The 48,880-nt window shown below is 73.3% G+C and carries 44 protein-coding genes; 18 read left to right on the top strand and 26 right to left on the bottom strand.

Features of this window, described 5'->3' with window-relative positions; all coding sequences use genetic code 11:
* On the top strand, window positions 1–486 hold a 486-nt coding region (locus tag DKT68_RS15620), incomplete at its 5' end, for a phospholipase (protein ID WP_407940745.1).
* Between the two features lie 109 nt (window positions 487–595).
* On the opposite strand, the gene DKT68_RS15615 is transcribed toward DKT68_RS15620, so the two are convergent.
* The gene (locus DKT68_RS15615) at window positions 596–3,436 is read right to left on the bottom strand and encodes an ATP-binding protein (protein WP_109818134.1); all 2,841 of its coding nucleotides are present in this window, start codon (window positions 3,434–3,436) and stop codon (window positions 596–598) included.
* 152 nt (window positions 3,437–3,588) lie between these two features.
* Complete coding sequence (locus DKT68_RS15610) at window positions 3,589–3,801, bottom strand: FmdB family zinc ribbon protein (RefSeq protein ID WP_109818133.1); 213 nt, start codon at window positions 3,799–3,801, stop codon at window positions 3,589–3,591.
* 55 nt (window positions 3,802–3,856) lie between these two features.
* Here DKT68_RS15610 and DKT68_RS15605 point away from each other — a divergent pair, with 55 nt between their 5' ends.
* The 5 genes from DKT68_RS15605 (at window position 3,857) to DKT68_RS15585 (ending at window position 11,531) form a co-directional block, all read left to right on the top strand.
* A complete protein-coding gene (locus DKT68_RS15605) occupies window positions 3,857–5,386 on the top strand; it encodes a lytic transglycosylase domain-containing protein (protein ID WP_236646915.1) in 1,530 nt (509 codons plus the stop codon).
* A gap of 72 nt (window positions 5,387–5,458) precedes the next feature.
* Entirely contained in the window at window positions 5,459–6,475 is a 1,017-nt protein-coding gene (locus DKT68_RS15600) for a GNAT family N-acetyltransferase (protein WP_109818132.1), read from the top strand.
* Window positions 6,476–6,567: 92 nt separating this feature from the next.
* Entirely contained in the window at window positions 6,568–9,846 is a 3,279-nt protein-coding gene (locus DKT68_RS15595; RefSeq protein WP_109818131.1) for a lamin tail domain-containing protein, read from the top strand.
* A 168-nt stretch (window positions 9,847–10,014) separates the two neighbouring features.
* Complete coding sequence (locus tag DKT68_RS15590; protein ID WP_109818130.1) at window positions 10,015–10,584, top strand: RNA polymerase sigma factor; 570 nt, start codon at window positions 10,015–10,017, stop codon at window positions 10,582–10,584.
* A gap of 17 nt (window positions 10,585–10,601) precedes the next feature.
* Window positions 10,602–11,531: a CU044_5270 family protein gene (locus DKT68_RS15585; protein ID WP_146218381.1), complete on the top strand. Its 930-nt coding sequence runs from the start codon at window positions 10,602–10,604 to the stop codon at window positions 11,529–11,531.
* Between the two features lie 124 nt (window positions 11,532–11,655).
* On the opposite strand, the gene hemB is transcribed toward DKT68_RS15585, so the two are convergent.
* Genes hemB through DKT68_RS15560 form a run of 5 tightly spaced genes read right to left on the bottom strand, consistent with a single transcriptional unit; the run spans window position 11,656 to window position 17,366 of the window.
* On the bottom strand, window positions 11,656–12,639 hold the full coding sequence (hemB, locus tag DKT68_RS15580) for a porphobilinogen synthase (protein WP_109818128.1): 984 nt from the start codon (window positions 12,637–12,639) through the stop codon (window positions 11,656–11,658).
* 20 nt (window positions 12,640–12,659) lie between these two features.
* Window positions 12,660–14,240 (bottom strand): bifunctional uroporphyrinogen-III C-methyltransferase/uroporphyrinogen-III synthase, encoded by a 1,581-nt coding sequence (locus DKT68_RS15575; protein WP_109818127.1) that lies wholly within the window; start codon window positions 14,238–14,240, stop codon window positions 12,660–12,662.
* A complete protein-coding gene (gene hemC / locus DKT68_RS15570) occupies window positions 14,237–15,205 on the bottom strand; it encodes a hydroxymethylbilane synthase (protein WP_109818126.1) in 969 nt (322 codons plus the stop codon). Before hemC ends, DKT68_RS15575 begins: the two co-directional genes overlap by 4 nt.
* The gene (locus tag DKT68_RS15565; RefSeq protein WP_109818125.1) at window positions 15,202–16,599 is read right to left on the bottom strand and encodes a glutamyl-tRNA reductase; all 1,398 of its coding nucleotides are present in this window, start codon (window positions 16,597–16,599) and stop codon (window positions 15,202–15,204) included. The genes hemC and DKT68_RS15565 overlap by 4 nt, the downstream gene beginning before the upstream one ends.
* Window positions 16,596–17,366 carry a redox-sensing transcriptional repressor Rex gene (locus DKT68_RS15560; RefSeq protein WP_109818124.1) on the bottom strand — a complete coding sequence of 257 codons (771 nt, stop codon included), beginning with the start codon at window positions 17,364–17,366 and terminating at the stop codon, window positions 16,596–16,598. Before DKT68_RS15560 ends, DKT68_RS15565 begins: the two co-directional genes overlap by 4 nt.
* 368 nt (window positions 17,367–17,734) lie before the next feature.
* On the opposite strand from DKT68_RS15560, the gene DKT68_RS15555 reads away from it, so the two are divergent.
* Together DKT68_RS15555 and DKT68_RS15550 are read left to right on the top strand one after the other, a co-directional pair.
* On the top strand, window positions 17,735–19,033 hold the full coding sequence (locus DKT68_RS15555; RefSeq protein WP_109818123.1) for a sensor histidine kinase: 1,299 nt from the start codon (window positions 17,735–17,737) through the stop codon (window positions 19,031–19,033).
* A gap of 58 nt (window positions 19,034–19,091) precedes the next feature.
* Window positions 19,092–19,745: a response regulator transcription factor gene (locus tag DKT68_RS15550; protein WP_109818122.1), complete on the top strand. Its 654-nt coding sequence runs from the start codon at window positions 19,092–19,094 to the stop codon at window positions 19,743–19,745.
* Here the strand turns inward: DKT68_RS15550 and DKT68_RS15545 are convergent.
* From DKT68_RS15545 to DKT68_RS15535, 3 genes are read right to left on the bottom strand one after another with little or no spacing between them, the layout of a single operon-like run.
* A complete protein-coding gene (locus DKT68_RS15545) occupies window positions 19,726–20,388 on the bottom strand; it encodes an HAD family hydrolase (RefSeq protein ID WP_109818121.1) in 663 nt (220 codons plus the stop codon). The genes DKT68_RS15550 and DKT68_RS15545 overlap by 20 nt on opposite strands.
* Window positions 20,389–20,408: 20 nt before the next feature.
* The gene (locus DKT68_RS15540) at window positions 20,409–20,663 is read right to left on the bottom strand and encodes a glutaredoxin family protein (RefSeq protein ID WP_109818120.1); all 255 of its coding nucleotides are present in this window, start codon (window positions 20,661–20,663) and stop codon (window positions 20,409–20,411) included.
* Window positions 20,653–22,287 (bottom strand): AMP-binding protein, encoded by a 1,635-nt coding sequence (locus tag DKT68_RS15535; RefSeq protein ID WP_109818139.1) that lies wholly within the window; start codon window positions 22,285–22,287, stop codon window positions 20,653–20,655. Before DKT68_RS15535 ends, DKT68_RS15540 begins: the two co-directional genes overlap by 11 nt.
* A 586-nt stretch (window positions 22,288–22,873) precedes the next feature.
* On the opposite strand from DKT68_RS15535, the gene DKT68_RS15530 reads away from it, so the two are divergent.
* The 3 genes from DKT68_RS15530 to DKT68_RS15520 all read left to right on the top strand — a co-directional run bounded on the left by DKT68_RS15530 (window position 22,874) and on the right by DKT68_RS15520 (window position 26,016).
* The gene (locus tag DKT68_RS15530) at window positions 22,874–23,827 is read left to right on the top strand and encodes an ECF subfamily RNA polymerase sigma factor, BldN family (protein WP_109818119.1); all 954 of its coding nucleotides are present in this window, start codon (window positions 22,874–22,876) and stop codon (window positions 23,825–23,827) included.
* A 291-nt stretch (window positions 23,828–24,118) separates the two neighbouring features.
* Entirely contained in the window at window positions 24,119–24,997 is an 879-nt protein-coding gene (locus tag DKT68_RS15525) for a DUF5667 domain-containing protein (RefSeq protein ID WP_109818118.1), read from the top strand.
* Between the two features lie 149 nt (window positions 24,998–25,146).
* On the top strand, window positions 25,147–26,016 hold the full coding sequence (locus DKT68_RS15520) for an HAD family hydrolase (RefSeq protein ID WP_109818117.1): 870 nt from the start codon (window positions 25,147–25,149) through the stop codon (window positions 26,014–26,016).
* Window positions 26,017–26,023: 7 nt separating this feature from the next.
* On the opposite strand, the gene DKT68_RS15515 is transcribed toward DKT68_RS15520, so the two are convergent.
* From DKT68_RS15515 to DKT68_RS15465, 11 genes are all read right to left on the bottom strand, one after another.
* The gene (locus tag DKT68_RS15515; RefSeq protein ID WP_109818138.1) at window positions 26,024–26,917 is read right to left on the bottom strand and encodes a lysophospholipid acyltransferase family protein; all 894 of its coding nucleotides are present in this window, start codon (window positions 26,915–26,917) and stop codon (window positions 26,024–26,026) included.
* 227 nt (window positions 26,918–27,144) lie between these two features.
* Window positions 27,145–28,218, bottom strand: a complete 1,074-nt coding sequence (locus tag DKT68_RS15510) for an NAD-dependent epimerase/dehydratase family protein (RefSeq protein WP_109818116.1) — start codon at window positions 28,216–28,218, stop codon at window positions 27,145–27,147.
* 115 nt (window positions 28,219–28,333) lie between these two features.
* Window positions 28,334–28,435 (bottom strand): 30S ribosomal protein bS22, encoded by a 102-nt coding sequence (locus tag DKT68_RS15505; RefSeq protein WP_007465623.1) that lies wholly within the window; start codon window positions 28,433–28,435, stop codon window positions 28,334–28,336.
* Between the two features lie 237 nt (window positions 28,436–28,672).
* Entirely contained in the window at window positions 28,673–28,882 is a 210-nt protein-coding gene (locus DKT68_RS15500) for a helix-turn-helix domain-containing protein (RefSeq protein ID WP_007465625.1), read from the bottom strand.
* Between the two features lie 213 nt (window positions 28,883–29,095).
* Window positions 29,096–30,280, bottom strand: coding sequence for an ABC transporter permease (locus tag DKT68_RS15495; protein ID WP_109818115.1), 1,185 nt, complete (start codon window positions 30,278–30,280; stop codon window positions 29,096–29,098).
* Complete coding sequence (locus DKT68_RS15490) at window positions 30,277–31,209, bottom strand: ABC transporter ATP-binding protein (protein ID WP_109818137.1); 933 nt, start codon at window positions 31,207–31,209, stop codon at window positions 30,277–30,279. The genes DKT68_RS15495 and DKT68_RS15490 overlap by 4 nt, the downstream gene beginning before the upstream one ends.
* 107 nt (window positions 31,210–31,316) lie before the next feature.
* Window positions 31,317–32,708, bottom strand: a complete 1,392-nt coding sequence (locus tag DKT68_RS15485) for an efflux RND transporter periplasmic adaptor subunit (RefSeq protein WP_109818114.1) — start codon at window positions 32,706–32,708, stop codon at window positions 31,317–31,319.
* A 94-nt stretch (window positions 32,709–32,802) separates the two neighbouring features.
* Window positions 32,803–34,089: a hypothetical protein gene (locus DKT68_RS15480; RefSeq protein ID WP_109818113.1), complete on the bottom strand. Its 1,287-nt coding sequence runs from the start codon at window positions 34,087–34,089 to the stop codon at window positions 32,803–32,805.
* Window positions 34,082–34,687: a TetR/AcrR family transcriptional regulator gene (locus DKT68_RS15475; protein ID WP_236646914.1), complete on the bottom strand. Its 606-nt coding sequence runs from the start codon at window positions 34,685–34,687 to the stop codon at window positions 34,082–34,084. The genes DKT68_RS15480 and DKT68_RS15475 overlap by 8 nt, the downstream gene beginning before the upstream one ends.
* A 25-nt stretch (window positions 34,688–34,712) precedes the next feature.
* On the bottom strand, window positions 34,713–35,513 hold the full coding sequence (locus tag DKT68_RS15470; protein ID WP_109818111.1) for an alpha/beta fold hydrolase: 801 nt from the start codon (window positions 35,511–35,513) through the stop codon (window positions 34,713–34,715).
* A 101-nt stretch (window positions 35,514–35,614) separates the two neighbouring features.
* Window positions 35,615–36,535, bottom strand: a complete 921-nt coding sequence (locus tag DKT68_RS15465) for a proline dehydrogenase family protein (protein WP_109818110.1) — start codon at window positions 36,533–36,535, stop codon at window positions 35,615–35,617.
* Between the two features lie 162 nt (window positions 36,536–36,697).
* Between DKT68_RS15465 and DKT68_RS15460 the strand changes: the two genes are divergently transcribed.
* From DKT68_RS15460 to DKT68_RS15450, 3 genes are read left to right on the top strand one after another with little or no spacing between them, the layout of a single operon-like run.
* Window positions 36,698–36,970, top strand: a complete 273-nt coding sequence (locus DKT68_RS15460; protein ID WP_236646913.1) for a hypothetical protein — start codon at window positions 36,698–36,700, stop codon at window positions 36,968–36,970.
* A gap of 1 nt (window position 36,971) precedes the next feature.
* Window positions 36,972–38,138: a glutathionylspermidine synthase family protein gene (locus tag DKT68_RS15455; protein ID WP_109818109.1), complete on the top strand. Its 1,167-nt coding sequence runs from the start codon at window positions 36,972–36,974 to the stop codon at window positions 38,136–38,138.
* Between the two features lie 19 nt (window positions 38,139–38,157).
* Window positions 38,158–38,745 carry a CGNR zinc finger domain-containing protein gene (locus DKT68_RS15450; RefSeq protein ID WP_109818108.1) on the top strand — a complete coding sequence of 196 codons (588 nt, stop codon included), beginning with the start codon at window positions 38,158–38,160 and terminating at the stop codon, window positions 38,743–38,745.
* 42 nt (window positions 38,746–38,787) lie between these two features.
* On the opposite strand, the gene DKT68_RS15445 is transcribed toward DKT68_RS15450, so the two are convergent.
* On the bottom strand, window positions 38,788–39,594 hold the full coding sequence (locus tag DKT68_RS15445; RefSeq protein ID WP_109818107.1) for a sugar phosphate isomerase/epimerase family protein: 807 nt from the start codon (window positions 39,592–39,594) through the stop codon (window positions 38,788–38,790).
* A 75-nt stretch (window positions 39,595–39,669) separates the two neighbouring features.
* On the bottom strand, window positions 39,670–40,614 hold the full coding sequence (locus DKT68_RS15440) for a Ppx/GppA phosphatase family protein (protein ID WP_109818106.1): 945 nt from the start codon (window positions 40,612–40,614) through the stop codon (window positions 39,670–39,672).
* A gap of 80 nt (window positions 40,615–40,694) precedes the next feature.
* On the opposite strand from DKT68_RS15440, the gene DKT68_RS15435 reads away from it, so the two are divergent.
* Complete coding sequence (locus DKT68_RS15435) at window positions 40,695–41,492, top strand: hypothetical protein (protein ID WP_109818105.1); 798 nt, start codon at window positions 40,695–40,697, stop codon at window positions 41,490–41,492.
* A gap of 314 nt (window positions 41,493–41,806) precedes the next feature.
* On the opposite strand, the gene DKT68_RS15430 is transcribed toward DKT68_RS15435, so the two are convergent.
* A complete protein-coding gene (locus tag DKT68_RS15430) occupies window positions 41,807–42,490 on the bottom strand; it encodes a response regulator transcription factor (protein WP_109818104.1) in 684 nt (227 codons plus the stop codon).
* Between the two features lie 24 nt (window positions 42,491–42,514).
* Complete coding sequence (locus DKT68_RS15425) at window positions 42,515–43,798, bottom strand: sensor histidine kinase (RefSeq protein WP_109818103.1); 1,284 nt, start codon at window positions 43,796–43,798, stop codon at window positions 42,515–42,517.
* A gap of 203 nt (window positions 43,799–44,001) precedes the next feature.
* Here DKT68_RS15425 and phoU point away from each other — a divergent pair, with 203 nt between their 5' ends.
* Complete coding sequence (gene phoU, locus DKT68_RS15420; RefSeq protein ID WP_109818135.1) at window positions 44,002–44,655, top strand: phosphate signaling complex protein PhoU; 654 nt, start codon at window positions 44,002–44,004, stop codon at window positions 44,653–44,655.
* A gap of 51 nt (window positions 44,656–44,706) precedes the next feature.
* On the opposite strand, the gene DKT68_RS15415 is transcribed toward phoU, so the two are convergent.
* Window positions 44,707–45,474, bottom strand: a complete 768-nt coding sequence (locus DKT68_RS15415; protein WP_109818102.1) for a phosphoglyceromutase — start codon at window positions 45,472–45,474, stop codon at window positions 44,707–44,709.
* A 161-nt stretch (window positions 45,475–45,635) separates the two neighbouring features.
* Between DKT68_RS15415 and DKT68_RS15410 the strand changes: the two genes are divergently transcribed.
* Both DKT68_RS15410 and DKT68_RS15405 read left to right on the top strand, forming a co-directional pair.
* Complete coding sequence (locus DKT68_RS15410; protein ID WP_236646912.1) at window positions 45,636–46,916, top strand: MDR family MFS transporter; 1,281 nt, start codon at window positions 45,636–45,638, stop codon at window positions 46,914–46,916.
* Window positions 46,917–47,034: 118 nt separating this feature from the next.
* Window positions 47,035–48,318, top strand: coding sequence for an MFS transporter (locus DKT68_RS15405; RefSeq protein WP_109818101.1), 1,284 nt, complete (start codon window positions 47,035–47,037; stop codon window positions 48,316–48,318).
* Window positions 48,319–48,880 lie beyond the last annotated feature (562 nt).

Here is a 48,880-nt window from a genome sequence, read left to right as displayed (position 1 = left end):
ACCCTCGCCATCGCCTCCCCCGCCGCCGCCGTCACCCCCCAACAGCGACTGTCCGTGCTCTCCAGCTGGACCCAGACCAGCGCCTCCAGCTACAACTCCTGGAACAACGCCCGGGTCAACCGGGCTCCCTGGGCCGAGTACAACTTCGACTGGTCCACCGACTACTGCTCGTCCAGCCCCGACAACCCGCTCGGGTTCACCTTCAACCTGGGCTGCTACCGGCACGACTTCGGCTACCGCAACTACAAGTCGGTCGGCCAGTTCTCCGCCAACAAGTCCCGGCTGGACAGCGCCTTCTACGAGGACCTGAAGCGGGTCTGCGCCACGTACAGCACGGTCGTCCGGCCGGCCTGCTACAGCCTGGCCTGGACCTACTACCAGGCGGTCAGCATCTTCGGTTCGGTGGCGGCCGTGCAGCAGGCCGACATCGACCGTGCCGCCCGCATGAAGGCCGACGCCGAACGCCGCGCCGCCCTCACCAACTAACCCCCACCCCCACCCTCAGCCGCGTTGATCAAGAGGTTTGCGTCACCGGGGTCCCCTCGGATGACGCGAACCTCTTGATCAACAAGGCCGGGAGCGGGGTGGAGCGAGGTCAGGCACGCTCGGTCCGGGTGGCCGGGTGCCGGTCCGGTTCGGCGGGGCGACGCGGCGCCGGCTGGGACAGCCCGGTGCTGAACCGGGTCGAATCCGCCGCCAGATCCGGGTGCTCCACCTCCAGCGCCAGCGCCGCCGCCTCGTCCAGCCCCAGCTCCGCGCCCTCGCCGTACGCGTCGTCGAAGGCCGCGTCGCCCAGCGCTCCCCGCAGCTCCGCCTGCTGGTCGGCCCAGTAGCCGCCGTAGATGCCCGGCGTGGATCGCATGCTGGCCCGCGTCGCCTGCGCCGCCCCGAACAGACGGGCGGCCGTCAACCGGTCCCCGCCGATCGCACAGCGCACCGCGATCGCGTTCAGCGTGTCGCACGCCCGACCGTGGTAGCCGTGGCCCATCCGGGAACGCAGCGCCACCAACAGGTGCTCGTGCGCGGCGATCACGTCGCCCCGGGCCAACGCGACCATGCCGAGCAGCATGTCGACCGAGCGCCGGCCCCGCTCCACCGGCCGGGCCGCCTCCACCGGACGGACCGCGCCGAGCAGCTCCGCGGCCTCCTCCAGCGCGCCGCGCCGCCACAGCAGCTCGGCCAGACTGAACACCGCGAACAGCGCCTCGCCGACCACGTCCTGCCCGTGCGCCCAGTCGATGACCTCCCGGCACACCCGCTCGGCCTCGACGAACTGTCCCATGTCGACCAGCGGCGCCGCCCGCCCGGCGAGCACCCGGGCCAGCAGCCCCGCGTCGCCGGCCTGCCGGGCGGCCGCCTCCGCTCGCTGCGAGAAACGCAGCTCCTCGGCGAACTCGCCGTCCGCGCCGGCGTGCAGCGAGTGCATGTGGTACGCCGCCGCCAGCTCCGCCTCCGGGATCCGCTCCCCGGTCTCGGCGATCCGCCCGTACAGCCGGAACAGCCAGAGCCGCCCCTCCCGGGCCAGCCCGCGTTCGCGCCACCACTGGTCCAGGCCGCCGGCCAGGCCGAGGCCGGCACGGGCGCTGCCGCCGGTGGCGCACCACCGCAGCGCGGCCCGCAGCTCCCCGGCCAGCGGGTCGAGGGCGTAGAGCGACAGGGTCACCGGCCGGCCGTCCGGGCCCAGGTGAGCCCGCTCCAGCGCGTGCGCGCACCAGGCAACGTGCCGGTTCCGCGCGGCGTGCTCCTCCCCCGCCTCGGCCAACCGCCGCGCGGCGTACGCCCGGATCGGATCGAGCATCCGGTACGTGCTGCCGGCCGCGCGTGGCTCGGCCAGCACCATCGACTTGTCCACCAGCACCGAGAGCGGATCCAGCGGGTCGTCCCCCAGCAGCCACTCCACGGTCGCCAGGTCCACCGGCCCGGCGAAGACCGCCAGCCAGCGCAGCAGCCGGGCGGCCCGGGGCCCCAACGTCCGGTACGACCACGTGACGGTGGCCTGCATGGTCAGGTGCCGTTCGGTGGCGGAGCGGTGCACCGCCCTGCTCGCCGGAGTGGGCGGCGACGACCCGGCCGCCGCGGCCACCAGATCCACCGTGTCCTGCTGGTTGCCCGACCAGCCCCGCTCCACCGGCGGCGGCTCCGGATCCTCCCGGCCGGCGTCCAGCGTGCCGAGCACGTCGTCCAGCCGCTCGGCGAGCTGCCCGACGGAGAGCACCCGCAACCGGGCGGCGGCCAGCTCGATGGCGAGCGGCAGTCCGTCCAGCCGCTGCACCACGCGGCTCAGATCGGTCGACTCGGCCGGATCCGGCTGCCGTCCACCACGCGCCGCCGCCGTACGGTCCAGCAACAGCGCCACCGCGTCGCTCTCCGCGCCGTCCGCGCTCGGGTCGACCGAGAGCGGCGGGATCCGCCACACCACCTCGCCGGGCAGGTTGAACGACTCGCGGCTGGTGGCCAGCACCCGCACGCCTCCCCCGCCGGAGAGCAGGCGAGCGATGACCTCCGCGCAGGCGGCCGGCTGCGTGTCGCAGGTGTCCAGCACGACCAGCATCCGCCGGCCGGCGGCGTACTCGACCAGGGTGTCCAGCATCGGGCGGCCCGGTTCGGGTCGCAGGCCGAGCACCGCGGCCATGGCGAACGCCACCAGCCCCGGGTCGGTCACCGCGGCGATGTCGACGAACCAGACCCCGTCCGGGTACGCCTCGACCACCCCGCTGGCCAGCTCCACGGCCAGCCGGGTCTTGCCCGCGCCGCCCGCGCCCACCACGGTCACCAGACGGTGCTGCTGCACCAACCGGCCCAGCTCGGCCCGCTCGACCTGTCGGCCCACGAAGGAGGTCACCTGGGTCGGCAGGTTGTGGGCCACCGCGTCGGCGGTGCGGGGCCGGGGGAACTGCCGCTCCAGACCGGGCGCGACCAGCTGGAACAGACGTTCCCGGTCGTCGAAGCCGCGGAGCCGGTGCAGACCCAGGTCGAGCAGCGTGGCGCCGGGGGGCAGCGGTTCAGCCCGTCGGGCGGTGGACGCCGAACACAGCACCTGACCGCCGTGCGCGGCGGCGGCCACCCGCGCCGCCCGGTGCACCTCCGGGCTGGCGTAGTCCCCGTCGCGCGGCTCGGCGTAGCCCGTGTGCAGGCCCATCCGCACCCGGGGCGCGGCTTCCGCCGTGGGCCAGTCGTGGCTCGACAGCGCGCGCTGGGCGGTCAGGCACGCGGTCAACGCCGCCGCCGCGTCGTCGAACGCCAGGAAGAACGAGTCGCCCTCGGTCAGCAGCTCGGCGCCACCGGTGCCGGCCAACGTCCGGCGCAGCAGCCGCCGGTGCTCGGCGAGCACCGGGCGGTAGTCCGGGCCGAGCAGCTGGGCCAGCCGGGTCGAGCCCTCGATATCGGTGAACACGAAGGTCACCCAACCGCTCGGGAGCTGGATCCGTGGCGACATGCGTGGAACCTCCGCCCGTGACGTCGGGTTCATGCTGCCTGAGTCCGAACGGTCACGCATCGTGAGAACGGCCGGGCACGTGCCGCCTCAAAGTGCCACTCACACCCGTTCCCGGCAAGGGCGGCCCACCAGTCGGCCGTGAATTGCTCAGTTCAGCAGCCGCAGGCTCCACCGCAGCAGCCGCCCCCGGTGGGGGCGGCGGAGCCGCCGCCCGCACCCCGGCCGGTGACCGCGACCGTGGACAGCAGCTTGACCGTGTCGGCGTGTCCCTGCGGGCAGGTGGCGGGCTCGCCAGCCGCCGCCATTGGACGGTTGACCTCGAAGGTGTCGCCGCAGGCGCGGCAGCGGAACTCGTACCGGGGCATGGCAACCAGGGTACGGGGACCTGACGTCCAACGGGGCATGGGTGATACTCGACGAGTGGTGGACGGCGAGGACCAGACGCGTGTGCAACCGCTGCGACCGGCCGCGCCGCTGGACGGGCCGCTCGAGGGATCGGGCGCGGCGCCGGATCCGGCGCGGCGGGCCGTGCCCCGCCCTCGCCGGCCCTGGCTGAGCGGCCGGGCCACCGACGCGAGCAGTGGACCGGCGGTGCCCTCCACCGGGTCGGACCGGAACGCCGGCCCCGATGCCGGCCCGACCGTCCCCGCCGTCCCCGCCGTTCCCGCGACCGCCGAGCCCGATGCGGCCCCGGCCGCCGCCACCAAGGCCGACGTCCCGACCGGAGAACCGACAGCAGCCACCAAGGCCGAGGTCCCGACCGGAGAACCGACAGCAGCCACCAAGGCCGACGTCCCGGCCGGAGAACCGGCAGCAGCCACAAAGGCCGACGTCCCGGCCGGAGACCCGGCAGCAGCCACCAAGGCCGACGTCCCGGCCGGAGACCCGGCAGCCGGGGGCCAGAAGGCCGGCACCCCCGCTGGCGACCCGACCGCGTCGAGCCCGGCCACCCCCTCGGACGCCGCCGCGACGAGCACTGTGGACGGCGACGCCGCCGCCGCGCCCACATCGGACCCGGGCCGGCGGCGACGGGTGCCGTTCGCGCACGCGGTACGCCTGCCGCCGCCGCGCCAGGTGGCGGTGACCGCGGCCCGGGCGACCCGCGCCTGGGCCCGCCGACCCAGCGGTCGACTGACGCTGCCCGGGATCTTCCTGCTCGCCCTGGTGGCCGCGACCGCCGCGACGGGTGCGCTGCTCGTCCCCGCCGCCATCCGCGCGCCCCGGCAGGTTGCGGTCGACGCCAGCGACGCACCGACCGTGGCCGTTCCGCCCCCGGGGGTGCCGTCCGGTCTGCCCACCGGTCCGCTCCCGACCGGCCCACTGCCGACCGGCCCGCTCCCCACCGGCGGGCTGCCGAACGGGCCGGTGGCCGGTGGTCGCCCCTCCGACGTCCTGGCCGGCTGGGCACAGCAGGTCGGCGCCAAGGTCGGGGTCCCGCCGGCCGCCATGCAGGCGTACGGCTACGCCGAGCTCGTGCTCGCCCAGACCAACCGCAGTTGTGCCCTGAGCTGGACCACGCTGGCCGCGATCGGTCAGGTCGAATCCGGGCACGGCTCGGCCAACGGGGCCCGGTTGGGGCAGGACGGCAAGGCGCTGCCGCAGATCATCGGCCTGCAACTCGACGGGCGGGACGGCCGGATGCGGATCATCGACACCGACCGTGGGGCGCTCGACCAGGACACCTCGTTCGACCGGGCGATCGGGCCGATGCAGTTCATCCCGACCACGTGGCAGGAGATCGGCGCCGACGCGGACAGCGACGGCGTCAAGGACCCGCACGACCTGGACGACGCCGCCCTGGCGGCGGGAAACTACCTGTGCAAGAACAACCGCAACCTGAGCATTCCGGGCGACTGGTGGAACGCCATCCTGTCGTACAACGACGTGCGCCGGTACGCCCAGGACGTCTACGACACCGCAAACCGGTACGGACGGGCCAGCCGCCAGTGAAGTGATCGTCTGCATACATTAGAGGACTGGACACTTCCGCCGGGCAGCTGTTAGCGGCAAGCTAGACGGGTGATGGTGCGCGAGTGGGACCCCAGGACCGCGTCGTCCGCCGAGATCGCGTCGCTGCTGGACACGCTGAACGCGGTCCTGGCCGTCGATCTCCCACAGGACCCGCCGTGGCGGGAGGACTCCCTACGGGAGTACCTCGCCGAGGTGATGCCCGGTGAGCGGCGGATCTCCTGGGTCGCCCAGGCCGAGCCGACCGACCCCGGCGACCCGGGCGCGGTGCTCGGCCAGGTCCACGTGCTGCTCCTCGGTGACATCGGCGTGCTCGAGGTGCTGGTGCACCCGTCCGTGCGGCGCGGCGGCCTCGGTCGTGACCTGGTGTTGCGTGCCGCGCGCCGGGTCTACCAGGAGGGCTTCCGGTCGATCGGGGTCGAGGTGGTCGGCGACACGCCCGCGATCGGGTTCTACGAGTCGCTCGGCTTCACCCGGGAGTACGTGGAGACGCGCAGCGTGCTCGACCTGGCCGCGGTCGACTGGGCCGAGCTGGCCCAGATGGCCACCGGCATCGGGGCGGGTTATCAGCTGGAGTTCTTCCCCGGCGGGCCACCGGACGACCTGATCGAGGCGTACGCGCGGGCCAAGGCCGAGGTGCGCGACGTTGACGACGGTGAGCTGCGCCCCAGCTCCTACGACCCGGAGCGGCTGCGGGACAGCCTGGACACCCTCCACCGGCGGGGCATGAAGCCGTACATCGTGCTCGCCCGGCACGAGCAGAGCGGCGAGGTGGCCGGCCTGACCGAGGTGGTGGTGCCCGCACAGCATCCGACCCGGGCCGACCAGTACGACACGATCGTGGCGCAGGACCACCGGGGCTACGGCATCGATCGCGCGATCAAGGCCCGGATGCTTCTGGAGCTGCGCTCCGCCGAGCCGGAGCTGGCCGAGGTGCAGACGTGGAACGCGCAGGCCAACGAGGCGATGCTCAAGGTCAACGCGGAGCTGGGCTACCGCCCCGACCGGGACTGGTGCGAATACAGCGTCGATGTCGCCGAGCTGGTGCACCGCGTCGATCCGCCACGCTGAGGAATTCACGAAAGTGCCCAATGGGGGATGGACGCTGGACAGTCGGGCACCTTAACGTGCGTTGACTCCCATCCGCCCATCGTGGAGGCCCTATGCGCCCGCGCCGCACATTCGCCGCGCTCGCGACCGCCACCGTCGCCGTGACCGTCACGGCTCTCGGCGTCGCACCCACCGCGGCCAGCGCCGCGCCCACCGACCTGTTCATCTCGGAGTACGTCGAGGGTTCGTCGAACAACAAGGCGATCGAGTTGTTCAACGGCACCGGCGCCGCCGTCGACCTCACCGGCGGCGGCTACCAGCTCCAGCTCTTCTTCAACGGCTCCGCCACGGCCACCACCGTCGCGCTCACCGGAACGGTGGCCGCTGGCGACGCGTTCGTGTTCGCGAGCGCCTCGGCCGGGTCCGCCATCCTCGCGCAGGCCGACCAGACCACCGGGGCGAGTCTGTTCAACGGCGACGACGCGATCGTGCTGCGCCGGGGCGCCACGGTGCTCGACTCGATCGGTCAGGTGGGTGTCGATCCGGGCACCGAGTGGGGCGCCGGCGCCACCAGCACCGCGGACAACACCCTGCGCCGGCTGCCCACCGTGACCGCCGGTGACACCGATCCGTCGGACGCCTTCGACCCGGCGGCGCAGTGGGCCGGCTTCCCGGTCGACACCTTCGACGGGCTCGGCTCGCACACCGTCGACGGCGGCGGCCCGGTCGACGCGCCGGCCACGCTGACCTGCGGCGGCCCGCTCGTCACCGCCGCGGGCACGGCGGCGACCCGCGAGGTCACCGCCACCGACACCGACGACACGATCGTCGACCTCGCGGTGAGCGCGGTCAGCCCGACCCCGGCCACCGGTTCGATCACCCGCGCCGCGCTCACCCCGGCTGACGGGGTGGGTGGCACCGCGCGCGCCACGGTCGGCGCGAGCGCCGATCTCGCCGCCGGGGCGTACACCGTCACGGTCACCGCGACCGACGCGGACGGTGGCACCGCCAGCTGCGCGCTGGTCGTGCAGGTGACCCGGGAGCTGACCGTCGGCGAGGTCCAGGGGCCGACCAGCGACGCCGAGTCCGGCCCGGCCGACCGGTCACCGCTCGCGCCGGCGACCGGCAACGGCACCAGCAGCACGCTGTACGACGTACGGGGCGTGATCACCCAGCTCACCCTGGCCCGTACCTCGGCCGGCGCGGAGCAGCACGGGTTCTTCCTGCAGAGCCGCACCGGCGACACCGACGGCGACCCGACCAGCTCCGACGGCATCTTCGTGTTCATGGGCACCTTCACCTCGCTGATCGGTGGTTACGTGCCGACGGTCGGCGACGAGGTGGTGCTCCGGGCCCGGGTGTCGGAGTACTTCACCTTCACCCAGCTCTCCGGCGCCTCGCTCGTCCGGCGGATCGCGACCGGCCTGGCCGTGGACACCACGGTCGCGGTGACCGACGCGGCGCCGCCGGCCGAGCTGACCGACGCGCAGCGCTTCTGGGAGCGGCACGAGGGCGCCCGCCTGCGCGTCCGCGCCGGCAGCGGTGCGGTGAGCGGCCGGGACGTCTTCTCGTCCACGGCCGACGCCGAGCTGTGGGTGGTCGACCGGGACGACCCGCTGCTGGACCGCGCCGACCCGTACGCCCGACGGGTCTTCCGGGACTCCCACCCGCTCGACAACGACCCGACCCGCCGCTTTGACGACGGCAACGGCCAGCGGGTGCTGCTCGGCAGCATGGGTGTGAAGGCCACCGCCGGGGACAGCACGGCGCTGCTCCCGCCGGCGCACACCTTCGACACGCTGCGCGGCGACGCGGTGGGCGGCGTCTACTACTCGTTCGAGAAGTACGGCGTCCAGGTCGAGCGGGCGGAGTTCGACGCCGGGGCCGACCCGTCGAAGAACAACCCCCCGAAGCCGGCGGACCGGTCGCAGGAGGTGGCGGTCGCCACCTACAACGTGGAGAACCTGTACGACTACCGGGACGACCCGTTCGACGGCTGCGACTTCGCCGGTAACGCCGGCTGCACCGGGGTCAGCCCGCCCTTCGACTACGTGCCGTCCAGCGAGGCGGACTACCGCGAGCACCTGACCTCGCTCGCCGACCAGATCGCCAGGGACCTGCACGCGCCGGACCTGATCCTGGTGCAGGAGGCGGAGGACCAGGACATCTGCACGGTGTCCGGGGCGACGTTGGCCTGCGGCGACACGGACAACGCCGACGGCGCTCCGGACAGCATCCAGGAGCTGGCGCTCGCGGTGGCGGCGGCCGGCGGCCCGGCGTACGCGGCCGCGTACGACCGGACCGGCGCGGACGCCCGCGGCATCACCGCGGCGTTCCTCTACCGCACCGACCGGCTCTCGCTGGCCGCTGCGACGGCCACGGACCCGCTGCTCGGCTCGGCGCCGACCGTCCAGTACCGGGCGCCGGGGCTGCCGGGCAACGCCGACGTACAGAACCCGAAGGCGCTCAACGCGGTGCTGCCGGCGGACGTGGACACGTCCACCGGCAAGGACGGCAACAACGTCTTCACCCGCGCTCCCCAGCTGGGCAGGTTCACCGTGGCAGCGGCGCCCGGCTCGTCCGAGCGGTTCACCCTGTACGCGCTCAGCAACCACTACTCCTCCGGTCCGGACAGCCGGGTCGGGCAGCGGCGGGAGCAGGCGGCGTACGGCGCGGCGATCGTCACCGCGATCGAGGCGGCCGACTCGAACGCCCGGGTGGTCTACGGCGGGGACCTGAACGTCTTCCCCCGCCCGGACGACCCGATCGCCACCGGCAGCCAGCCCACCCCGTCGGACCAGTTGGCCCCGCTCTACGAGGCCGGCCTGCACAACCTGTGGGACAACCTGGTCGCGGACGTGCCGAGCGCCGCCTATTCGTACAGCTTCGAGGGGCAGGCGCAGACGCTCGACCACCTGTTCGTCAACGACGCGCTCTACGGCGACCTGGTGCAGGTGCGGGCGGCGCACATCAATGCCGACTGGCCGGCCGAGTTCAGCGGCGACGGGTCGCGGGGGTCCAGTGACCACGACCCGCAGGTAGCCCGGTTCCGGTCCCGGGCGTCGCTGACCGTCGCTGATGCGAAGGTCGTCGAGGGCGATCAGGGCACCCGGCAGCTCACCGTCACCGCCACCGTGTCCCGGCCGCTGTCCCAGCCGGTGCTGCTCTGCGCCGCCACCGTCGGCCTCACGGCGCAGGCCAACTCGGACTTCGACCCGTACGCCGGCTGCAAGGTGTTGGCCGCCGGGCAGACGTCGGTGGCGTTCCCGGTGACGGTGCGCGGTGACCGCAAGCGGGAGGCGGACGAGAAGCTGACGCTGCTGGTGGCCGGCGTGCCCGGCCTGCGGCTGGCCGATCCACTCGCGACCGGAACGATCACCAACGACGACTGAGGGTTTCCGCTCAGCCGCGCGTGATCGCGCTCGACCCAGGATGTAGTGGCCTCCGCCGACCAGGAGGCCACTACATCCGTGTTTCAGCATGATCTTGCCCGGGACGTAACACCGCGCCGCCGCCGAGCCAATGAAGGGGTGTAAGGACGGCCAACGAGAGGACGGCCTGTGACTATCCCGAGCCCGGGCGGGGATGACCTAGCGGCCCTCGGCGCGGACCCCGAGGCGTTCGAGCGGTTCTACCGGCGGCACGTCGAGACGATCGGCCGGTTCGTCGCTCGTCGCGTCGACGATCCCCACACCGCCGCCGACCTCACCGCCGAGGTGTTCCTCGCGGTGATCGACTCCGCAGCCGGTTACCGGCCGGAGCGGGGCAGCGAGTTGGGCTGGCTCTTCGGCGTGGCCCGCAACGTCATCGCGGCCGAACACCGGCGGGCGACCCGACTCCTGCGGGTCAGCGGTCGTATAGCGGGACGACGACTGCTCGACGCCGACGACATCGCCCGGATCGAGGAACGCATCGACGCCGAGTCGCTGGCCCGCCGCACCTATCAGGCGCTGAGCGGCCTACCGGAGCGCACCCGCGCCCTGTTGGAACTTGTCGCCGTCGACGGCCTGTCCGTGGCGGACGCCGCCGAAGCACTCGGCATCTCCCCGGTCGCCGCCCGGGTCCGTGTGCACCGGGCCCGCCGTGCGGTACGCCTCGCGCTCGCGCAGTCCGAATCCGCACTCGTCTGATCGGAGGGATGATCGCCATGACCCACACCCCACTGGGCAACTTCGAGGAACGACTCCTCGGCGAGCTGCGGGACCACGTCTCCCACCGAACCTCCGACCCGGCGCCGACCGCGCCTCCCGTCCGCGCAGCCCGACGGGGTCCGCGTTGGCGTGCGCCGGGCTGGCGCCTGGCCGGGGTCGGTGGGCTGGTCGCCCTGCTGACCATCGGCGGGTTGGTGGTGCAGACGGTGGACGACGCGCCGCCGACGGCGAGCGCGGCCGAGATCCTGACCGAGGCCGCGGAGACGGCCCGGCAGCAGCCCGACCTCGTGGCGCGCCCCGGCCAGTTCCTCTTCATCGAACTGCGACTCACCTGGCGGGATCGGCCGGATACCGGCCCGTACACCGAGGAGCGGCTCCAGCGCTGGGTGCCGGTCGGCGACGACCCCACCTGGCAGCAGCGGCGACGGCTGGAGAGCCGCCCGGACGAGTGGCGGACCGACGACGTCTCCGACCTGTCCCCGCCGCCCGGCTACTTCCAGGGCCTGCCCACCGAGCCGGAGCAGATGGCGCAGTACCTGCTGGATCACCCGATCCCCCTGGATCTGCCCGCAGGTGCGGACCTGGAGGCCCTCAGGAACGACCCCCAGACGATCTTCGCCGACGGGATGTGGATGCTCGAGGGCTACGTGCCGCCGCAGTCGCTCGGCGCGCTGTTCCAGGCAATGGCCCAGGTGCCCGGGGCCACCCTGTTGCCCGGTGAGATTCGGGACGCGGCCGGCCGGCGGGGGGTGGCACTGCGGACGCCGGGCGTGATCGGCGCCCACATCGACCTGATCTTCGACCGGGAGACCTACGCCTACCTCGGCACCCGCCGTCTTGTGGTGCGGGATGGCAAGGAGTCGCCCTACACAAGCACCGCCGTCACCCAGCTGGCCATCGTCGACCGCCCGGGGCAGCTGCCCTGATCGTCAGGGCGCGGCGATGATCGCGCTCGATCCTGGAAATAGTGGCCTCTCCTGGGGAGGAGGAGGCCACTATTTCCTTGTTTCAGCGCGATCGGGCCGCCGGGGCCCGAGTGCAGGGGACGACTCAGTACCGCTCGCGCAGCAGCCCGGCGGCCTCGACCGCCCAGTAGGTGAGGATGACCTGAGCGCCGGCCCGCTTGATCGAGGTGAGCGTCTCCAGCATCACCCGCTCCCGGTCGATCCAGCCGTTCGCGGCGGCCGCCTCGACCATCGCGTACTCGCCGGAGACCTGGTAGGCGGCGACCGGGACGTCCACCGCGGCCCGTACCGCCGACACCACGTCGAGGTAGGGCAGTGCCGGCTTGACCATCACCATGTCGGCGCCCTCGGCGACGTCCAGCGCCACCTCGCGCAACGACTCACGCAGGTTGGCCGGGTCCTGCTGGTAGGTGCGCCGGTCGCCCTCCAGCGCCGACTCCACGGCCTCCCGGAACGGGCCGTAGAAGGCCGAGGCGTACTTCACGGCGTACGCCAGCACCGTCACGTCGGAGTGCCCGGCCGCGTCGAGCGCCCGGCGTACCACGCCGACCTGGCCGTCCATCATCCCGGACGGCCCGACGATGTGGACCCCGGCGGCGGCCTGGGCCACCGCCATCTCGGCGTACGCCTCCAGGGTGGCGTCGTTGTCGACGTCGCCGCCGGGGGTGAGCAGCCCACAGTGCCCGTGCGAGGTGAACTCGTCCAGGCACAGGTCGCTCATCACCACGGTGGCGTCACCCACCTCGGCCACCACGTCGCGGATGGCGACGTTCAGGATGCCGTCCGGGTCGATGCCGCCGGACCCGGACGGGTCCCGCTGCTCCGGTACCCCGAAGAGCATGATCCCGCCGACACCGGCCTGGACCGCCTCGACCGCCGCCTTGCGCAGCGAGTCCCGGGAGTGCTGGAGCACCCCCGGGAGCGACGCGATGGCCCGGGGCTCGGTCAGCCCCTCCTTGACGAACATCGGCACGACCAGCTCGGCCGGGTCGACCCGGGTCTCGGACACCAGCCGGCGCATCGCCGGCGTGCGGCGCAGCCGGCGGGGCCGGATCTCGGGGTACGACATGGGAGGCCCTCCTCGGACGACTACCGGAAGCGGAGGGCGGTCGGCCCCTGCACCTTCGAGCCGCGACGCTGCTTCGCCGGCATGGCGGCGAGCTTCTCGCGCAGCTCGACGGCGTAGGCGGCGAGCGCCTCCACCAGGTCGGGCACCGAGGCGTGCGGCGGCTGGACGTCGACGCGCAGGCCGAACTCCGTCGCGGTCTCCGCCGTCTTGGGCCCGATGACGGCAACAACGGTACGCGCGTGCGGCTTCCCCGCGATGCCGACCAGGTTCCGCACGGTGGAGGACGAGGTGAAGAGCACCGCGTCGAACCCGCCGGACTTGATCGCGTCCCGGATCTCGGCGGGCGGCGGCGCGGCGCGCACCGTCCGGTACGCGGTCACGTCGTCGACCTCCCAGCCACGCTCGGTGAGCCCGGCGGCGAGCGTCTCGGTCGCGATGTCGGCGCGCGGCAGCAGCACCCGGCCCACCGGGTCGAGGATCTCGTCGTGCGGCGAGAACTCGGCCAGCAGCCCCTCGGAGGACTGCTCCCCGGCGGGGATCAGCTCCGGCTGGATACCGAACGCGCGGACCGCGTCGGCCGTCGCCTCACCGATACAGGCGATCTTGACGCCGCCGAAGTGCCGGGCGTCCAGGCCGTGCTCGGCGAACTTCTCCCACACCGCGCGGACCGCGTTCACCGAGGTGAAGATCACCCAGGCGTACCGGCCGTCGACCAGGCCCTTGACCGCCCGCTCCATCTGGGCCGGGGTACGCGGCGGCTCGACCGCGATGGTCGGCACCTCACAGGGAATCGCCCCGTACGCGCGCAGTCGGGCGCTCATCGCGCCGGCCTGCTCCTTGGTCCGCGGCACCAGCACCTTCCAGCCGTACAGCGGGCGGTTCTCCCACCAGCTCAGCTTGTCGCGCTGGCCCACACCCGCACCGACGGTGAGCACCACGCGGCCGGTGAAGCCGAGCGCGGCGGCCACGAAGCTGTCGACGGTCGACGTGGTCGTGTATTGAGTCTCGCCGGTGCCGTCGCCGGTCACCCCGACGCCGGTGGTGCCGTCGACCCCGGCGGCCAGCAGGCCGTCCCGGACGGCGGCGAGGTCACCGGCGTCCACCGCGAGCGCCAGCGAGCCCCGGCCGACGGCCGCGGCCAGCGCCTCGAAGTCCAGCACGCTGACGTCCTCGACGTCGGCGGCGGTACGCACACCCGGCAGCGGGACACCCGCGTACGTGGCCACGCCCTCGGCCTGGCCGACCCCCGGCACCACCTCGAAGTGGGCGGCGGTGCGGGCCACCGCCTGCACCTCCTTGACCACGGAGTCGTGGCCGAACGGGTCGCCGGCGACCAGGTGCACCGCGTTCAACCCGGAACGGGCGGCGGAGATCAGCACCTTCGCCACGTCCCCCGGCGCGCCTTCGGCCGGCGTGAACTCGGCGTCGTCCCTGGCCTCGGCGCGTACGACGGCGAGCAACGACTCGGGGACTCCCCGGTCGTAGATCACCTGGTCGGCGTCGACCAGGGCGTCGTGCGCCCGGCGGGTCAGCAGGCCCGGGTCGCCGGGGCCGGCCCCGACGAAGGCGATACGGCCGACGGGCTTACGGGTGCGGGTCATTCTGTGCTCCCAAATTGCTGGGTCCCCGAGCCGGTGTGTCCTTCGTGGCCGAGGATCGAGTCGGCGCCGAGGTCGAGGAGTTCGGCGGCGAGTGCCTTACCGATCTCCGCCGCGTCGGCGGGCGTTCCGGTGCGGGACAGCCGGAGGTCACGAGTGCCGTCCGGGCTGATCACCGCCCCGCGCAGGTAGATCTCATCGCCGGTCTCGCCTTCGGCGAGTTCGGCATAGGCGGCGACGGGTGCGCTGCACCCGGCCTCCAGGGTGGCCAGAAACGCGCGTTCCGCGGTGACCGCGGCACGCGACGGTGCGTGGTCGAGCACCGCGAGCAGCTCGACCAGGTCCTGGTCGTCGACCCGGCACTCCACGGCCAGCGCGCCCTGTGCGGGCGCGGGCAGCATCAGCATCGGGTCCAGCGTCTCGGTGATCACGTCGGACCGGCCGAGTCGGGCCAGGCCGGCCCGGGCCAGGACGACGGCGTCGAGGTTGGCCTCGGGGCCGAGCACCCGCGCCAGGCGGGTGTCGACGTTGCCGCGGATCGGGGTGACCTCCAGTTGCAGGCCGAGGGCGTGCAACTGGGCGATCCGGCGCAGCGCGCCGGTGCCCACGGTGGCTCCGGGCGGCAGTTCGGCGAGCGTCCGGCCGTCCCGAGCGATCAGCGCGTCGCGCGGGTCCTGCCGAGCGGGCACCGCCGCGATGTGCAGCCCGCCGGCGGCGGCCGTGGGCAGATCCTTGTAGGAGTGCACCGCGAAGTCGATGGTCCGGGCGGCCAGCGCGTCGCGCAGCGCGGAGACGAACACCCCCACACCGAGCCGGTGCACCGGCGCGTTGGAGCGGTCGCCAGCGGTGATCACCTCGACCAGCTCGACGGGGCGGCCGGTGGCGGCGGTCAAGGCCTCGGCGACCTGACCGGACTGGGCCATCGCCAGGGCGCTGCCCCGGGTGCCGAGGCGTAGCGGGGCGGTCATCGGGCACCTCCGGTGGGCGGGGTCGGGTCGGTGGCGTCCAGGCGGAGCACCGGGTCGGTGCCGGCGAACGCCGCGCCGAGGTCGGGCGCCACCACGTCGGGGACGGTGTCCACCGGTGACGTCTGCGGCACCTGGAGGTCGAACAGCTCGCGCAGCAGGGCGGCGTACTGGTCACCGCCGGGCTCGGCGGCGAGCTGGCGGACCTTGACGGTGGGTTGGTGCAGCAGCCGCTGCACCACGCGGTGCACCGTACGGGCCACCTCGGCCCGCAGGTCGTCGCCGAGGTCGGGGCGGCGCTGGGCCAGCCGGCGCAGCTCGGCGGTGACCACGTCGTCGGCGCGGCCGCGCAGCGCGGCCACGGTGGGCGCCACGTCGGCGCCGCGCAGCCAGGAGAGGAAACTCTCCACCTCGCCGAGCACGATCCGCTCGACGGCGGCGGCGTCCGCGGCGGCGGGACCGTCGGCGAGCAGCGCCGCCATGCGGTCGATGTCGATCACCTCGACGCCGGAGAGGTCGGAGACGCCCTCCTCGACGTCGCGCGGGACGGCCAGGTCGAGCAGGACCAGCGGGCCCCGGGCGGTGTCCCGCTCGGCCAGCGCCGCGCCGACCACGGCCCGGTTGAGGACCGGTTCGGTGGACGCGGTGGCCGCCACTACGATGTCCACTGTGGAAAGCACGTCGGTCAGCTCGGCCATCGGCGCGGCGTTCGCCCCGTACGACTCGGCGAGCCGCAGGGCCCGGTCGGCGCCCCGGTTGGTGACGGTGATCGGCCCGGCGCCCAGCCGGGACAGCGTGGCCACCCCGAGCGAACCCATCGCGCCCGCGCCGACCACCAGGGCCGGACGGCCGGCGAGGTCGCCGTCGAGGTGCCCGGCGGCCAGCTCCAGCGCGGCGGTGACGACACTCTGGCCGGCCCGGTCGATGCCGGTCTCGGCGTGGGCCCGCTTGCCGACCCGCAGCGCCTGCTGCATCAGCTCGTGCAGCAGGCGGCCGGCCGAGTCGGCCCCGGTGGCCCAGTGGTACGCGTCACGCAACTGGCCGAGGATCTGCGCCTCGCCGACCACCATCGAGTCCAGCCCGGTGGCGACCCGGAAGACGTGGTCCACCGCGGCGGCGTCGTAGTGCACGTAGAGGTGGCTGGCGAGCGCCGCCGGCGGGCTGCCGGCCTGCTCGGCCAGGACGGCGCAGATGTCGCCGAGCCCGCCGTGGAAACCGGACACGGCGGCGTAGACCTCCACCCGGTTGCAGGTGGAGACCAGCACCGCCTCGGCGACGTACGGCTGCGCGACCAGGCGGTCGAGGGTGCGTGTGAGGTCGGCGGGAGGCACGGCCAGCTGCTCCAGCGTGGCGACCGGGGCGGTCCGGTAGGACGCGCCGACGACGAGCAGTTTCACGTGCCGATCGCCTCCTGGGTGTCGGTGGCCGCGAGCCCGCCCGGCAGGGCGGTGAGAGCGGACCCGCCGGTGGCGGGCAGCGCGGTCAGCGATGCCTTGCGGTGCTCGTGGAAGGACAGGATCTGCAGCTCGATGGCGAGGTCGACCTTGCGCACGTCGACCCCCTCCGGAACCGAGAGTACGCACGGCGCGAAGTTGAGGATGCTCGTCACGCCGACCGCGACCAGCTGGTCGGCGACCCGCTGGGCGGCGGCGGCGGGTGTGGCGATCACGCCGATCGCGATGGACTCCTCCACGGCGACCGCCGGCAGCTCGTCGACGTGCCGGACCACCAGGCCGTTGATCTCCTCGCCGACCCGGGAGGGATCGGCGTCGAGCAGTGCCGCGATCCGGAAGCCACGGCTGGCGAAGCCGTCGTAGCCGGCCAGGGCGTGACCGAGATTACCCACGCCGACCAGGGCGACCGCCCTGCGCTGGGTGAGCCCGAGCACATACTCGATCTGCTCGATCAGCAGCGCGACGTCGTAGCCGACGCCCCGGGTGCCGTACGAGCCGAGGTGGGAGAGGTCCTTGCGGAGCTTCGCCGAGTTGACCCCGGCTGCCGCCGACAGGCCCTCGCTGGAGACCGTCTCATGGCCGGCGTCGGCGAGGTTGTGCAGCGCACGCAGGTACTCCGGGAGACGCGCGACGGTCGCCTCGGGCAGGTCCGGGAGCGCTGGTACGGCACCGGCGCTGCCGGGCGCGCCTGGGTGACGATGCTGACTCATGAGACTCCGTGCGGTGCGATCCTCGGCCAACTCCGCTGGTCGGCCGCTTATGGACTCCCGCTGGCGACCGAGATTGCCGGCTGTGCTAGCAGGGCGCGTCGGAACTAGAGAGTAGGCGCTTGTGAAGACGTGCACAAATCGCGATCTTGTCGCTCCGCGACGCGACTCCACCCGCACCTCCATTCCGCAAGATCGATCCAGCGGTTCCCCGCGCTGAACCACCCGGGCGATTATTGCTCAATCCCGACTTCTCTGACCAATCCCGCGCCGCCGTCGCCGACGACGACAGGTGGGGTAGGGGCAGCACTACGGGGGAGAGGCAGGACTTCGGGATGGGGTGACGGACGAGCGCTGCCTAGCCTTTTGGCATGACCGCCGTTGCCGCCACCAGCGACCAGCAGACGCTGGCACCGAGCATCCCCCGCCAGCTCTTCGTCGACTCCGGGTACGTGCTGCTCGGCCTACCCCTGGCCGTGGCCAGCTTCATCGTCCTCGTCGTGGGCCTCGCGGTCGGCGTCGGGCTGGTGGTCACGGTGATCGGTCTGCCGATCATCAGCGGCACCCTCTACGCCGCCCGCGGGCTGGCCGACATCGAGCGGTTGCGGCTCCCCGCGGTGCTCCACCAGCCCCGGATCCGGCCGCACTACCGTCTGCCGGAGGCGGGCGCGAACGCCTGGCGGCGGATCTTCGTGCCGATGCGGGACGCCCAGTCCTGGCTCGATCTCGCACACGGCGTGCTGCGCCTGATCGTGGCGGTGATCACCTTTGTCGTGGCGCTGGCCTGGTGGGCCGCCGCGGTCACCGGCTCGCTCTACTGGGCGTACGACTGGGCGCTGCCGCACGGCCAGGACGACAGCGACCTCGCCCAACTGCTCGGCCTGGGCGACTCGACCACCGCCCGGATCGGGCTGACCACCGCGATCGGGGTGTTCTTCCTGATCACCCTGCCGATCGTGGTTCGGGGCTGCGCGCTGCTCCAGGCCAGCTTCGCCCGGGCCATGCTGACCGGTGTGGCCGAGATGCGGGACCGGATCACCGTCCTCGAGGAGCAGAAGCGGGCCGCCGTCTCGGCCGAGGCGTCCGCGCTGCGCCGGCTGGAACGCGACATCCACGACGGCCCCCAGCAGCGCCTGGTCCGGCTGGCGATGGACCTCAGCCGGGCACGTCAGCAGCTCGCCACCGACCCGGAGGCGGCCGGCCGGACCCTCGACGAGGCGGTCACCCAGACCCGGGACACGCTGACGGAGCTGCGGGCGCTGTCCCGGGGCATCGCCCCGCCGATCCTGGTCGACCGGGGGCTGCCCAGCGCCCTGGCCGCGCTCGCCGGCCGCGGGTTGATCCCGATCGAGCTCCAGGTGGACCCGCAGCTCGGGACGCCGGGTGGACGGCTCGACCCGGCGGTGGAGAACACCGCGTACTTCATGGTGGCCGAGGCGCTGACCAACGTCGCCAAGCACAGCCAGGCCACCGAGGCCGTGGTCGCCGTGACCCGGCAGGGCACCCGGCTCCTGGTGCGGGTGGGCGACGACGGGCAGGGCGGCGCGCACCTGGCAAAGGGGCACGGCCTGGTCGGTATCGCCGACCGGGTCCTGGCGGCCGGCGGCGAGCTGGCCGTGGTCAGCCCCGCCGGCGGGCCCACCGAGATACGCGCGGAGCTTCCGCTGTGAGCCGGCGGACGCGGCGCCGCGCAGTCGTGGCGGGCTGGACGTGGTAGACACCACAGCCATGCGCATAGTGATCGCCGACGACGCCGTCCTGCTCCGGGAGGGGTTGGTACGGCTGCTGACCGAAAGTGGCCACCAGGTGGTGGCCGCCGTCGGCGACGGCGACGCGCTGGTCCAGGCAGTGGTGGAGCACCGGCCGGACGTCTCGATCGTCGACGTCCGGATGCCCCCGTCACACACCGACGAGGGGCTGCGGGCGGCGGTGGAGGCCCGTCGGCTGGTGCCGCGTACCCCGATCCTGGTGCTGTCCCAGTACGTCGAGGTCTCGTACGCCGACGACCTGCTGGCCACCACCGGCGGCGCCGGCGGTGGGATCGGCTACCTGCTCAAGGACCGGGTCGCCGCGATCGACGAGTTCCTGGACGCGCTGCGCCGGGTGTCGGCCGGCGGCACCGTGCTCGACCCGGAGGTGGTCGGGCAGCTCTTCGCCCGACGCCGCCGCGACGACCCGCTGCGTGAGCTGACCCCGCGTGAACGCGAGGTGCTCGCCCTGATGGCCGAGGGGCGCTCCAACACGGCCATCGCCCGCGCCCTGGTGGTCAGCGACGGTGCGGTGGAGAAGCACGTGCGCAACATCTTCACCAAGCTCACCCTGCCGCCGGACACCGAGCAGCACCGGCGGGTGCTGGCCGTCCTCACCTACCTGCGGAACTGACCTCCCGGGCCAGTTTCACGGCGTCGGTGAGGGTGTCGGCCACCGGGTGACCGGAGGCGCGCAGCCGGGCCGGGTCGGTGAAACCGCCGGTGTAGAGCACCGCCCGGCCACCCACCGCGAGCGCCGCGTCCGCGTCGTCGATCGAGTCGCCGATCAGCACCACCGTGTCGCCGTCCACGCCCAGCTCGGCCAGGTGCCGCTGGAGCGACTCGGCCTTGCGGTCGCCGCCGACCGCGGCCCGCAGCCCGTCGACCCGCGTGAAGTGGCCGGTCAGCCCGTAGGTGTGCACGGTCGGCACCAGCTCCTCGTGGAACCACATGGAGAGCAGGCTCTGGCTGCCCGGCCACGCGGCCATCGCGGTCCGCGCGTCGGCGGCCAGCTCACAGGTGGTCAACCCGCTGCGGTACGCGTCGTGGAAGATCCGGTCCAGCCGGCCGAACTCCTCGTCGTCCACCGCCTGGCCGAGCACCTCGGCGTAGTACTCGGCGATCGGGCGGCGGAACCGCACCCGGTGCTCGTCCGGGGTGACCGCCGGCCCGCCCACGCTGGCGAACGCGACGTTGGTGGCGGCCACCACCAGGCTGAGGTCGTTGAGCAGGGTACCGTTCCAGTCCCACACCAGGTGGGGGTGCGCAGGGCTCATCCGAGCACCATAGGCACAGCTCAGAGCTGCGGTGTGGTCAGGTCCCGCAGCAGCCGCTCCTCCTCGACCCGCCAGTAGCCGTGCTCCTTGCCGTCGAGCATCACCACCGGCAACCGGTCCCCGTACTCCCGCTCCAGCCCCTCGTCGTCGGTGACGTCCCACTCGACCCACTTGTCCCCGGTGACCGCCACCACCCGGTCGAGCGCCGCCTTCGCGTCGTCGCACAGGTGGCAGCCGGGCCGGGTGATCAGAGCGAGTCGGGCGTCAGTGGACATCGGTTACCTCCGTGCGGGTGTCGGCGTTCGCCGGCGGGTCGGTCGGCGCCGCCGACCGGAGCTGGGTCTTGCGTACCTTCCCGATCGCCGAGTGCGGCAGGGCGTCGACGAACTCGACGGCGGTCGGGCACTTGAACCGGGCCAGGTTCCGTGCGCAGTGGGCGAGCAACTCGTCGCCGGTCACCGGCCGCCCGGGCGCCGGCACCACGTACGCCCGCACAGTCTCGCCGGTCCGCGGATGCGGCACACCCAGTACCGCCGACTCGGCCACCCCGGGGTGCCCGGCGAGCACCAGCTCGACCTCGTGCGGATAGACGTTGAACCCGTTGACCAGGATCAGCTCGCCGAGCCGGTCGACGAGGAAGAGGTCGCCGTCCTCGTCGGCGTACGCGACGTCGCCGGTGCCCCACCAGCCGTCGGCGTCCGGGCCGTCCCGGCCGTCCGGCCAGTAGCCGGCGAAGAGGTTGGGGCCGGCCACGACGATCTGCCCCGGGTCGGTGCCCGGCGCCACATCGGAGATGTCCAGCTCATCCGGGTCGTCGTCGGGGATGGCCAGGCCGTCGCGCCACAGGTCCGCGCCGTCCGCGTCGACCAGGCGCAGCCGCACGCCGGGCAGCGGCCGCCCGATCGAGCCGGCCTTGGCCACACCGCCGACCAGGGTCGAGGTGAGCACCGGCGCGGTCTCGGTGAGGCCGTACCCGATGTGCACCGGATGACCGGTGGCCTCGGTGAAGCGCGCCGCGACCGCGGGCTCCAGCGGCGCCGCGCCGCAGACCGCCACCCGCACCGAGGCGGTGGCCGCGCGGACCCCGGCCGCGCCGGCCCAGGTCAGGAACATCGACGGTACGCCGACCAGCACGCTGACCCGGTGCCGGGCGATCTCGTCCAGCCCCGCCGTCGGCCCAGGATCGTCGAGCAGCACGCCGGTCGCGCCATGGTGGACGACCGCGCCGAGCCCGGAGTTGAGCCCGTACGCGTGGAACAGCGGCAGGGCCAGCAGCACGGTGTCCCCCGGGCCGACCACCGGCGGCTCGATCCGGCCGACCTGATCGTGGTTGGCGAGCAGCGCGTGGTGCGAGAGCATCGCGCCCTTGGGCCGCCCCTCGGTGCCGGAGGTGTAGAGCAGTACGGCCAGGTCGTCACCGCCCCGGCCCGGGCGCGGCGGCGGCTCCGGCCCGCCGGCGGCCTGCCGTGGCGGCGCGCTGTACACGGCGGTGAGCGCGGGCAGCTCGGCGGCCACCTCGGCGACCAGGTCCCGGACCCGCTCGGTGCCGATGAGCACCGACGCGCCGGAGTCGGCCAGCACGTGGCGCAGCTCCGGGGCGGTGAAGCCGGGGTTGACGGGGACCGCCACCAGGCCGGCGCGCAGGGCGCCGAGCCAGCCGACGACGAAGTCGGGGGTGTTGGGCAGCGCGATCGCGACGCGTGGCGGCGCAGCGTCCGGGTCGCTGGGCGGCGCGGCGGCGGTCAGTGCCCGCGCGGCGACGTCCGTCGCGGCGTCCAGTTGGGACCAGCTGAGCGTCTGATCGCGCCAGTGCAGCGCGGCCCGGTCGCCGTGGTCGAGAGCCGCCCGGCGGACCCGGTCGGCGAGGTTCGGCGCGGGGTTTGCCGATGCGTCCTGCACGGTGATCGAGTCTGGCACAGCGGGCGTCGACAGACCACGCTGCGACGGTTGGCCGGCGGCCGGAGCGCCGCACCGGAAAAGTCCCACTCACGGGACCATCCACTGTCCACCGGCGATCCGATCAGGTCCTGCCGATGGGACGGGTGACGGTGTCCGGCGGCGGTTCGGCCGGGCCCGCACCGACCACCCGACCCGGCGGGCCGGCCGAACGGTCAACGCACCCCCGACCAGGCGATCCATCCTGGATCACCGCGCCGATCCAAAGTCAACCGCACACGACGGACAACCGGTCCGCCGACGGTGCGACACAGCGGGAAATACTTCCGCCCTGTGTAACGGACTTGCCACGCGCGGGTGACGTTGGCCCTATCATCACTCGGGTCGGCTCACCCCATTTGCCGTGAGTCGACACCCCTCAGCCCGAGGAGGCCCCCGTGCCTGTGAGCGCATTGGACCAGCACCTCAAGGGGAACTGCCGCCCGTCGGCACACCCCGGAACCGTCCTGCCCGACCGGAAGCCCGGTCGGTCCGCACCGACGACCCGCAGACCGGCCCGCCCGGCGACCGACGGGACGGGGGCGGCGCGGTGACCACCTTCGGTTACGCCGAACGCCCGGTCGGTCTGACCGGCCAGCCGGCTCGCGCCCAGGTCAACGAACGGCCGGCGGCCCGCGCCCCGCTCGACGAGCCGCACGGCGCCGCCGCACGGTCCGACGGCACGGCGAAACGGATTCGCAACCGGCCACACCACAACGACCCACCGCCACGACCGGCGGTGCCCGGCGGAAACGCGATGCCGGCCGGTGGCCGGGTCGCCGTACCCGCCCGCCCGACCATGCCGGCCCAGGGCCGACGGGTCGACGACACGCCAGCGCCGACCACCGACCCGTCGGCGGGCGAGACGGCGGTGATCCCGGCGGTGCCGGCCACCACCACCACGCCGACCGGCTTCCCGAGCCGGCCGGACCCGTCCGACCCGGCCACGGAGGTCTGGACGCTGGTCGAGCGGGCCCAGGCCGGCGAGACCGAGGCGTTCGGCCTCATCTACGACCGGTACGTGGACACGGTGTTCCGGTTCGTCTACTTCCGGGTCGGCAACCGGCAGCTCGCCGAGGACCTGACCTCGGACACCTTCCTGCGCGCGCTCAAGCGCATCGGCAGCTTCACCTGGCAGGGCCGCGACCTCGGCGCCTGGCTGGTGACCATCGCCCGCAACCTGGTGGCCGACCACTTCAAGTCCGGCCGGTACCGGCTGGAGGTCACCACCGGCGACGTGCTCGACGCCGACCGGGAGGACCGGGGCCCGGAGGGCAGCCCGGAGGCGGCGGTGGTCGAGCACATCACCAACGTCGCGCTGCTCACCGCCGTGAAGCAACTCAACCCGGAGCAGCAGGAGTGCATCGTGCTCCGCTTCCTCCAGGGCTTCTCGGTCGCCGAGACGGCCCGGGCGATGGGCAAGAACGAGGGGGCCATCAAGGCCCTCCAGTACCGGGCGGTCCGCGCGCTGGCCCGGCTCCTGCCCGACGGTTTCCAGCCGTAGGTTTCTGTCGGCGGGACCGATGGCCGTCTATCGACGTCCGTGCAGCTCAGGGTCGGTCCCGCCTGGTGACGACGATCACTTTCTGTGATTTCCGCCCCGCCGGGCCCGTAACCCGTGCCCGGTCCACGGCGTTTCTCCGGGTGCGACCGGTGGTTGCCCCGGCAGGCCCGGGTCACCGAGGTTCGTCCGGCATGCCGGACGGGGCCTCACCTCCGTGGTGTCACACTGCCGCCCGGTCGCTGGCAACGACGGCGGCCGACCGGCCGTGACCAGCGAGAGGAGGTGCCTGCGGTGGACAGCATCCTCTTCTCCCGCCGGCGCGCGGAGCGCTTCGCGCAGCTTCTCGACGAGGCCAACGGCGGCCGGAGGCACCACGTCCGGTCCCGGGTGGATGGCCAGCTCGCGCCGCTCGTCGCGGTGGGCCAGCGGCTCAGCGTCGATCCCCCGGCAGTCGAGGTGGACCCCGACTTCCGCACCGGACTGCGGGCGATGCTGCTCGCCACCGCCGTGCGGGAAGGACTGGGCACCGCCCCGGTGGCCGGCGAACCGGCAGCGGCACGTCCCGCCGGCACCACCCGCACCTCGCTGCTGCCGGCGGTCACCGCCCGCCGGGCCCGCGCCCGGGGCGCGATCCTGATCGGCATCGCCGCCGGCGCCATCGCCGTCTCCGGCATCTCCGCCGCCAGCGAGAACGCGGTGCCCGGCGACGCGCTGTACGGCATGAAGCGCTCGACCGAGCGGGCCCAGCTCGCCCTGGCCAGTTCGGACATCAGCCGTGGTCAGCTCTTCCTGGACTTCGCCCGGACCCGGCTCGGCGAGGCCGCCGAGCTGCGCGGTGACCGGATCGGGTACAGCGCGGTCCTCGACGACATGGACTCCGACACCCGGCAGGGCGTCCGGCTGCTGACCGCCGCCGCCGTGCAGCGGGCCGAGCCGGCCAGCCTCGACACCGTCAACACCTTCGTCGCCGGTCAGCGGCGGGCGGTGGCCAACCTGCTCGACGGGACCACCCGGGCCGACCGGGAGCGGACCCGGCGTTCGCTGGCGCTGCTGGACAGCATCCGGGAGCGTTCGGACAAGCTGCGCACGGCGATCGCGTGCGGTCTGCCGGCGCCGACGACCAGCGACACCCTCGGCCCCACCCCGTCCGCCTGCCCCGGCACCCGCTGACCCACCGGGGGCAGCTACCCCCGGCCGCTCCCCCATACCGCAGGTCCGACCGGTCGTGGCGCAGTTCGCTCTGTGCCCGACCGGTCGACCACGCCCGCCGGCTACCCTCGCTGCAGGCATCCGTAGCAGCTGGTGAGGAAGGGAGACGCGTGGCGCGCAGCCGCAAGGTGACGGTCAGCACCGACGCCCATGGTCACACCGCCGGCTGGGCGGAGACCGAGCTGACCCCGGCGACCACGCCCGACCCGACCGCCGCGGCGTTCTTCGACGTGGACAACACGATGATGCAGGGCGCGTCGATCTACTGGTTCGCCCGCGGCCTCGCCGCACGGAACTACTTCACCACCGCCGACCTGGCCCGGTTCGCCTGGCAGCAGCTCCGGTTCCGGTTGCTCGCCCGCGAACACGCCGGCGACATGTCCCAGGCCAAGGAGGCCGCGCTGGCCTTCGTCGAGGGCTGGCGGGTCGACGACGTGGAACGCCTCGCGGAGGAGATCTTCGACGAGCTGATGGCTCCCCGGATCTGGACCGGCACCCGCCAGCTCGCCCAGCGCCATCTGGACGACGGGCAGCGGGTCTGGCTGGTCAGCGCCGCCCCCGTGGAGATCGGCCGGGTCATCGCCACCCGGCTGGGCCTGACCGGGGCGATCGGCACGGTGGCCGAGGTGGTGGACGGGGCGTACACCGGGCGGCTGGTGGGCGACCTGATGCACGGGCCGGCGAAGGCGGAGGCGGTCACCCAGCTCGCGGCCGTGGAAGGGCTGGACCTGACCCGCTGCGCGGCCTACAGCGACTCGGCCAACGACCTGCCGCTGCTCTCCGCCGTGGGCCGGGCGGTGGCGGTCAACCCGGACGGCACCCTGCTGCGGCAGGCCCGGCAGCACGGCTGGGAGGTGCGGGACTTCCGGACCGGCCGCCGTGCCGTCAAGATCGCCGTACCGTCGACCGCGGCGGCCGGGTTGGTCGCCGGCGCCGTCACCGCCGGTCTGGCGGTGCAGCGCCGCCGCCGCGCCGGCTGACGGCGGCTCAGGGGCCGAACGGGTCCGGCCGCCGCTCCAGCAGCGTGTGCAGGGTCTGCTGAATGGTCTCCCGCACCTGGTCGGCGAGGTTGAAGACCACCAGCGGGTCGTCCGCCGAGTCGGTCAGGTGCGCGGTCGGGATCGGTGGACAGAACTGGATCAGCCACTTGCTGGGCAGCGGCACCATGCCCAACGGCCCGAGCCACGGGAAGGTCGGCGTGACCGGGAAGTATGGCAGCTTGAGCAGCCGCGCCAGGGGCTTGATGTCGGCGAGCATCGGGTAGATCTCCTCGCCGCCGACGATGGCGACCGGCACGATCGGGGTGCCGGTGCGCAGCGCCGCCGAGACGAAGCCGCCCCGGCCGAACCGTTGCAGCTTGTACCGGTCGGCGTAGAGCTTGCCGATGCCCTTGAAACCCTCGGGGAAGACACCCACCAGATCGCCGCCGCCGAGCAGCCGCTCGGCGTCCGGGTTGCAGGCCACCGTGCCGCCGGTCTTGCGGGCGATCTCCGACACCACCGGCATGCGGAAGACCAGGTCGGCGCCGAGCAGGCGCAGGTAGCGGTGGGCGGGGTGCTTGTCGTGCAGCGCCGCCGAGAGGATCAACGCGTCCAGCGCCACCGTGCCCGAGTGGTTGCCGACCACCAGGGCGGGCCCGTCGACGGGCACGTGTTCCATGCCGCTGACCTCGGTGCGGAACCAGTCCCGGTAGAGGAGCCGCAGCAGCGGGTGGAAGACCGCGTCCGTCAGCTCCGGGTCGAAGCCGAACTCGTCGACCTCGTAGTCGCCGGAGAGCCGCCGGCGCAGGAACGCCAGACCGTTCGCGACCTTCCGGTCCCAGTGGTCACCCGGCCGGTCCGGCACGGCCGGCCCGGTGCCACCGGGCTCGCCGCCGGTCACCGGGTCACCCAGGCCCGCCGGTTCGCCGGTGGCCGGGGCGGCGGTCGTGTCGTCCGGCTCGTCGGTCGCGGCGGTGTCAACCTCGTCGGCCGGGGTCGGCGTCGAGGCGGCCTGGGCCGCCGGTCGATGTCCGTTGCGCCGCGCGGGCTCCGCGTCCGGTGCCGCCGGCGCTCGCGGTACGTCGAAACGCCCGACGCCCGCCGGGTCGCGCCCCTCCCCCGGTCCGGTCACGACCGCTCCCGGATCGCGGAGCGGACCTGCCGGATGCCGTCGAGGACGAGCTGCTCCGCCGCGGCCAACTGGCTACGGGTGACCACCACCCCGCCGTGGTGGGCGCGGATGAAGTCGTCGAACGCCGCCGCCGTGGACCGGGGCGTGAAGCCGTACTCCTGCTCGAGCCGGGTCGTGTCGACCACCCGGCCGTGCACGAAGAGGTCGACCTGGTCCAGGCCATAGCCGCCGAAGCCCAGGCTGCGGGCCAGCGCGGCGGCACCGGACAGGCCCGGCTCCAGCACCGGCACGCCCACCCGACCGGCCCGCCGGATCGCCTGGGACAACGAGAGCACTCCCGGCCCGGCCACGTTGTAGGTGCCCGGGTGATCCTCCACGATCGACCGGTGCAGCACCTCCAACGCGTCGTCGAAGTGCAGGAACTGCAGGCGGGGGTCGCGGCCGAAGACGGTGGGCACCAGCGGCTGCGAGAAGTAGCGGGTCAACGTCGTGTCGGCGGTCGAGCCGATGAACGGGGCGAAGCGCAGCACGGTCGCGGTCACGTCGGGCCGGCGGCGGCGGAAGCCGCGGACGTACCCCTCGACGTCGAGGATGTCGCGGCCGAAACCGCCGCGGGGCACCTCCCGCGGCTCGGTCTCCTCGGTGAACACGGCCGGGTCGCGAAACGACACCCCGTACGCCGCGGTGGACGACCGGACCACGAGCTTGCGCAGCCGGGGCGCCCGTTGGCAGGCGGCGAGCAGCTGCATGGTGCCGATGACGTTCTGGTCCTTCATCGCGGACCGGCCACCGTGCTGCTGGTCGGGGGCGCTGACCAGCGCGAGGTGCACCACCGCGTCGACGTCCAGGTCGGCGAGGATCCCGCCGAGCGAACCGGCGTCGACGCGGATGCGTTCGACCCGGTCCAGCAGGTCGGTGAACTCGGCGCCGGGCTCCGGCGCGTCCACCCCGATGACCCGCTCGATACGCGGGTCGGCGGCCAGCCGGGCCGCCACGTGGGCGCCCAGGTAGCGCCCCACCCCGGTGACGACGATGACCCCCGGAGCACCTGAGGTGCTGCCGGGGGTCATCTGACGCACCTACCCCGGCAGGAGAGATCGAGCCGGGACAACCACGGCCTGATCACCTGAGCCTCCGGAGGTCGACAGGTGGCAAGTGAACGCCGGGCGGTGAGCCCGGCGGCGATCACTTGCCGAGACGGCGACGCTGGACGCGGGTCTTGCGCAGCAGCTTGCGGTGCTTCTTCTTAGCCATGCGCTTGCGGCGCTTCTTGACCACCGAGCCCATACGACAGCCTTTCGATACAACGTGCGGGGCGGACCGGATGACACCACGCAGGTGGCGACGGTGACCGCTTGCGGACAACGGACCGGACCAGTCTGGGCGGCGGGGCGCACCGGTGGGGTCTCGGTCGGGCTCCAGGGTAGCCGGAGAGCGTCAGCAGGACCAACGCGGCCCCGTCGATGCCGCGTAGGTGCCGCTCTTCGTGCCGCTCAGGTGGAACCCGGCGGACGAGGCGGTGGCTCAGGCGGTCTCCTGAAAGGCACCCCGGAGATATTCGTGCACCGCGTGCTCGGGCACCCGGAACGACCTGCCGACCCGGACCGCGGTGAGCTCACCGCTGTGCACCAGGCGATAGACCGTCATCTTCGACACCCGCATGACCGTCGCCACCTCGGCGACGGTGAGGAACTTGACCTCCGACAGCCGTCCGTCGGACTGCGACCCGGCCATGGCTCACCGACCCATCCCATGCCCGGCGCGTGCCAACCCGACGGATGCTCCGGGCCGGGCCGGCGACGCGCGTGTTACCAGTACGGTAGCGGGGCGGCTGTGACCGGCGCGATCCCTTCGTACAACTGATCATGTTTCGCTCGCCGGTTCACCCGATCCGCGCTCCCGGTATCTCCCGGCCTGCGACGGCCGTCCCTTTGCCGCAGGTCGTGGTCACTCGGCGCGCAGCGCGACCACCGGGTCGAGGCGGCCGGCGCGCTGCGCGGGAACCACCCCGAAGATGATGCCGACCGCCGCCGACACACCGAAGGCGAGCGCCAACGACCACCAGGTGATCGCCGCCGGGACCGGTGACAGCGCGTCCACCAGCAGAGCGGTGCCCACGCCGAGCGCCATCCCGGTCAGCCCTCCGATCGTGGTGAGCAGCACCGCCTCCAGCAGGAACTGCACCCCGATGTCGCGGGGGCGGGCGCCGACGGCCTTGCGCAGGCCGATCTCACGGGTCCGTTCCCGGACGCTGACCAGCATGATGTTGGAGACCCCGACCCCGCCGACGAGCAGCGAGATGCCGGCGATCGCCGCCAGCACGCCGGTGAGCACGCCGAGGATGTCCCCGAGCACGCCGAGGATCTGCTGCTGGGTGACCGCACTGAACTCGGTGTCCGGGTGGCGGCGGTTGAGCTCGGCGACGATCCGCTCACCCAGCTCGTCGATGCGCTCCCGGTCGGGCGCCTTCACCGCGATGCCGTCCACCCGCTGGGTGCCCCAGAGCCGCTGCGCGGCGGTCACCGGTACGTGCACCTCGTCGTCCCGGTCGACGCCGAGGCTCTGCCCGAGCGGCGCGAAGACGCCGATCACCCGGAACCGCACGCCGGCCAGCGTCACCTGCTGCCCGAGCGGGTCCCGGTCGGGAAAGAGCGCGCGGGCCACGGAGTCGCCGAGCACCGCGACCCGCCGGCTGGTGTCCACGTCCGTGCCGGTGAGGTAGCGGCCCCGGGCCAGCGACCGGGTGAACACGGCCGGGGTGGTCTCCAGTACGCCCTGCACGGTGGTGAAGTCGGCGCGGGCGCCAGCCCGCGCGGTCGCCCCGGAGGCGATGGTGACCGCCACCCGGTCGGGGTCGCCGACGACCCGGTTGACCGCGTCCACGTCCTTGAGGGTCAGCGGCGAGACCACCGGCGCGGTGCCCACCTCGATCTTGCCGGGGACGACCAGCAGCAGGTTGGAGCCGAGCCCCTCGACCTGCTGCTCCACCTTCTGCTTGGTGCCGGTGCCGATGGCCACCAGCAGCACCACCGAGGCCACCCCGATGATCACTCCGAGCATGGTCAGCGCGCTGCGGAGCCGGTTGGCCCGTAACGCGTCCAGCGCCACCCGCCACGCCTCGGCGACCCTCATGATTCGCTCCCGCCGCCGGCCGCCACGCCGGCGTCGTCGGGCCCTCGGGCGCCGGACGGCGGGTGCGGAAGGCGCCCGGTGGCTCCGGTGGCGCCACCGGAGCCACCGGGCGGGTGCCCCGGGCCGCTTCCGGACGCGGACCGGGGCTCCGCGCTGGGAGCGGGGACCAGTGTCGCAGGTCGACCATGATCAACGGACAGCGGTCGATCATGCAGGTGGGATGCACCGGGGTCGGCGACGCTGATCGCCGTCGGCGGCCCGTCGTCGGTGGCGCTGTCCGCGACCACCACGCCGTCGCGCATGGTGATCCGGCGGCGCGCCCGGGCCGCGACCTCCTGGTCGTGGGTGACCATCACCAGCGCCACCCCGGACTCGGCGTTCAGCCGCTCCAGCAGCTCCAGCACGGCCGCGCCGGTGACACTGTCCAGGTTGCCGGTGGGCTCGTCGGCCAGCAGCACCGTCGGCTCGGTGACCAGCGCGCGGGCGATGGCCACCCGCTGCTGCTCGCCGCCGGACATCTGGTTGGGCCGGTGGTCCAGCCGGTGCCCGAGGCCGACCCGGCCGAGCATCGCCGCCGCCCGCTCCCGGCGCTGTCGGGCCGACACGCCCCGATAGACCAGCGGCAACGCCACGTTCTCCACCGCCGAGGTGCGCGGCAGCAGGTGGAACGCCTGGAAGACGAAGCCGATCGTCTCGTTGCGCAGGGTGGCCATCTCCGGTGGCGACAGGGCGTTGACGTCCCGCCCGCCGATCACCAGCCGGCCGCCGGTGGGCCGGTCGAGCCCGCCCAGCAGGTGCATGAGTGTGGACTTGCCCGAGCCGGACGGCCCCACCAACGCCACGTAGTCACCCGCCTGGACGGTCAACGACACCCCGCGCAGCGCCTCGACCGACACCCCCTCCAGCTGGTACGTCCGGGACACGTCCATCGCCTCGATCGCGGGGACGCTCTCGCCGTCCGGGATCGGCGGCGCGTCGCCCCGGCCCGGCCCGGGGTTCAGCGGATCGCGGTCCCGACCCGGCGCGGCGGGTCCGGTCACCGCACCTCCTGGCCGTCGCGGACCTGGTCGGCGCCGCGCACCACCACCCGGTCGCCGGCCCGCACGCCGTCGAGGATCTGCACCAGATCCGACCCCTGGACGCCGACGGTCACCGGCGCCCGGTCCGCCCTGCCGTCGCGGACGACCCAGACGGCGTCCCGCCCGTCGGTGGAGAACACCGCCGAGGCGGGGACGGTCACCGCGTCGGCAGCCTCACGGACCCGCAGGTGGACGATCGCGTTCATGCCGGGGCGCGGCGTCGGCGCCGGCTCGTCCTCTGCCAGCCTCCCGACGCCGAGCGCGAGGCGTACCCGGTAGGTGACCCCACCCTGCGCGGAGTTGGTGGGCAGCACGTCCACCGAACGGACCGTGGCGTCGTAGCTGGCGCCGGTGACCGCGTCCAGCTCCACGGTGGCGGTGACGCCGGCCTTGACCAGCAGCACGTCGGTCTCGTCCACCTCGGCGAGCAGCCCCAACTGCCCGGTGTCGACGACGGTGAGCACCGGCGTGCCGGCGGTGACCTGACCGCCGACCGCGACCGCGTCGTCGACCCCGGCCGGTGGCCCGCCCTGGCCGGTGGCCAGCGCCGACGGGTCGATGCCGGCCGCCTGGGCGCCACCGGCCTGCTCCAGCAGCCGGGCGAGGCCGTCGGTGGAGCCACCGCCGGCCCGGGTGCCGCCCGGCTGCACCACCCCGCCGATCGGAGCGCGCAGGGTCAACGCGTCGACGGTCGCCTTCGCCAGGTCGTACGCCTGCTGGGCCTGGAGCCGTTGCGCCGCGGAGAGCGCGCCGACGGCGGAGTTCAGCCCCCTGATGCCCTGCTGCACGGCGCGGACGGCCTGGTCGGCGCTGCGCGCGGCGGCGGCGTACTGCCGCTGGGCGGACGTCACCTGGGTCAGCAGCGCGCTCCGTAGCTGCGGGTCGGCGATCTTGTCGGCGGCCTTCCGGGCGGCGTCGAACGCCTCGTCGGCGGCCTTGTCGGTGCCGCGCCGGCTGCCGGTCAGGTCGCCGGTGGAGACGCCACGGCCGGCACGCCTGGCGGCGGCGAGCGCTTCCCGGGCCTGCCGCAGCCGGGCCTGCGCCGACGGGGACGCGACCACGGCGAGCACCTGACCTCGCTTCACCCGCTGTCCAGGCTGGACGCGCAGGCTGGCCAGGGTGCCGTCGGCGGGGGCGGTCAGGGTGGCGGCGGCGCGGGCGGTGACCGTCGCCGGCGCGTCGATCACCTCGGTGACGGGGTTGCGGGCGGCCGAGGCCAGCGCGACGGGCGGCTGGTCGTCGCCGCACGAGGCGGCGGTGGTGGCGGTGAGGACGGCGACGGCGGTCAGGGCGATGAGCAGGCGGGGCCGCGTGGCGCTGGCGGGCCGCGGCGACTGGGTGCGGCGCACCCATCGATGGTACGGCTCACCGCCCAGCTCACCGCGGCGCGGCGTCCGCTCCGCCAACGGGCACCTGCCGCCCGGTGCCCGCCGGCCACTCGCGTCAGGCGGCAGCGCGCACGTAAGCCACGCACTCGTCGTGCAGCGTCGACCACTGCTCGCCGAACGCCTGCTCGGCGGCGGTGTCCAGCTTCTTCCGCTCGTGCACCACGGCCGTGAAGAAGGCCAGCAGCCGCTCCGGGCCGTACCGGTCGACGAGGTGCCGCACGGCGAGGTATCCGACGCCGTAGCTGCCGCTGACCCGCTCGGCGGGCGCGTCGTCGGCGGGCGTGACCCCGTCGAGCCGGCCGTCCCAGCCGCCCTTGACCAGCTGCCGCACCTCGGCCAGTCCCTCGTACCGGTCGACCGGCTGTCCGCCGGCGCCCGCGTACTCGGCCAGGCCCTCCACCAGCCACCAGGTCGTCTTGCCGGGATAGCCGCGCTCGGGCAGCGAGGCGGCGTGGGTCAGCTCGTGCCGGAGCAGGTCGTCGGTGCCGCTGCTGGACAGCCCGTCGGCGTTGAGCACGACCTCGTGGTGGCCACCGCCGACGGTCACCGCGTAGCCGCCGGTCCACCGTGGCCGCCCACCGCCGTACCAGCGTTGCCACTCGGTGCGGCCGGCGTAGAAGACCCGGTAGCGGTCCGGCGGTGACCCGGTCGCCGCGTAGCCGTCGGCGACCGTGGCCGCCGCCTCGGCCTGGGCCAACAGGCCGGGCAGCTTGCCGCGCAGCGCCGGGGTGGTGGCGACGATGGTCCGGGCGCCGGTGGCGACCACGAGCTCGCTGACTTCCCACGGTCGGGTGCCGGTCTCCGCCGACTTCGACTCCTCCATGGCGACGAGCCGGGGCTGGTCGCCGTTCTCCCGCCAGCGGGTGCCGATCAGCACGGGGCTGGGCCGGCAGTCCGGCGCCGCGAAGCAGTACTGGAAGCGGACCGCCATCCGCCACTCGCCCGGCCGGGCGATGACCGGCGCGGGCAGCCCGGTGGGCTCGGCCCGCCAGACGGTGACCTTCAGTGCCCGCAGGGCGGCGAAGCGGCGGCGCAGATCGGCCTGCGCGGCGGTGTCGGCCACGGCCAGGAAGCCGGCCCGGTCCCCGGCGAGCAACGCGGTGGACTGCCGTTGGAGCTGCGCGGTCATCCGGTCGGCCAGCCCTCGGGCGACCGCGGTCGCCGGGTCGCCGGTCGCCGACGTCCCGATCCGGCCGATCGTGGCCCGCCCGTCGGACTCGCGCACCAGACCGACCAGCAGCACCGCGGGCAGGCCACAGCCCAGCAGCAGTACGACCACCACCAGCGTTGTCCACAGTGGCCAGAGCCGGCGCAGTGATGGCTGGTGCACCCCGTCAGTCACGCGCCGAAGGGTACGACCATTCGCCGGCTCCGGCGAGGCCGGCACCACCCCGGCCCGGCTGGTCCGCGCCCGGCCAGCGGCGGAACGACGCGTCCAGGCCGGCGACCATCTGGTGGTACGAGCGGTCCACATCCCGGGGCAGGCCGAAGCCGCCGCCGGCCTCCAACGAGACGAACCCGTGCAGGGCACTGCGCAACGCCCTGGTGGCGTCCACCGCGTCGTCGCCGCTGAGCCCGTACCCGCGCAGCACCGCGAAGATGGCGCCGACCGCCCGCTCGCCCGCCACCACGTGCTCGGGGTCGGCAGGGTCGGGCACCCGCTGGGTGGCCGGGTAGCGGCCGGGGTGCCGGCGGGCGTAGTCGCGGTACGCGTCGGCCATCGCCCGTAGCGCGTCCCCGCCGGCCCGACCGGCGGCGGCGGTGGTCAGCTCGGTGGCCAGCTCGGCGGTGGCCAGCGCGGAGAGCTTCTGGCTCAGCGCGTCCGCACCGCGAACGTGCTTGTACAGGCTGGGCAGCGCGACGCCGAGCCGGCTGGCGAGCGCGGCCAGGGTGAGCTGCCCGTAGCCGACCTCGTCGGCCAGCCGTGCGGCCTCTCGCACAACGGTCTGCTGGTTGAGCCCGGCCCTAGGCACCGGCGCACACCGCCAGGAAGCCCCGCAGTTCCTCGGCGGTCCGCTGTGGCCGGTCGGCGTGCGGGTAGTGCCCGGACTCCTCGATCATCCGGGCCTCGGCGGTGCGGAAGAGCCGGCGGGCGGCCCTCGCCTCGGCGCCCGGGTCAGGGAAGTCCGGATCCTTGGCGCCCATCAGCACCAGCACGGGCTGGCCGACCTCCCGGGCCCGGGTGGTCCAGTGCGGCTCGACCGGCGCGACCACGCCGCGCATCGCGGCCATCCGGCCGGGCTCGCGCAGGTTGGCCACCATCGACCGGCGGTACGCCGCGTCGTCGGCGGGCCGGTGCACCGGGAAGAGCGTCTTGTGGAACATCCCGAACAGTCGGGGGCTGCGCAGCACGGCCGCCAGCGCCATCCGCATCAGCGGGTTGAGCGTCGGCTGACCGACGAACGCGCCGATCTGCACGACGCCGGTGACCAGGTCGGGCGCGTCGGCCGCGGCGAAGACCACCGCCGCCGCGCTGGACGAGCTGCCGACCAGCACGGCCGGGCCGGCGTCGATGTCGCGGACCACGGCCAGCAGGTCGGCGCCTACCTCCGCCGGGGCGTACGTGGGCCAGCCGGCGCTGGACTCCCCGTGGCCCCGGACGTCCACCGCGGCCACCCGGTAGCCGGCCGAGACCAGCAGCGGCACGAGGTGCCGGAAGCTCCGCCGGTTCTCACCCATGCCGTGCGAGAGGACGACCAGCGGCCCCTCCCCGTGCACCTCGTACGCGATGTGTCCGCCGCCCCGCCGCACCTGGCTAGTTGTCATAGCCAGGAAGCTAACCTCATTAGCCAAGCTCGTCAACCCGGACACACGAACGGGCCGGCGGGACCCCTGGGGGTCACCGCCGGCCCGTCGACCGGTGGGGGTTACTTCTTGGAGATCAGGGCGCGGCCGAAGAAGACCAGGTTGGCCGGGCGCTCCGCGAGCCGGCGCATCAGGTAGCCGTACCACTCGTCGCCGTACGGGACGTAGGTGCGCACGGTGTAGCCCTCGCCAGCCAGTCGGGCCTGCTCCTCGGGGCGGATGCCGTAGAGCATCTGGAACTCGAAACGCTCCGGCCCCCGGTCGAACCAGCGGGCCCGGTCCTCGCCGATGGCGATCATCCGGGGGTCGTGGGTGGCCAGCATCGGGTAGCCGTCGCCGGACATCAGGATGTTCATGCAACGGACGTACGACTTGTCCACCTCACGGGCCGACTGGTACGCCACCGACTCCGGCTCCTTGTAGGCGCCCTTGCACAGCCGCACCCGCGACCCGGCCGAGGCCAGCTCCCGGCAGTCCGACTCGGTCCGCCGCAGGTACGCCTGGAGCACCGCGCCGGTCGACGGGAAGTCCTTGCGGAGCCTCTCCAGCACCTCCAGCGTCGAGTCGGTGGTGGTGTGGTCCTCCATGTCCAGGGTGACCGTCGTGCCCGCCGCGTCGGCGGCCGCGCAGATCGCCCGCGCGTTGTCGTACGCCAACTGCTCGTCGAACATCTGGCCGAGCGCGGAGAGCTTCACGCTCACCTCGGCGGCCGGGGTCAACCCGGCGCCGGAGAGCATCTTCAGCAGCTTGAGGTATTCGTCCCGGGTGGCGATGGCCTGCTCGGGAGTGACGGTGTCCTCACCGAGGTGGTCGAGGGTGACCGCCAGACCGTCGTCGACGAGCCCGCGGGTCGCGCGCAACGCGTCGTCGGTGGCGGCGCCGGCGACGAACCGGCGGACGACGTCCCGGGTGTACGGGGCGGTCGCAACGAGCCGCTCGACCTGGGATGACCGGGAGGCGGCGAGGATGACGGAACGGAGCATGAGCCGAGCGTAACGCCCCTGCCAGGACCCCCGCCGAGGGGCGGCCGGCCACCTCGCTGGACGGGTGGGAAGGGCCCCTCGGACAACAGACTCCGGTGACAGAGCAGCCCTCCGTACCGGGGTGGGGCGGCGGCGGTGGCGCCGATCGGCTACAACGATGCCGTGGACCAACGCCCCCGCCGCCGGCTCCGGTCGGCCACCGTGCAGCTCGGCGCGCTCACCGCTCTCGCGCTCGCCCTCTCCGGCTGCAACATGACCTCGGACGACGATGACGACGACGACTGCGCCCTCGGGCCGGGCGGCGGTGGCGACACGGTCGCGCTCGCGATGCGGGTGAGCGACCCGGCCGCCGGCCGCACCGCCCCCGAACCGACGGCCGCGGCCCTGCCCGACCGGGGCGGGTTCGGCACCCACCTCGCCGCCTGCGGAGGCTGAGGTGCGCCGCGAGCGGGTCGCGCCGCGACCCGACTGGGACGCCACCATCCGGGCTCAGGGCCTGGTCTACGTCGACACCGAGCTGCCCGACGGCGGCATCATGTCGTACTGGGACGAGACCGCGGCGTACGCCTTCGACCTGCCCGAGGTGCTGCGGCTGGAGGAGGCCACCGAGGAGCTGCACCGGATGTCGGTGGCGGCCGCCGAGCACGTGGTGGCCCACCGCCGGTACGCCGAGTTCGGCATCCCGGCCTGGGCGGAAGACGCCGTGGCCCGGTCACTGCGGGAGGCGCCACCCACCCTCTACGGGCGCTTCGACCTCGCGTACGACGGGAGCTGGCCGCCCAAGCTGCTGGAGTACAACGCGGACACCCCGACCGCGCTGGTCGAGGCGAGCATCATCCAGTGGTACTGGTTGGAGCAGACCCGGCCGGAGCTGGACCAGTGGAACAGCCTCCACGAGCGACTGGTCGCCGCCTGGGCGAAGATCGGCGCCGGCCTGCACGACCCCCGGGTGCACGTGCTCTGGTCGAACGAGGAGGAGACCGGCGAGGATCACATGACCGCCGGCTACCTGGCCGAGACCGCCCGGCAGGCCGGCCTGACCGTCGAACTGCAGCCGATCCAGGAGATCGGCTGGGACGGCCGGCGCTTCGTCGACACCGCCGACCACCCGGTCACCACCTGCTTCAAGCTCTACCCGTGGGAGTGGATGCTGGCCGAGCCGTACGGGCGGCCCGCGCTCGACCCGGGCACTCCGACCACCTGGATCGAGCCGGCCTGGAAGCTGCTGCTGTCCAACAAGGCGCTGCTGGCGGTCCTCTGGGAGCTGTACCCCGGCCACGAGTACCTGCTGCCGGCGTACCTCGACTCGCCGCGCGGCATGTCGGAGTACGTGGCCAAGCCGCTGCTCGGCCGCGAGGGCGGCTCGGTCCGGATCGTCACCGCCGAGCAGGAGATCACCAACCCGGGCATCTACGGCGACGAGGGCTGGTGTTACCAGGAGTTCCGGGCACTGCCGCAGTTCGACGGCAACCGGATGGTGCTGGGCAGCTGGATCGTCGACGGCGAGTCGGCCGGGGTGGGGGTCCGGGAGAGCGCGAGTCTGATCACCGACGGTTACGCGCGGTTCCTGCCGCACTACATCGACGCGCCGCGCACCCCGTGAGTCGTCTACCGTTGGGGGCGTGAACTTCGACGCGTACGCCCGGACCGGCGTTGACCTGGTCAACGCCCGCCTGGACGACCTCGACGACCTGCGGGCCCTCTTCCCCGACGACAACGCCTGGATGCGCGACGAGGTCGCGGAACGGGACGTGCTGATCTTCCGGCGGGCACAGAAGCGGCTGCGTGACGTCTTCGAGTACGGCACTTCGGGGCGGGACGCCCAGGCGGTGACGGAGCTGAACGCGCTGCTCGAGGCGTTCCCGGTCCAGCCGCGCATCTCCGGGCACGACTCCAGCGACTGGCACATGCACGTCACCAGCCGGGGCGCGTCGGTCAGCGCGGAATACCTGGCCGGCGCGGCCTGGGGGCTGTCGGTCTGGCTCTGCGAGTACGGCAGCGCCCGGTTCGGCGTCTGCGCCGACGAGCGGTGCGGCAACGTCTACCTGGACACGTCGTCCAACTGCTGCCGGCGGTTCTGCTCCGAGCGCTGCGCCACCCGCTCGCACGTGGCGGCGCACCGGGCCCGTAAGCGGGCCGCGGTCGGCGAGCAGGTGACGGTCGCCGCGCAGCCGACGGCGGGCGCCGACTCACTCACCCCGGTCAGCTGACGCCGCTGCGGTCGACGCCCGACCGACCCCGGTGACGGGGGGTCAGGCGTCGATCGGGGACGGCGCGGTCAGGTGCTGGCGGGCGAACTCCAACGCGGCGCGCAGGTCCGCCTCGCGCACCGCGCGGCTCTTCGCGCCCCGGGTGGCCACCTCCACCGCCACCGCTCCGGTGAAGCCCCGCCCGGCCAGGGACGACAGCAGCTCCGCGCAGGGTTGGGTGCCGCGCCCCGGCACCAGGTGCTCGTCGCGACCCTCGCCGGTGCCGTCGCCGAGGTGGACGTGGGCCAGCCCCGACCCCATCCGGTCGGCCATCTCCAGCGGGTCGCTGTGCGAGGCGGCGCAGTGCGACAGATCCAGGGTGTACGACGGGTAGCCGGTGTCGGTCGGGTCCCAGCCGGGCACGTACGGGACGAACTTCCGGCCCGCCATCCGCACCGGGTACATGTTCTCCACCCCGAAGCGCAGCCCGGTGAACCGGTCCTCGACTCTGGCGAGCCCCTCGGCGAAGCCGCGCGCGTAGTCGCGCTGCCAGGTGAACGGCGGGTGCACGACGACGGTCGGCGCCTCCAGCGTCTCGGCCAGCTCGGCGGCCTTGCGCAGCCGCTCCCACGGGTCGGGGCTCCACACCCGCTGGGTCACCAGCAGGCAGGGCGCGTGCACCGAGAGCACCGGCACCCCGTAGTGCGTGGAGAGGCCCCGCAGAGCGCCCGCGTCCTGGCTCACCGCGTCGGTCCAGACCATCACCTCGACGCCGTCGTAGCCGAGCGCCGCGGCCAGCTGGAACGCCGCCGCGGTCGGCTCGGGGAAGACGGACGAGCTGGACAGGAGGACGGGAACGCGGGAAGTCACATCAGCCAGGGTAGCCCGACGGCGGGGGCGCCATCGTGACGAGCACCGGCAAACCGGCCGTAACCACCCAGCGCGTCACATCGGCTCAAGTTGATCGAGCCGACGGAGGATCACCCCTTCCCGCAGTGCCCAGGGGCAGACGTCCAGCGACTCCACATCCAGACGGCGCATCACCGCCTCGGCGACCACCGCCCCGGCCAGCAACTGGTGTGCCCGGCCCGCGCTGACCCCCTCCAGCTCCATCAGCTGGGCCGGCGGGATGTGCCGGATGAAGCCGATGACCTGCCGCAACCCGGCGCGGGTCAGGCTGCGCCGCACCCAGAGCCCGGCCCCGGACGGCGCCGCCCCGGCCAGTCGGGCCAGGGTGCGGAACGTCTTCGAGGTGCCGACCACCCGATCCCAGCCGACCTCGGTCATCTGGTCGACCACCTTGTCGAGCCGGCTGTCCGCGTACTCCCGCAGCTTCTCGACGGCCTCCGCGGACGGCGGCGCCGCGGTGGCCGGGTCGACCCGCAGCCGTTCCCGGGTCAGCCGGCCCGCCCCGAGCGGCAGCGAGACCGCGGCGTCCGGGTCCTCGTCGATCCCGGCGGCGATCTCCAGCGAACCGCCGCCGATGTCCAGCACCAGCAGCCGTCCCGCCGACCAGCCGAACCAGCGCCGCACGGCAAGGAAGGTCATCCGCGCCTCGTCCGCGCCGGAGAGCACCGCCAGGCGTACGCCGGTCTCGTCGCGGACCCGGGCCAGCACGTCGGCCGCGTTGGTGGCGTCGCGCACCGCGGAGGTGGCGAAGGCGATCAGGTCGTCGGCCTCCAGTCCGGTGGCCGCCGCCTTGGCCATGCCGACCGCCTTGACCAGGCTGTCCGCCCCCGCGTCGGTCAGTGCCCCGTCCGGGCCGATCTGCTCGGCCAGCCGGAGCACCACCTTCTCCGAGTGCGCTGGCCACGGGTGCGCGCCGTGATGGGCGTCCACCACCAGCAGGTGCACCGTGTTGGATCCGACGTCGAGGACACCCAGTCGCATGGTGAAGACCCTAGGTGCAACACGTTTGCGCGGCTCGTCGGCCCGCGGACGTCACCGCGCGTAGGCTGGTCCGGGTGACGATGGAGCTTCGCGTGCTGGTGGACGATCCGGGGGACCCACGCAGCCGCGAGGTGCCGCTGGACTTCCCCCGGGAGTGGATCGAGTTCGCCGACCCGGCGGACGAGACCCACCTGATCCGGGCCGACCTGACCTGGTTGCTCTCCCGCTGGACGTGCATCTTCGGCCGGGGCTGCCACGGGATCGTCGCTGGCCGGTCCGCCGACGGCTGCTGCTCGCACGGAGCGTTCTTCACCGACTCGGACGACGAGAAGCGGGTGCGCACCGCCGTCAAACTGCTCACCCCGTCGACCTGGCAGCACTTCCGGCGCGGGTTCAAGAACTGGACCGACAACGACACCATCGACGGCAAGAACCCGGCCCGCAGGACCGCCACCCAGAGCGTCGACGGGCCGTGTGTGTTCCTCAACGACGCGGACTTCGCCGGCGGGGGTGGCTGCGCGCTGCACGCCCAGGCGCTGCGCGACGGGGTGCACCCGCTGGAGTACAAGCCGGACGTGTGCTGGCAGCTGCCGATCCGGCGGGACCAGGAGTGGGTCAAGCGGCCCGACAACACCAAGGTGCTGGTCTCCACGCTGTCGGAGTTCGACCGGCGGGGCTGGGGGGCCGGAGGGCACGACCTGCACTGGTGGTGCACCTCCTCGACGGACGCCCACGTCGGCGCCGAGCCGATGTATCTGTCGTACGGGCCCGAGTTGACCGCGCTGGTCGGCGCGTCCGCGTACGAGCGGTTGGCCGAGCTGTGCGCGGCGCGCATCAAGCAGGGCATGGTGGCCCCGCACCCCGCCGATCAGCTGTGATGCTCCCACCTGACGACCCGGCACAGCGAGACGCAACGGATTTCGGCGGCCGTGCGGACGAGATCCATCGGACGCCACGACGGCTGGGACCAAGGAGCCGGGGGCATCGGGTGGGACGCCTTTGGAGCTGACTCGTTTACGACATCGGCGGATGACTCGTTTGTGACATCAGCTCCAAAGGCGCTCCAGCCGACTCCCATCCCCCGGCGCGCAACGCATGGGTCGCCGTCAGCTCTCGGAGCTGGCTCGCTGAGCAAGCGCGGACAGCCCGAAGGGGGCCTGCGGCGAACGCAGACCCCCTTCGGGTACGCCGATCACGGCTCGAACTTGTACCCCAGGCCCCGGACGGTGACGATGAAGCGCGGCGCGGACGGCTCCGGCTCGATCTTGGAACGCAGCCGCTTGACGTGCACGTCCAGCGTCTTGGTGTCACCGACGTAGTCGGCGCCCCAGACCCGGTCGATGAGCTGACCCCGGGTCAGCACCCGACCGGCGTTGCGGAGCAGCAGCTCCAGGAGCTCGAACTCCTTGAGCGGCAGCTGCACGGCGCCACCCTCGACGGTCACCACGTGGCGCTCGATGTCCATCCGTACCGGGCCGGCGGCGAGCGTCGGGGCGCCCGAGTCGGCCACCTCCGGGCTCTGCCGGCGCAGCACCGCCCGGATCCGGGCCACCAGCTCCCGCGGCGAGTACGGCTTGGTGACGTAGTCGTCGGCGCCGATCTCCAGGCCGACGACCTTGTCGATCTCGCTGTCCCGGGCGGTGACCATGATGATCGGAACGGCGGACCGCTGCCGGAGCTGCCGGCAGACCTCGGTCCCCGACATCTCGGGCAACATCAGGTCGAGCAGCACGATGTCGGCGCCGGTTCGGTCGAACTCGGTGAGGGCGTCGGTGCCGGTCGCGGCGACCGAGACCTCGAAACCCTCCTTACGGAGCATGTACGACAGGGCGTCGGAGAACGACTCCTCGTCCTCGACCACCAGAACGCGGCTCAACGGGGATTTCCTTTCCATTTGCTGTCAGACCTGCCGTAGCTCGGCCGGACTGGCCTCGATCCCAGCCGGCGGCAGTGTCGCCAGCAGGTCGTCCGGTGGACGGGAAGGCAGCCGGAGGGTGAACGTCGATCCACCACCAAGAGTGCTCGACACCTCCACCCGTCCGCCATGGTTGCTCGCGATGTGTTTCACGATGGCCAGCCCGAGCCCGGTGCCGCCGGTGGCACGCGACCGGGCCTGGTCGGCCCGGTAGAACCGCTCGAAGATCCGGTCCACGTCCGTCGGGGCGATGCCGATGCCCTGGTCGGCGACGGCGATCTCGACGTGCTCGTCGTCCCCGCGGGTGATGACCCGGACCGTCGTGTCCTCACCCGAGTAGGTGATGGCGTTCTCCACGAGGTTCGCCACCGCGGTGGCGAGCTGGGTGTCGCTGCCGTACGCGGTGAGGCCGCGTTCGCCGGTCACCGACACCTCGACGCCCCGGGCGGACGCCGTGGTGCGGGTCCGGTCGACCACCTCGGCGATGACCCAGTCCAGGGCGACCGGCTCCGCTGGCGGCTGCGGCTCCGCGCCCTGCAAACGGGTCAGCTCCAGCAACTCCTGCACCAGCCGGCCCAGCCGGGTCGACTCGTGCTGGATCCGTTCGGCGAAGCGGCGGGCGGCGACCAGGTCCTCGGAGAGGTCGGGCGCCGCGGCGTCGGCCGGCTCGGTGGCGTCGAGCAACGCCTCGGCGAGCAGCTGAAGCGCCCCGATCGGGGTCTTCAGCTCGTGGCTCACGTTGGCCACGAAGTCCCGTCGTACCCGGGCCAGCCGGTGCGACTCGGTCACGTCGACCGCCTCCACGGCGATGAAGCCGTTGCCGAGGCCCATCGCCCGCAGGTGCACGCCGAGCGGGTTCTCCCCCGCGCTGTCGCGACCCCGGGGCAGGTCCAGCTCGATCTCGCGTCGCACCCCGGTGCGCCGCACCTGGCCGGCGAGGGTACGGATCAGCGGGTGCGCGGCGATCGAGCCCGGGGTGCTGCCGGTGCGCAGCAGGCCCATCGCGCGGGCGGCCGGGTTGATCAACACGGGCGCGTCGTCGTTGTCCAGCACCACGACACCGGCCCGGAGCGAGTCGATCGTCCGGCGGCCGAGCCCGGCCTGCTGCTCGTCGGCTATCGCGGGCCTCCCCCTGCTCCAGCGGGAGCCTGCGCTCCCCGTCGACGTGGAGCGGCCCGCCCGCGCCGGCAGGAACCGGGGCAGCAGGAAACCGGCGGCCAGACCGGCCACCAACGCCACGGCCACCACGACCGCCACCGCCCACTCCACCCGGCGATCGTAGGGTCATTGTTAACCTGGCTACCACACAGACCGGGACGAACCACCCTCACTTTCGCGAATGTTCACCCTCGCGTCCAGCGTCGTTCACCCGCGTTCATCCGGGGTCCGTCCGCGCCACCTACCGTTGGCGTCGCACCTGCTCAACCCCTGCGCCGACACCCGTCGGCGGCGACCGACCACAGGACGTGATGATGCGCGACGAGTTCCGGGCCGACCTCCAGATCGTCAGCCAACTGCTGGTGGACATGGCGGAGGGCGTCCGCGCCGCCATGCGCCAGGCCACCCGGGCCCTGCTCACCGCCGACCGGCAGGCCGCCGAAACGGTCATCGAGCGGGATGCCGAGATCGACGCCCTCTACCGGCACGTCGAGGAGCGGGTGTGTGACCTGCTCGCCCGGCAGGCGCCGGTCGCCTCCGACCTGCGGGCCATGATCACCGCACTCCACGTGGCCGCCGACCTCGAACGGATGGGCGACCTCGCCGACCACGTGGCGAAGACCGCGCTGCGCCGGCACCCCTCGCCCGCCGTACCGGCCGAGCTGCGGACGATCTTCACCGAGATGGCGGACATCGCCGACCGCATGGCGGTGAAGATCGGCTCGGTGCTGGCGAAGCCCGACGCCGATCTGGCTGGCGAGCTGGACCGCGACGACGACGCGATGGACGAGCTGCACAAGAACCTGTTCGCGGTGCTGCTCGGCGACGACTGGCCGTACGGGGTGGAGACCGCGATCGACGCCACCCTGCTGGGCCGCTTCTACGAGCGCTTCGCCGACCACGCGGTCAACGCCGGCGAGCACGTCGTCTACCTGATCACCGGGGAGACCTCGCCCTCGGCGAGCTGATCCACCTACGACGAAGGCCCCCGGGTTCCCCCGGGGGCCTTCGTCGTCAGCTCAGCGACCCTGGTTCGCCACCGCGGCTGCGGCCGCCTTGGCGGCGGTCGGGTCGAGGTAGGTGCCGCCCATGGTGAGCGGGCGCAGGTGCGGGTCCAGGTCGTAGCGCAGCGGGATGCCGGTCGGGATGTTCAGCTTGGCGATCGCCTCGTCGGAGATCTGGTCGAGGTGCTTGACCAGGGCCCGCAGCGAGTTGCCGTGCGCGGCCACCAGCACCGTCCGGCCGGCCAGGATGTCCGGCACGATCGAGTCGTACCAGTAGGGCAGCATCCGCTCGACGACGTCCTTGAGGCACTCGGTGCGCGGCATCAGCTCGGTCGGCAGCAGCGCGTACCGCGGATCGCCGACCTGCGACCACTCGTCGTCGTCCGCGATCGGCGGCGGCGGGGTGTCGTACGACCGGCGCCAGAGCATGAACTGCTCCTCGCCGTACTCGTCCAGGGTCTGCTTCTTGTTCTTGCCCTGCAGGGCGCCGTAGTGCCGCTCGTTGAGCCGCCACGACCGGCGCACCGCGATCCAGTGCCGGTCGGCGGCGTTCAGCGCCAGCTCGGCGGTGCGGATCGCCCGGCGCATCACGCTGGTGTGCACGACGTCGGGCAGGAGGCTGTGCTCGCGCATCAGCTCGCCGCCGCGCCGCGCCTCACCCTCGCCCTTCTCGGTCAGGTCGACGTCCACCCAGCCGGTGAAGAGGTTCTTGGCGTTCCAGTCGCTCTCGCCGTGCCGCAGCAGGACCAGCGTCCCGACGGTGGGCCCCTCGCTCGCAGTCATGCGGATCATCCTGCCTCAACCGCTGCCGGGACACGCGGGCACCCGTCGTGACGACCACCACGTGAAAAAGCTGGTGACCAGCGGCTCGACGCCCCACTAGTTTGTAAGGCGCTGAGGTCACATCACTCATTACTTGCAAGCGGGGGCGCCACGTGCGGACGATGCGGAGCTGGTTCCGGGACACCACCGGCGGCCTGCCGGCCACCTTCTGGTACCTGTGGACCGGCACGCTGATCAATCGGCTCGGCTCGTTCGTCCTCGTGTTCCTCGCCATCTACCTGACCCAGGAGCGGGGCTTCTCCGCCTCCCAGGCCGGTCTCGTGCTCGGGCTCTGGGGTGTCGGTGGCGCGGTCGGCACCACCGCCGGCGGCACTCTGGCCGACCGGTGGGGCCGGCGGCCCACGCTGCTGACCGCGCACGTCGGCGCGGCGGCCATGATGCTCGCCCTGGGGCTGGCCAAGGAGCTGTGGGCGGTGGCGTTGGGTGCGCTGCTGCTCGGCATGTTCGCCGAGGCGGCCCGGCCCGCGTTCGGGGCCATGATGATCGACGTCGTGCCGGCCAGGGACCGCCTGCGCGCCTTCTCGCTCAACTACTGGGCCATCAACCTGGGCTTCGCCTGCGCCGCCGTCCTCGCCGGCCTCGCCGCGCAGGCCGACTACCTGCTGCTGTTCGTGGTCGACGCGGCCACCATGCTGATCACCGCCCTGATCATCTTCGTGCGGGTGCCGGAGACCCGGCAGAGCGCGCTCGCCGTCACCGCGGTGAAGGCGCCCCGCGGCGCCCTGCGCACGATCCTCAGTGACCGGGTCTACCTCGGCTTCGTGGCCCTGAACCTGTTCGCCGCGCTGGTGTTCCTCCAGCACATCTCGATGCTGCCGATCGCCATGAGCGACGACGGCCTCAGCCCGGCCACCTACGGCTCGGTGATCGCGCTCAACGGCGTCCTGATCGTGGTGGGCCAACTCTTCGTGCCCCGGCTGATCCGGGGCCGCAGCCGCTCGCACGTGCTCGCGCTGGCCGCCGTGGTGATGGGCGTCGGGTTCGGGCTGACCGCCTTCGCCGGCACCGCCTGGTTCTACGGGCTGACCGTGCTGTTCTGGACGGTCGGCGAGATGCTGAACTCCCCGTCCAACTCCACCCTGATCGCCGAACTCTCCCCGTCCGAGCTGCGCGGCCGCTACCAGGGCGTGTTCTCCCTCTCCTGGCAGATCGCCGGCGCCTGCGCGCCGATCCTCGGCGGCCTGGTGCGCGAGCACGCCGGCAACGCCACGCTCTGGTTCGGCTGCGCGGTGATCGGCGGCCTGACCGCGGTGGCGCACCTGGTGTCCGGCCCCGCCCGGGAGCGACGCGCCGCCGCACTGCGCCGCACCGGCGAGGCGCTGACACCGGTCGACGCCACCCCGCCTCCCGCGTCCCGGCCCACGGAGACCGCGACCGCATGACCAGCAGCCGACCACTGTGACGAAGCGCCCATGATCAGGAAATCGACTGGCGGGACCGGGCCCGGGTTCCTACCGTTCACGAGAAACGGTTAAGAGACCAAACTGTCGGGAGGTCGGTGTGCACGCCCTGCGGCGCTGGTGGCACGACACCGCGGGCGGGCTCCCCGCCACCTTCTGGTACCTCTGGGCCGGCCTCCTCATCAACCGGGCCGGCGCGTTCGCCATGCTCTTCCTGTCGCTGTACCTGACCGACTCCCGAGGGGCCAGCGAGGCTCTGGCCGGCACGGTGGTCGGCGCGTACGGGGCCGGCGGGGCGGCCGGCGTTCTGCTGGGCGGGGTGCTGGCCGACCGGTGGGGCCGCCGGGCGACTCTGCTCGCCGCGCACCTGGTCACCGCCGGCCTGATGGTCGCGCTGGCCTTCACCCGACCCCTGGTGATGATCGCGGCGCTCTCCGCGCTGGTCGGCGTGGTGCACTCGATGCCCAGCCCGGCCTTCGTCGCGGCGATCGTCGACGTGGTGCCCGCACAGCGCCGCTCCCGCGCGTTCAACCTCCAGTTCTGGGCGTTCAACCTCGGCATGGCCGTCGCCTCGCTGCTCGCCGGGGTGCTGGCCGAGGCGAGCTTCACGGCGCTGTTCCTGGTGGACGCGGGCGCCACCCTGGCCGCCGCCGCCGTGATCGGCTGGAAGGTGCCGGAGACCCTGCGGCGGGCGGCGCCCACCCCCGACCTCCAACCGGCACCCGGGGCCGTCCGCCCCCGGCGACCAGGACTGCGCACCGCGCTCACCGACCGGACGTTCCTGATCTTCGTCGGGCTCACCTTCGTGCTGGCCGTGCTCACCCTCCAGACCTCGACGATCATGCCGCTGGCCATGCGCGCGGACGGCCTGGGCCCGTCGGCGTACGGGCTGGTGGTGGCGCTCGGCGGAGCGCTGATCGTGCTCGGGCAGCTGTTCGTGCCCCGGCTCATCGACCGGCACCGCAAGGACGTCGTGCTGGCCGCCTCGACCGCCCTGCTCGCGCTCGGCTTCGGCGCACTCGCCGTCGCCGACGAGCTGGCCGTCTACCTGGGCGCCGCCGTGGTCTGGACGGTCGGCTCGATGCTCGCCGCCCCACCCAACGCGCAGATCAACGCCGACCTCGCGCCGCCGCGGCTCCGCGCCCGGTACCAGTCGGTCTTCTACCTGACGTTCCCCGCGGCGTCCTTCGTCGCTCCCACGCTCGGCGGGGTGAGCCTCCAGTACCTCGGCGACCGGCACTGGCTGATCGTGGGCGGGCTGGGCCTGCTGGCCGCGCTCGGGCACCTCTTCGCCGGGCCGCCCCGGGAGCGGCACGTCGCCGCGCTGAGCCGGGCCGCCGGCCGGGAGCCGACGCCGCCCCCGGACCGCGTCCCGGCCGCCTGACCCATCCACCCATCGGGGTACGACAAACGCAAAGCGCCCACCGCGTCCCGAAGGTCGCGGTGGGCGCTCAGCGGCGGGGCCGGCGGCGGCGGGCAGACACTCACCCCCGTAAGCGTCGCCCGCTCACGCCGCCGGTCCAAACAGGTGGCACCGTCCCCCAACGGTTGATCCACCCGTCCCCTCGCGCCTCGCCTGGTGCGCGGACCTGATCGATCCGCCGCTCCCCCGAACGTTTCCAAGCGTGGCGCGGTGCAATAAAGTTAGTTCGCCCGGATTCTGGATTCAACCCAGATCGGCTGTCTCGCCGGTCACAACTCGCGAGTATCCGCTGCTCGGGCCTCGATCTCTGGCAACAGGCGCATACCCCTCGGGCATTCCCGCAAACACCTCAACCGTCCTCCCGATCGGGTGATTCGGTCCGGAAGAAATTGCTCTGCCGGCCGTCGCGCATCTGCTCCTGATAAATCAGGTTCAGCCGGCGCAGGTCGAAGGTGTGGAACCACTCATCCCAGGTGATCTCACGGATCCGGCTGCTCTCGCGGTAACCGGGGATGTTGAAGGT

The sequence above is a fragment of the Micromonospora acroterricola genome, assembly GCF_003172955.1.
GTDB lineage: Bacteria > Actinomycetota > Actinomycetes > Mycobacteriales > Micromonosporaceae > Micromonospora > Micromonospora acroterricola.
The sequence above is the reverse complement of the archived record's forward strand: the minus strand, read 5'-3'. Positions and strand labels throughout refer to the sequence as shown.

What these genes read in the sequence shown, in the direction of transcription:
- DKT68_RS15615 (WP_109818134.1), bottom strand. Translation starts at nt 3,436, where the DNA reads ATGTCGCCACGGATCCAGCTCCCGAGCGGTTGGGTGACCTTCGTGTTC.
- DKT68_RS15610 (WP_109818133.1), bottom strand. Translation starts at nt 3,801, where the DNA reads ATGCCCCGGTACGAGTTCCGCTGCCGCGCCTGCGGCGACACCTTCGAG.
- DKT68_RS15600 (WP_109818132.1), top strand. Translation starts at nt 5,459, where the DNA reads ATGGTGCGCGAGTGGGACCCCAGGACCGCGTCGTCCGCCGAGATCGCG.
- DKT68_RS15595 (WP_109818131.1), top strand. Translation starts at nt 6,568, where the DNA reads ATGCGCCCGCGCCGCACATTCGCCGCGCTCGCGACCGCCACCGTCGCC.
- DKT68_RS15585 (WP_146218381.1), top strand. Translation starts at nt 10,602, where the DNA reads ATGACCCACACCCCACTGGGCAACTTCGAGGAACGACTCCTCGGCGAG.
- hemB (WP_109818128.1), bottom strand. Translation starts at nt 12,639, where the DNA reads ATGTCGTACCCCGAGATCCGGCCCCGCCGGCTGCGCCGCACGCCGGCG.
- DKT68_RS15575 (WP_109818127.1), bottom strand. Translation starts at nt 14,240, where the DNA reads ATGACCCGCACCCGTAAGCCCGTCGGCCGTATCGCCTTCGTCGGGGCC.
- hemC (WP_109818126.1), bottom strand. Translation starts at nt 15,205, where the DNA reads ATGACCGCCCCGCTACGCCTCGGCACCCGGGGCAGCGCCCTGGCGATG.
- DKT68_RS15560 (WP_109818124.1), bottom strand. Translation starts at nt 17,366, where the DNA reads ATGAGTCAGCATCGTCACCCAGGCGCGCCCGGCAGCGCCGGTGCCGTA.
- DKT68_RS15555 (WP_109818123.1), top strand. Translation starts at nt 17,735, where the DNA reads ATGACCGCCGTTGCCGCCACCAGCGACCAGCAGACGCTGGCACCGAGC.
- DKT68_RS15550 (WP_109818122.1), top strand. Translation starts at nt 19,092, where the DNA reads ATGCGCATAGTGATCGCCGACGACGCCGTCCTGCTCCGGGAGGGGTTG.
- DKT68_RS15545 (WP_109818121.1), bottom strand. Translation starts at nt 20,388, where the DNA reads ATGAGCCCTGCGCACCCCCACCTGGTGTGGGACTGGAACGGTACCCTG.
- DKT68_RS15540 (WP_109818120.1), bottom strand. Translation starts at nt 20,663, where the DNA reads ATGTCCACTGACGCCCGACTCGCTCTGATCACCCGGCCCGGCTGCCAC.
- DKT68_RS15510 (WP_109818116.1), bottom strand. Translation starts at nt 28,218, where the DNA reads ATGACCCCCGGCAGCACCTCAGGTGCTCCGGGGGTCATCGTCGTCACC.
- DKT68_RS15505 (WP_007465623.1), bottom strand. Translation starts at nt 28,435, where the DNA reads ATGGGCTCGGTGGTCAAGAAGCGCCGCAAGCGCATGGCTAAGAAGAAG.
- DKT68_RS15500 (WP_007465625.1), bottom strand. Translation starts at nt 28,882, where the DNA reads ATGGCCGGGTCGCAGTCCGACGGACGGCTGTCGGAGGTCAAGTTCCTC.
- DKT68_RS15495 (WP_109818115.1), bottom strand. Translation starts at nt 30,280, where the DNA reads ATGAGGGTCGCCGAGGCGTGGCGGGTGGCGCTGGACGCGTTACGGGCC.
- DKT68_RS15490 (WP_109818137.1), bottom strand. Translation starts at nt 31,209, where the DNA reads ATGGACGTGTCCCGGACGTACCAGCTGGAGGGGGTGTCGGTCGAGGCG.
- DKT68_RS15470 (WP_109818111.1), bottom strand. Translation starts at nt 35,513, where the DNA reads ATGACAACTAGCCAGGTGCGGCGGGGCGGCGGACACATCGCGTACGAG.
- DKT68_RS15465 (WP_109818110.1), bottom strand. Translation starts at nt 36,535, where the DNA reads ATGCTCCGTTCCGTCATCCTCGCCGCCTCCCGGTCATCCCAGGTCGAG.
- DKT68_RS15440 (WP_109818106.1), bottom strand. Translation starts at nt 40,614, where the DNA reads ATGCGACTGGGTGTCCTCGACGTCGGATCCAACACGGTGCACCTGCTG.
- DKT68_RS15435 (WP_109818105.1), top strand. Translation starts at nt 40,695, where the DNA reads ATGGAGCTTCGCGTGCTGGTGGACGATCCGGGGGACCCACGCAGCCGC.
- phoU (WP_109818135.1), top strand. Translation starts at nt 44,002, where the DNA reads ATGCGCGACGAGTTCCGGGCCGACCTCCAGATCGTCAGCCAACTGCTG.
- DKT68_RS15415 (WP_109818102.1), bottom strand. Translation starts at nt 45,474, where the DNA reads ATGACTGCGAGCGAGGGGCCCACCGTCGGGACGCTGGTCCTGCTGCGG.
- DKT68_RS15410 (WP_236646912.1), top strand. Translation starts at nt 45,636, where the DNA reads ATGCGGAGCTGGTTCCGGGACACCACCGGCGGCCTGCCGGCCACCTTC.